We start from the raw sequence: 55,961 nt of genomic DNA, 5'->3' as shown, positions 1-55,961 counted from the left end.
GGATGAAGATATCCTTGTTGACGTGGAGGAAACGCCCCAGCTCGCTGCGCGTGAGTATCGCCGCCAACCCGTAGGGGTGCAGCCGTGTTTTGTATCGCAGCAGAAATGCCGCGGCCAGCAGCAGCCCGACGTACTGGGCGATGAGCGTGCCGTATGCCGCCCCCTCGATTCCCCAGCCCAGCTCCATGACGAAGTAGTAGCTCAGCACGATATTGACGAGGTTGATACAGAGGGTGACCGCAAGCGGGATCACGGCGTTTTGCATCCCGAAGTACCACCCCGTCAGTGCATAGAGCATCAGCACCGCCGGCGCCGTCCAGATACGCAGATCGAAGTAGCGCCGCGCCTCCTCGCTGTAGCCCGCGCCGACATTCATCAGCTCAAATGCGCTCACGGCCAGCGGTCCCCGGAAAAACAGCAGCAGTCCCGCGAAAAGCAGCGTCACAAGCAGCGCCCGATAAAGCGTCAGGGAAATGGCCCGCGCGTCATGCCCCCCGAAGGCCTGTGCGGTCATCCCCGTCGTTCCCATGCGCAGGAAGTTGAGCGACCCGTAGAGGAAAACGAAAATCATGCTTACCAGCCCCAGCGCCGCGAGCTCGGCACTCCCCTGGTGCCCCATCAGCATGGTATCGACCGCCGAGACCAGCGGCACGGAGATATTACTGATGATGTTCGGAATCGCGAGGGCGAGGATCTTTCGGTTCATTGCGGCGCATTATAGTGTAAATGGCGCCGTTTGGGTAAGCGGTGCCTCCCGGGGTCAATCGTCCGCCTTCTGCAACTGCAGCGGCAGCAGCGCGTTCCCCGTGTTCATCCCTTCCGCTTTTATCTTCTGTTTCATCGCGGCGATGCGGACATCAAAATCGGGATGTGAAGCGAAAAAACCCTGCCACTGCGATGTCGTGGCCATCCGCTCGAAGAAAGCGGTGGCATCCCTGACGCCCCCGTAGGCGCACTGCAGTGCCTCCAGGCCGAAAAGATCGCCCTCCTCCTCCGCCGAGCGGGAGTAAGAGGCGTTCCCCAGATCCAGCGCCACATTGAACCCCGCCGTCGAATCGCCGCCGACCATGACGGCGACCAGGGCGAGCACCAGGCCGTAGCCGAATTTACGGAGGTGGTCTTTATGTTTGAAATGGCCCAGTTCGTGGCCGAGGACGAAGGCCAGCTCATTCTCGCTTCTGACCTCCTCGATCAATCCCGTCGAGACATAGATCACGCCGCCCGGCAGCGCGAAGGCATTCGGCGTCTCCTCCTCGATCAGATAACTTTTCACCCGGTAGGGCAGCGACACGCATGACGCCAGTTTGCCCGTCACCGTATCCAGGTTCGTGTCCGTGCGCGCCGACAGGTTCATCTCGTCGCTGATCGTCTGCATCAGCACCCGTTCCTGTTCCGGGGTGATAAATGCCACGGCGGCGTTTACGGCCAGCGCCAGCAGCCCGGCAGCGGCAGCGGCGATCAGCGCCAGCGCGACGCTGAGCTTGAAGGCCTGTTTGAGAGGATGTTCCCGCGGAAGATTGATATGTTCGTCGGGAAGCCCCGGGCTGTAGGTCATCGGTAGATCGCCGTCCCGTAGGCCAGGACCTCTACCGCGCCGATACTGTTTTGGGTATTTTTGGAAATCGAGCTTGTCTCGATACGGATGTTGATGATCTCGCTCGCGTCGCCGGCATCCGCCTTCATCCGCAGGATCGCCTCACGGCGCGCGCGGTCGACCAGGGTCTCGTAGGCCGTCACGTTGCCGCCGAAAAGGTTGACGAGCCCCGCGACAAACTTCTTGAAAAAATCGATGGAGATGACCACACTGCCGTTGACGAGCTTCGTCTTGGTAATCCCATCGGGCTGCAGCGGCTTTTTGAGCATGATCGTCGGCAGTGTCACGAATGCCGCCTCGCGCTTGCGCAGGGAGGCGTAGTGGCGTTTCTCAATGATCGTCCCGGTCGTGAACCCCAGGAGCAGCAACACCAGAAATACGATCAGATCCGCCATCAGACGATCCTGACCGCCGTACCGTAGACATAGAGCTCTGCCGCCCCGGCGGCAACCGACGAGGTGGAAAAACGGACATTGAGGATCGCATTGGCCCCCAGCGAGTGCGCCTGCGCTTTCATCCGTGTGATCGCCTCTTCCCTGGATTCGCCCAGCAGCTCAGTATACCCCGTCAGCTCGCCGCCGAACACGTTTTTAAGGCCCGCCATAATGTCACGCCCGACATGTTTTGCCCGGACGGTTGAACCCGAAACGACTCCGAAATGTTCGACAATTTCCCGGTTCGGTATATACTCAAGATTCGTTACTTCCACGGATCACACTCCCAATAAAGATGATCCATTCTATCGGTAAAAATCTTAAATAACGTAAATGATCAATTTTTATTTTTTATGCCGGTGCCGGTATTTGCGCAGGAGGGTATAGCGCCGGTAGAAGAACCAGGTAGCGCGCAGCGGCCCGTAGAGGATATAGATCGTAAAGAGCAGAGCGACCCCTTCAATGGGGTAGAGGAAGATCAGCGAAGCCGCCACCAGCAGTCCCACCAGGACCCGCTTGACGTGCATCGCATGCATATCGATCTTTTTGAAACTGGGGTAACGGATGTTGCTGACCATCAGCAGCGCCGTGACCAGTGCACCGGCAAGAATGATCCAGCCGTAGGTGGCATGCCCGCCGTATTTGGTGAACAGCAGCACCAGCACGGCGGCGAAGGTGGCCGCGGTCGGAATCGGCACCCCGATGAAAACCGAGGGTTCCGACTGGGCGGTCATCACGTTGAAACGGGCAAGGCGGATCGCTCCGAAGATGACGAAGAGCGCACTCACCAGCACCCCGAAGCGTCCGTACTCATGCCCGGCGTACAGGTAGATAAGCATCGCCGGTGCGGCACCGAAGGCGATGATATCGGCCAGGGAATCGAACTCGACGCCGAAACGGCTGCAGGTGTTGGTCAGGCGGGCAACACGGCCGTCAAGCCCGTCAAAGATCAGGGAAAGCAGGATCATCCACGCAGCAAAGCCGAAACGCCCCTGTGTGGCCGCGATCATACTGTAGACGCCGGCGAAGATGCTCGCGGCGGTAAAGAGGTTCGGAAGAAGAAAAGCAAGCGAGCGCGTCGGGACGGCCATGGGTTACCTCATATACCCCAGCAGGGTCCGGGTCGCATAGACCCTGTCCCCCGGGTTGACGGCAACCCGCGTCGACGCCGGCAGTTGCAGCCGGGTCACCCCATGGGTCAGCACCCCGTAGCGTTCCCCGCGCAGCCGGCGCTTCCCGGGGACGTAGGCATCGATCAGCAGCGGTGCGGGGGTCTGTGCAAGGCGGTGCGTCAGGCGGATACTCCGCCCCTCTTCATCTTCAAAGAGGATCGACCCCCGTTCGTTCAGCATCCCGGCAAGGGGGCTGCGGCTTCCCAACCGCGCCCCGCGTGTCACCGTCTCCCCTGATGGCACGCCTTCGACAAAAGGTGCGGTGAGCAGTGTGGCGTCGAACCACCCCGTCTCGATCTCGACGGATACACTGCCGTCGGGCAGCGTGTCGATCGCCGTCACTCTGCCGTCGCAGGGGGCGGTCACGCTCCCCTTTTCAAAATAGGTCGCCGTCCGGGCGGGTTTGCGGTATTTCCACAGCAGATAGCCCGCCGCGGCGATGAAGAGCCATGCCATGAGATCACAATCGAACAGGGCAAAAAACAGGGCCGCAGCCGCGGCGATGCCTACTGACCGCCACCCCTCTTTGACGATGAGATCTCGCAGGCCGTTCATGACCGCTCCGTACCGTCCTCCGGCATCGCAGAGGCCTGCGACATATCTTCGGAGACTTCGCGGTCGGCTTTGGCCGCCGCCGTTTCATCCAACAGCGTTTCCATACCGTTGGCCGTTTCAAATGCCTGGATAATTCCACGGACCTCGCCCCCGGTGATATTCTCCCGCTCGTACAGCAGGGAAACCATATCCTCGATCGCACCGCGGTAGGTCTCCAGGCGCCCTTTGACACCGGCATAATGCTCCGCGAGCGTCTGCTTGATAAAAGTGTCCATATCCTGGGCCATTTTCTCGCTGTATTCACGGCCCTGGGTCATCCCGCCCCCGAGGAAGGAGCTGCGCTGGCGCTCAAGCACCATCAGGCCGGCAACGTCGCTCATCCCGTACATCTGCACCATCGCTTTGATGATGTCGGTCGCACGCTCCAGGTCGTTGCTGGCACCCGTCGAGATCTCACCGATAAAGACCTCTTCGGCCGCGCGGCCGCCCAGCAGGACGTCGACTTCGGCCAGCAGTTCATGTTTTTGCGCCAGATACTTGTTCTCTTCAGGCGTGTTGAGCGTATAGCCCAGCGCCGCAAGACCGCGCGGAACGATGGAGACCTTGGAGACCTTCTTCGCCCCCTTCGTCGTCTCCGCCAGCAGAGCGTGGCCGCTCTCGTGGTAGGCGACAATCCGCTTCTCTTTTTCATCGATGCGGCGGCTCTTTTTCGCCAGACCGGCGATGGCACGTTCGACCGATTCGCGGATATCGCGCTGGTGAACGCTTTTTTGGTTCTTGCGTCCCGCGAGCAGTGCCGCTTCATTGATGATATTCGCAAGGTCCGCCCCCGCCAGGCCTGCGGTCAGGCGCGCGATCTCTTCGAGGTCAACGTCCTCGTCGATCTTGATCCCTTTGACGTGGACCTTCAGGATCGCGATACGGCCTTCGTAATCGGGCTTGTCGACAAGCACCTGACGGTCGAAACGGCCCGGGCGCAGCAGCGCGGGGTCAAGGACCTCCGGGCGGTTCGTCGCGGCGAGAATGATAATCGGCGTGTCCGTGCTGAAACCGTCCATCTCCGCCAACAGCTGGTTAAGCGTCTGCTCGCGCTCGTCGTTGCCGCCCATCATGCCGCCGGCGGCACGGCTCTTACCGATGGCGTCGATCTCGTCGATGAAGATGATGGAAGGCGCGTCTTTCTTCGCCTGTTCAAAGAGGTCACGGACCCGTGCGGCCCCGACCCCGACAAACATCTCGATAAAGCTCGAACCCGAAACGGAGAAGAACGGGACGTCCGCTTCACCCGCGACGGCCTTGGCCAGAAGGGTCTTACCCGTACCGGGGCTTCCGACCAGCAGGACCCCCTTCGGGATCTTGGCCCCCAGCTCGACGTAACGCTCCGGGTAGCGGAGGAAGTCGACGATCTCGTGGACCTCCTCTTTGGCCTCTTCCGCGCCGGCGACGTCTTCGAACTTCGTCTTCGGTTTTTCGGAGTTGACAAGCTTTTTGGCGTTCCCCATACCGAGGATGCCGCCGCCCATGTTTTTTTGCATGCGGCCCGCCATGAACATCCAGATGGCGATGATGATCAGGAACGGCAGCAGCCATCCGAACATCTCCGTGAACCAGTTGGACTCGGAGAAGCCGCTGTAGTCGATCTTCTCCTCGTCCAGCAGCGGGACGAGGGTGTCATCGTTGGCGACTTTGCGCGCCGTGTAGGTGATCTTCTGTCCGTTCTGCTCGCCCAGGGCACGGATGTAGGACTGGCCGATGGCCACTTTGGAGATGCTGTGGCTCTTGATGAGATCCTTGAGTTCGGAGTAGCTGACCTCCTGGGTCTTGCTCACACTCTGCCCCATCACGCCGTTACCGCCCTGCTCCCCGATCAGGGCCTTAAAGATCAGGATGACCACGACCGAGAAGATCGCGAAGGTGATCAGGGGATTCTGGTTAAAAAAGTTCTTGTTATTGTTGTCTTGATTGTTATCTTGTTGCGCCATAAAGTGATTATCCTTTTGGTGTCACGACCAGGGTGACCCATTCCTCTTTTGCGATTCGCTCCGCGACATCCATATCCGCGTAAGCCTCCACAATTTTAGCTTCATATTTATCCAATATGCCTGAAAGAATCAGCCTGCCGCCCGGCCGCAACAGCTTTTTCAGCTCATCGGCGATAAAGACCAGGACGTCCGCGACGATATTGGCGATGACGACGTCATACGTCGCCGTCGCCTGGGCGGCCGAGCCTTCCCAGATGTGCCGGAGGTCCACGTCGTTGAGTTCGCAGTTCTCCAGGGTGTTGCCGACCGAGACCGGGTCCGTATCGCAGGCGTCGACATTCGCGCCGAGCTTGCAGGCGGCGATGGAGAGGATGCCGCTGCCGCAGCCGACATCGATGACGTCGTCTCCGGGTTCGACGAAGCGTCCGACCGCTTCGAGGCATGATGCCGTCGTGGGGTGGTGCCCCGTCCCGAAGGCCAGTGCCGGGTCGAGAACAATGTTGACCCGCTCGGGATGCGGATCGCTCCAGGTCGGGTGGACGTAAAACGGTGCCACCTCGACCGGGGTGACGCTCTCCTGGTAGGCGCGCACCCAGTCCTCGGTCCGTTTCTTCTCCAGGGTCATCTCGACATCGACACTGCTCCCCAGTGCCTTCTGCAGCGCTTCGGCAAACTGTTCCAGCCCCCACTGCAGGGTGGAGAGGTCATCTTCGCTCCGGACGATAAATCCCGCTTCGGTCTCTTCGAAGCCGACCGGGAGGGTGTCCGCCAGGAAATCGGCGAAGAGGTCGCGGTGCGACGAAGGGTTGACGCTCAGTTCATAGTAGACCTCATCCATTCCCGTACACCTTCAGCACCTCTTCGAGGTCGATCGTCCCTTCGTAGAAGGCCTTGCCGATGATGACGCCGGCAACCTCGTCCGTCACCGCCAGCGCCGCGAGGTCGCTGTCGTCACGGACCCCGCCGCTGGCGATCGTCGGGATACCCGATGCGCGGGCGATATCGAGGGTAAACTCGACATTGACGCCGCTGAGCGTCCCGTCGCGGCCGACGTCGGTGCAGATGATCGCCTCGACGCCCGCATCGGCGAAGGCCTTGGCCAGGTCCGTTGCTTTCATCTCGCTCACTTCGCCCCACCCTTCGACGGCCACGTAGCCGTCAATGGCGTCGATCCCGACGACAACGGGGTACTTGGCCGCCATCGCCTTGACGAATTCCGGGTCCTTGACGGCGATGGAACCGAGGATGACCCGGTCGATGCCCAGGTCGAGGTAGCGTTTGATCGTCGCCTCGTCGCGGATGCCGCCGCCCAGTTCCAGCTTGACGCTGCAGTTCCGGCGGATCTTCTCGATCTGTTCAAGGTTCTTCGGTTCCCCGGCGAAGGCGCCGTTGAGGTCAACGAGGTGGACCCATTCGGCCCCCAGCTCCTCGAAACGCTTGACGAGTTCCCAGGGCTGGGAGGAGTACACCTTCGCACTCTCCATCAGCCCCTTGGTGAGGCGGACCGCCTCGCCGTCTTTCAGGTCAATTGCCGGTAATAACGTCATACTATGCTTCCTCACAGGTTGATAAAGTTTTTCAGGATCTGCAGCCCGTTCTTGTGGCTCTTCTCCGGGTGGGGCTGGATGCCCATCACGTTGTCATGGGCCACGGCGCTGGTGAAACGGTAGCCGTACTCCGTCTCCCCGATGATGTCCGCGTCCTCATCGGCCACCGCGTGGAAGGAGTGGACGAAGTAGAGGTAATGCGCCTCGTCAAGACCCGCGAAAAGGGGATGTTCACGGGTAAACATGCGGTTCCACCCCATGTGCGGCACCTTCAGCGGGTGGTCGAACTTTGTCGTATCGAATTCGACGACCTTCCCCTTGATCAGCCCCAGTCCAGGGTTCGGGCCGAACTCCTCGCTGCTCTCAAACAGCAGTTGCATGCCGAGGCAGATGCCGAGCATCGGCTTGCCGCTGCGCGCATAGGCTTTCAGCGCCTCGTCCATACCCCGTTCGCGCAGGTGCTCCATCGCGTCCCCGTAGGCCCCGACCCCGGGCAGGATCAGCCGATCGTACCCGGCAAGCTTCTCCGGGTCGCTTTCGACGGCAACGTCCTCACCCAGCAGCGCGAAAGCGTTTTTCACGCTCGCCAGGTTGCCCATGTTGTAGTCACAGATCCCAATCATTCTTCAACCGCTCTTTTCGTAAATTTGATATAGAGTGCCAAGGCCACCAGCAGCATCGAGACCCCGCCGATGATATAGATGGCGTTGACCAGCATGGCCGGCTCGGTCATCGCGAACTTGAAGACGAGCATCAGGGCCTCGATGGAGAGGGCGATGATGATGGACCCCAGGAAACGTACCATCGTTTTATGCGGGTCCGATGCCCCGCTGTCCTGCCTGTGGCGCCCCAGAACCTCCTCCTCGAAGAGGGTTTTGACGAGGTCGAAAATGGCCAGGGCCAGCGTCAGGAGAATCGTTGACTCGAAGACCTCCTTGATCTCGATCTTGCGCACGTCCAGTCCGAAGTGCAGGAAGGTCGTCACCCCCTTGATGAAGAGCAGCAGCGCCACCATGGCCAGCATAAAGGTAAAGGCCGCGTACCCGTAACGGAACAGGCGCCCGTAGAAGGAGTGCAGCGCCATCGGGTGTGCGATCTGTAGTACCGCATCCAGCGGCATATCGAGGCAGGCAACGTAGAGCAGCTCCCCAGTTTCGTCGAAGATCGGCTGCGACGCCGTAATGGTAAGGTCCTGGGTGATCAGCGAAGGGTACGGGTCGGTAATGGTGCAGCGCTTCTCCCGCGCCGCACGGTAGTAGTAGGCGCGGTCGGAGCGGATACGCCCGTGGTCCTCGTCCAGCTGCTTCCCTCCCGGCAGAAAAGTCGGGGTGACCTGCACCCCCTTCTGGTCCAGAAGGTAGATTCCCTCCGCATCCCGCAGATCGCCCATGATCTTCTGCATGCGCGCCATGATCGCTTCGGGGGTGATCGACGGCAGGCGGTTGGGCAGGTTCTTGGAGAAGAGGTAGCAAAAGTAGGCCCGCGCTTTCGTGCGGATCTCGGAAAAGTTCTGTATGTCGCGTGCGACCATGGCAGTCCCGTCCTCAATTTAGTAGTATGGGATTATACCTCACCCCCGATGGCAAAGCGCTAAAGCAGCCGCGACGCCTCAAGGGTTTGTCGCTATAATAGCGCCATGAATATAGCGCGTATCGCCATCGTCCGCCTCAGCGCCCTGGGCGACATCATCAACAGCGCCGTCGTCCTGCAGTTCGTCCGCCGGCACCACCCCGAGGCCCGTATCGACTGGATCACCGAGGCGCAGTTCGCCCCCATGCTGCAGGGGCATCCGGAGCTGGACAGAGTCCACGGCATCCCCCTCAAACAGCTCAAGCGCGAAAAGCGGTTCGGCCTGCTGCGCGACACGGTCCGCGATCTGCGCGCCCTGGGCCCCTACGACGCCATCATCGACATGCAGGGGCTGCTCAAATCAGCCCTCGTCGCCCGCCTGCTCGGCCCGAACGTCCACGGCTTCGATGCCGCTTCGGCCCGGGAGGGCGCCGCGGCGCTCTTCTACCGCACCAAAAGCCGCATCCCCTACGAGGCCAACATCATCCGCCGCAACTGCGACATCGTCGCGGAAGCCCTCGGTTTCACCGTCAGCGATGCGGAGCTGCTCGCCAAGGCCCCGGCGCTGCCGGTCGGCCCCCGACCGGGCTTCCTGGAAGACGCCCCCTACATCGCCGTGGTCGTCGGGGCGTCCTGGCCTTCGAAATGCTACCCGCCGGCGCAGCTGACCGCCGTCTGCGACGCCCTGCCCCTGCAATGCATCCTCGTCTGGGGTTCCGAAGGGGAGCGCACAGACGCCGAGGCGATCGCGGCCAAAACACCCAACGCCCGTGTGGCACCGAAAATCGACCTGCCCGCGCTGCGCGACCTCATCGGCCACTCGGCGCTGACCATCGGCGGGGACACGGGTCCGACCCACCTTGCCTGGGCGCTGAACCGCCCCTCCGTCGTCCTCTACGGCCCGACGACCCCACGGATGATGTTCGAGACCCCGCTGAACGTCGCGGTCGAATCGGACTCAGAGGTCGATATCCTCCGTATCGACAAAACCGACATGAGCATCGGGACGATTCCCCCCGCGTCGGTCATCCAGAAAGCGAAAGAGCTGCTATGATCCTCTACTATTTTTTCCGTGCCGTCGAGTTTTGCCTGATGCTCCTGCCCTACGCCGTGCGCAAAGCCTTCTTTACCGGCCTCGCCTCCCTCGCCTATCTGATCGACCGCCAGCACCGCGCCGTCATCCGCCGCAACCTCGAGATCGCCTTCGGACCGGACGTCGGGGAAGCCGAAGCGAAGACGATTGCACGCTACTGTTACCGAAATCTGCTGCTGAACTTCCTGCAGGTGCTCGAGAACCAGCGCATGACCCCGCAGCGGCAGGCGGAACTGGTCACCTTTGCCAACCGCGACATCGTCGACCGCGCCCGGGAAGCCGGCCGCCCCGTCATCTTTGTCTCCGGACACTTCGGCAACTGGGAGCTCGGGGCGACGGCCATCGCGTCGCAGATCATGCCCACCGTCAGCATCCACAAGCAGCTCAACAACCCCTACTTCGACCGCTACCTGCTCGCATCGCGTTCGCGCCTGCAGATGCACATGGCCGAAAAACACGGCGCCGTCAAGCACCTGACCCGGGCGCTGAAAAAAGGCGAAGCGGTCTCGCTGATGATCGACCAGAACATCCGGCCGCGGGAGAGCATCTTCGTCGACTTTTTCGGCACCCGGGTGACCCAGACCTCCGCCCCCGCCTTCCTGGCGCGCAAATACAACGCGGCGGTGATCCCCGTCTTTATCCATACCGAGGACGAGAAGCACTTTACGGTCCGTTTCGAAGAGGAGGTTCCCGTACCGCATACGGAGAACGCCGAAGAGGATATCCGCGTCGCGACGCAGCGCCAGTCCGATGTGATGGAACGGATTATCCGGGAGGAGCCGAAGTTCTGGTTCTGGTGCCACCGCCGCTGGAAAGGCGGGAGCAAAGGGATCTACGAGGCGTAGCCCCTAGCGGGCGCTCCGCTTTTTCCCGACAGTGTAGAAGAACGGCCAGAGCAGCACCGCCGCCGCCATCATCAGCGAACTCAGCAGCTGTCCCATCGTCATCCAGCCGCAGCAGATAAAGCCCAGCTGCGGGTCCGGCGCACGCCAGAACTCCGCCGTAAAACGCATCGCCCCATACGCAAACCCGTAGAGCAGGATCAGCTCCCCGCGGAAACGGCGGTGGTTTCGGTAGAGCCAGATAACGGCGAAAACGACGATCCCCTCCAGTACGGCCTCGTAGAGCTGCGACGGATGGCGCAGCACCCCGCCCACGTAGATACCCCAGGGCACTTCGGTCGCCCGACCGATAAGCTCCTGGTTGAGAAAGTTTCCGATCCGCCCGAAGACATAGCCGATGGGAACGGCCACCGCGACAATGTCCATCAGCTGACCGAAGTGGATATGGTGGCGCTTGCTGAAGAGGGCCGATGCGATAAAGAAGCCGATGACCGCCCCGTGGTAGCTCATCCCCCGGATGCCGACGAACTCGCCGTTTTTAAAGGGGTTGAAGATCTGCCACGGGTGCATCAGGTAATAAGACGTGTCGGGATCGTAGAAGAGAATATACCCCAGGCGCGCCCCGAGGATAACGCCGACCTCGACCCAGATAAAATAGTTGTCCAGCGTCAGCGTGTCGACGGGAACCCTGTCGCGGCGCACGTACCACTTCGCCCCGTAGAGGGCGGCGAGGAGTGCCAGAACATACATCATCCCGTACCAGTGTACCGGCAGACCGAATAGCGAAAAGGCAACGGGATTGAAATGTTCGTAGATGTGGTTCCAGTACTCCATGGCGGCTCTTTCAGTGAATTGGACGCAAGTATAGCCAACTATATTTACAGATAGTAACTCAGCGAGGTCTTCCCGAACTTCTTACGTTTTTGCAGGCTGTAGGGCCCGATCGCGTCGGGCAGCTCAAGCCCGCTCATATGTTCTATCGTAATGAGGCGGACCGCTTCGCGGGGCAGCTTCGCAATCAGAGCGAGCATGTTGTCATAGATATCCTCGTGCCCCTCACGGATGGAGAAGGGCGGATCGATGAAGAAGTAAGCGGGTTCACCGAGCTGCCTGAGGCGTGAGAGCGTCTGTGCGATCGTCTCGAAAGTGTCGCCGGCAATCACCTCGCAGGCTGCGGGATCGGTCTGGGCGATGTTGCCCCGCAGCACCTTCAGGGCGTCGCGGTCCCGCTCCATGAAAAGAATGCGTTTCGCCCCCCGGCTCAGCGCCTCGAGGCCGATGGAACCGCTGCCGGAAAAGAGCTCGACAAGAAGAGCATCCATGATCTCGAACTGCAGCGTATTGAAGTAAGACTCCAGCACGATCCCCTTGGAACTGCGTGTTGTCGTTTTGGAGGGCAGCTTCAACAGTTTCCCTTTGTATTTTCCTGCCACGATCTTCTTCGTCAGCGGTTTCATCCTCGCACCTCGTTCATGTAATATTCAATGCTGTAGCGCAGATCCTCGTCCAGGTCCGGGAGGCTGCGGAGCATCCACTCCAGGTAGCCCGGATCCCGGCGGGCGACATCTTCAATGAATTTGCCCCCGTACTTTCCGAAGGTGAGCTTGTGCACCAGCGCCTGCTCCGTCGTCAGCGTCATCAGCCGTTCGCTGTCGGCCATCTCTTCCAGGTAGCGGTGCAGCAGCATCGTATGCAGGGCGTCGCTGAGCGCATGGTGGGCGGAAAGGGGGATCCCCAGTTCATCGGCAAGGGCCTGTTCCTTACGGTAGAGCCGCAGCTCGTAGCGCAGGTACTGCAGGGAGAAGTGTTCGATCTCGCCGCCGAGCAGATGCTTGACACACTTGAGCGTATCGATCATTCCCCCCTGCCAGGTCACCCCCTCCCTTGAGAGCATCTCGAGGTCGAAGGAGAGGTTGTGGCCGACAAGGATCGTCTCGGGGGTGTTAAGGCTTTCCAGCCGTTTCGCCGCGCCGGTCGCGTCGAACTCCGGGGCATCGGCGAGCATCTCGTTGGTCAAATGATGGACCGCCATCGCCTCCGGCGGCACCCTTTTCGGGGGCCGGACCAGGTCATAAACCGTCTCGTACCTGCCCCCCTCATCGAGGATCATGCCCACCGAACAGATGCGGTCTTTTTTTTCGACACCGGTCGTCTCTACGTCAAGGTAACAGAGCATCAAAACCGTTGCAAAAGGGTGTGGTAGTGTTCAAGGGTCCGGAAACTCTTCTCAAAGCGCCAGCGCAGCACGAAGGCGACGACGGCGTCGCGCTGGGAGGGTTCGAGCTTTTCGGCGCGCCCGAAATAGGCCAGCGAACTGTTCTTGTTCCTGACTTTAGCCTCGCGGTCGTAGGTGATGGCGATGATCTGGACATACTTGCCTTCGTGCGGCGTACCCAGCGTATCGTCGGCGAGGGAGATTCCCGCCAGATTCATCGCCTTGAATGCAAAAAGATCCGCGAATTCGGGGACCTTTTCATCGACGCCGAGGGCGTGATAGAGGGATTCGAGCGCAGCCATATTCTCCTTGCGTGCGACTTCATAGCTTGAAATCTTTGCCGTAAGGTTTTTCAGACGATCCAGTGCCGTTGACACCTCTGCGCTCCTTTCCATATCATACGCTCCGGGAGCAAAAGCCCCCGTCTCTACGCTAACGCTTTGTTCTCCTCGGCGGAGTGCCCACGCACCGTCGGCGCTTTTAGAACGTCACCTTCGCAAGCGATTACATTAAGATGCTCAACCCACAAGCCATCTACTGCATTATCATAGCAGTTTAACCAACCGTGCTTTATAATCAGCAAAAACTTTGGCGCGTTGCGCCTGTGAGGTGATATGGATTATTTCAAGATCAACGGACCCAAATCCCTAAACGGCTGCGTCGCCGTCTCCGGCGCCAAGAACGCCGCCCTGCCGCTGATCGCGCTGACGATCCTTGCCAAGAACCCTGTCACGATCACGAACCTCCCCCATGTCGTCGACATCAAGACCCTGCTCAAACTGCTGACCAACCTCGGTGCGGCGTTTGAACTCGACGGCAACCGCGTCACCATCGACACCCGCCCCGTGAACCACACGATGGCTACCTACGACATTGTCAAGACCATGCGCGCCTCCATCCTTGTGCTGGGACCGCTGCTCGCGCGCTTCGGCCACTGCGAGGTCTCCCTTCCCGGGGGCTGCGCCATCGGGCAACGCCCCATCGACCTGCACCTCAAAGCGCTGGAGCACATGGGCGCGGAGATCACCATCCACGCCGGGTACGTCCGCGCCGAAGCCCCCGGCGGCCTCAAGGGTGCGCACATTCTGTTCGACAAGATCACCGTCACCGGTACGGCCAACGTCGTAATGGCTGCGGCGCTGGCCAAGGGAAAAACGACGATCACAAACGCCGCCCGCGAACCCGAAGTCGTCCAGCTCTGCGAACTCCTGCACGATGCGGGGGTCACGATCGAGGGGATCGGCAGCTCCGAACTGGTCATTGAAGGCACCGGGGGCGAACTCGTCGACATCGCCTCCTTCGCCGTCATCCCCGACCGCATCGAGGCGGGAACCTACCTCTGCGCCGCGGCCATTTCACGCTCGCCGCTGACCCTGACCCATGTCCGCCCCGATCACCTCGAAGCGGTCCTGGGCAAACTCGAAGAGATGGGCGTAGGCATCGAAACGACGGAGGACACGATCACCGTCCGCCCTGTCGAGACGCTCAAACCGGTTGACATTACGACCATGGAGTACCCCGCCTTCCCGACGGACATGCAGGCGCAGTTCCTCGCGCTCTGTACCCAGGCCGAAGGGACCTCCACCGTCGAGGAGCGCCTCTTTGAAAACCGCTTTATGCACGTCAGCGAGCTGCAGCGCCTCGGCGCCGACATCACTCTCAAAGGCAATACCGCGACGGTCAAAGGCCCCTCCCCCCTCTTCGGTGCGGACGTCATGGCCACGGACCTGCGTGCTTCAAGTGCGCTGGTGCTGGCGGCACTGGTCGCAGAGGGTGAGACGAACATCCACCGTATCTACCACCTCGACCGCGGCTACGAGGCGCTTGAAGAGAAGTTCGGTCAGATCGGCGCGGACATCGCCCGTCTGAAAGAGTAGCAGGGGAAAAAGAAGAGGGGGATCACTTCTCTTCGAAGATGATCATTTCGTAGATGCTTTTTTTCGTCACCAGCGCCTTCTCGGGCGGTACGCTGGTACTCTGCTTCGCCTGGGCCAGCTGATAACGCAGCTCGGCAATCTCCTGTTCCATCGTATCGATCTGCTCTTTGAGGCGCAGCGCCACGTCGACGCCGGCAAGGTTCACGCCCATTTCGCGGGTCAGACGGAGGATTAGCTTGATACGGTCGATATCGCGCTGGGAGTAGAGACGAATCCGGCCGTCCGAGCGTGAAGGGGTGATCAGGTTCTCACGCTCGTACTGGCGCAGGGTCTGCGGATGGATGTCGAGGATCTTCGACACGATACTGATCAGGTAGACCGGTTCGTCATACGTATGCATGGCTTACTCCTTTGGTAGTTGCGCTTTCATTGCCTCGGTCAGCTCCGGATCAAGGTCGTCCACGTTCGGCAGGATGATGTTCGCGACGAGGTAGAGGTCCCCGCGCACACTGCTTTTGCGGTTCATGACCCCCATCTCCTTCACACGGAAACGCTGGCCGTTCTTCGTGTTCTGCGGTACTTTGAGGGTGATCTCCTTCTCCAGTGTCTTCACGCTCACCTTATCACCGAAGAGTGCGGCATAGAGCGGCACGTCAAAGGTTTTGATCAGCGTATCGCCGTCGCGCTCGTACTCCGGGTTGGAGGCGATATTGATCTTGAGGTAGAGATCGCCGGTGCTGCCGCCCTGCTTGCGCCCTTTGCCGCGGACACGGAGCTTCTCGCCCGCCTTGATGCCCGCCGGGATTTTGATGTCAAAACTCTCCCCCTCGACGTTCACCTGGTGTTTCCCGCCGAGAATGGCCGTCTGGAAGGGCACCGTGATGGAGGTCTCAAGGTCAAGGTTCACCGGCTGCTGGTACCCGCCGCCCCCGAAACCGCCAAAGCCTCCGAAACCGCCGGCACCGCCGCTAAATCCTCCGGAGCCGCCGCCGAAACCGCCGAAGCCACCGCCGCCGCCGAACATCTGGCGGAGGATCTCATCGAGGTCGACGTTGCCGCCCTGCGAACGGGCGAAGTCCTGGAAGTTCTGGCCGCCGAACATCTGGTCGCCGAAACGGTCGTACTGCGCCTTCTTCTCTTTGTCGCTCAGTACTTCGTACGCCGCGTTGATCTCTTTGAACTTCTCCTCCGCTTCGGGGGACTTGTTCACATCGGGATGGTACTGGCGCGCCATCTTCCGGTAGGCTTTTTTGATTTCCGATTCGGTCGCGTTTTCATTGACGCCAAGGGTCTCGTACAGACTTTTACTCATTGACAGTTACCTAATTGTATATTTTCTTTTTAAGAGGGAGTATAGCACATAAGTTGAGTCCATGTCAATCAAGGTTTGAATTATGGCGCTTTAGGTAATTTTTAAGTTTACGGTAGTATAATTTCGGCCCTCGGGGTGTGGCGCAGACTGGTAGCGTGCTTCGTTCGGGACGAAGAGGCCGCAGGTTCGAATCCTGTCACCCCGACCACTCTTCTTACTTTTCTACACAATCTTTTACGTTTAAAATGTCAGTATCGGTTCCCATATCATGCTGCAGAACAACTGATTTTTAATCTTTACAAATTGATAGATATAGCGTTCAGACGTTTCCTTTGGCACTTATTCATATATCCATGATCGAGAAGTCATTATTGGCAAAATGATTGACATTATGCAGTATCAATGAGAAGTAAGCGCAGCGTTCACGGCCCTTATGGATCAGAGCCTTATGCAATCACAGACCGGGCTGGCGTCAATAAAGGTACGAAGAACAGCTTTCCATCACGACTTGCGTCCCCGCTACCGTGCCGTCGCTCTTCCAGAGGGCGAAGCCCTCTTCGCCCCATGCGTAGAAAAGCACCTTGCGGTTAAGCCCGCCGACGATGATTGGCTCTGAGCCGCCTACGCCAGGCCTAATGTCTTTCACCAATCCAGTGCCTGCTTCCGTACCGTCGCTCTTCCAGAGTTCTCTGCCGTAAAGGCCATCATAGTAATATGCAGTGAAATAGAGGGTGTTGCCGACTGCCGTCAGCTGCTCAATGTTACTGCTGTCACTGCCGGGGGCCAGGTCCTTCACCATCACGGTCCCTTCCACCGTGCCATCGCTCTTCCAAAGTTCGTAACCATGCGCTGCATCAAACGCTTTGAAATAGAGCGTACCGTTCACCGCTGTCAGATAATCCAAATACGAGCTGTCCGGGCCTTCACGAATATCTGCGACCATTACAGTTCCTGCCGCCGTGCCGTCGCTCTTCCAGAGCTCTTCGCCATGCACGAGGTCATCGGCGGTGAAATAGAGCGTGCCATTCACAGCTGTCAGCCGCTTCGGTGACCATCCAAAGACAGCTTTGACCATCACAGTCCCTTCCGCCGTACCGTCGCTCTTCCAAAGTGCTCTGCCATTTGTATCGTCATAGGCAGTGAAATATAGAGTACCGTTCACATTCGTCAGATAGCTCAGATAGGAGGAGTTAGGGCCTGTTTGGATGTCCTTCACCATCACAGTCCCCTCCGCCGTGCCGTCACTTTTCCAGAGCTCCAGGCCGTTCACCCCATCGTATGCGGTGAAATAGAGCGTGCCATTCACATTCGTCAGGTAATCCGGCCCTGAACTGTCAATGCCCTCGACAATATCCGCGACTATCACAGTCCCTGCCGCCGTGCCATCACTTTTCCAAAGCTCCCAGCCGTGAGCAGGTTCATTGACACTGAAGTAGAGGGTATTCCCGACCGCCTCAAAGTCGTAGAAACTAGGGCTATCTGGCCCTTCGACAATCTCTTTTACCATCACGGTGCCCGCCTCGGTACCATCGCTTTTCCAGAGCTCTTCACCGTGTAATCTGTCATCGGCAACGAAGTAATAGGTACCGCCGATCTGAACGAATGTTTTATGCTCTTCGTCAGTCTTCAACGAACTCCGGGTTGTCTCGTTGGTGCTTTTGACCATAGAAGTCCCCTCTGCCGTGCCGTCGCTCCGCCAGACCCCCCTGCCGTGCATAAAGTCTTCCGCGGCAAGGAAGAACGTGTCACCGACTGCAATCGCCGGAGCCGGATAGGAACTTGACACTCCTTCCATAATATCCTTGACCATCACGGTCCCAACCTCCGTACCGTCACTCTGCCAGAGTTCCTTGCCGTGATCAGCGTCGCTGGCACCGAAATAAAGGGTGTTCCCCACCGCCTTTAGCCTGTTAGGATACGATGAAGACGTACCGGCATAGATATCTTTTACAAGAACGGTCCCCTCCTCTGTACCGTCGCTCTTCCAGAGCTCCTGGCCATGGGTATCCTCGCTGGCACTGAAATAAAGCAGCCCTCCCATTTCTACCAGATTCTGCGGAGAGCCATAGCTGGGCCCCTCGGCGCTATCCTTCACGAGGACGGTCCCTGTTTCCGTACCGTCACTTTTCCAGATTGCCCTGCCGTTTGTAGGATCATAGGCTGTGAAATAGAGGGTCCCGTTGACATTCGTCATATCACCCGGAAATGAACTTCCAGTGGGATTGATGTCTTTTACCATCACGGTCCCGCCGGCCGTGCCGTCACTCTTCCAGAGCTCGACACCGTTCACGCCGTCGTTAGCGCTGAAATAGAGTATGCCGTTCACATTCGTCAGATGATTAGGTCCCGAGTTGTAAATGCCCTCGAAAATGTCCGCTACCATGACAGTCCCTTCCGCCGACCCGTCGCTCTTCCAGAGCTCCCAGCCGTGCACGGAGTCATTGGCACTGAAGTAGAGAGCTCCATTGACATTCGTCAGGTTTAAAGGGTATGCATCTCCCACCGGGTTTATTTCTTTGACCATGACGGTCCCCTCCGGTGTACCGTCGCTTTTCCACAGCTCCCTGCCCTCAACGCTGTCACCGGCGCTGAAATAGAGAAGGCCGCCCATTTCTATCAGATAAGCCGGTTCTCCGCTCGTTGCCCCCTCGACAGTGTCTTTCACCAATACCGTCCCCGCTTCCGTGCCGTCGCTCTTCCAAAGCTCATACCCGTGAAGCTCATCATAGGCTCGGAAATAGAGTGTCGTACCTACAACCGTCAGATAGACCGGGTCCTTTTCATAGGGCAACGATACACCACCCTGATAGTTCAGCTCCATTTCAAAGGGGAACGATACACCTTTGAACATCACGGTCCCCGCTTCCGTCCCGTCACTCTTCCAGAGCCGTCGGTTACCATATTCCAGACTGTCATCGGCAATAAAATAGATCGTCTCACCGATTTTGACGAACTCCTGCGGATTCGAAGCATTCTTATAAAGGTTGATGTCTTTGACCAACCGCGTCCCTGCGCGCGTGCCGTCGGTGATCCAGGGTTCGGTACCATGTTGCGCATCACACAGCGGCAGCATCGCCATCTCGCCCGAACTGCCGCCGCCACAGCCTACAGCGAGCAATACAATAACACTTGTAGAAAATGCAACTAATCCATAATAGGCAATTTTTTTCATGACTGTTCCAAATGATTTTATGTATTCAATACTATAGGACATTGACTTAAAAGAATGTATATAAATTTTTTATGTTATATAACGTTTCACAATCTCTATTGGTCGTCATATTGAATTCAAAGAAGCGGCAAGACACCCTCTGCACTTTGACATCTTCCGAGTCTCCATTCAGATGAATAATCAATGCAATTATTAAAGAATAAAAATGAAACAGTGAAAAGGATTGTAGAGGAGAAAGCTTCCGGAGGATTCCGGAAACGTTTAGTGGAGGAAGTGGCGAACGCCGGTGAAGTAGAGCGCCATGCCGTACTCGTCTGCCGCGGCGATGACCTCGTCGTCGCGGATGGAGCCGCCCGGTTCGATGACCGTTTTGACGCCCGCGGCCGCCGCCGCGTCGATGGAGTCGCGGAACGGGAAGAAAGCTTCGGATGCCAGGGCGGCACCGGTAACGTCCAGCCCCATCGCCTCGGCTTTTTTGAGCGCGCACTGCGACGCGTCGACCCGCGAGGTCATCCCCATACCGACCGCGACCATCGCCGCGTCCTTGACGTAGACGACGCAGTTCGACTTTGTCAGTGACGCGACTTTCCACGCGATCTCCGCATCTTTCATCGCCGCGTCGTCCGCGCTCAGCTTGCTTTTGCGCTCGGCATTCTTGATCTCGTCCTCGGCCACCTTGTCGGCATCCTGGAAGACGAACCCGCCGTCAATGTGTTTGAAGTCGCTCGCGTCATTGGCGAGAACGATCTTGTCGCTGCCGTATTCGAAGAGCTTGATGCGCTTCTTCGCTTCGAACACCGCCTGGGCTTCCGGCGTGATACGGCCGGCGATGATCACTTCGAGGAAGATCTCGTTCATCTTCTCCGCCAGCGCCTTGTCGACGACTCCGTTGACGGCGACGACGCCGCCGAAAGCGGAAACCGGGTCGCATTTGAGCGCTTCGGTGTAGGCGTCAAGCAGGCTGTCGCGGATGGCAAAGCCGCAGGGGTTGCCGTGCTTGACGATACAGACGGCATTTTCGTCGCCGAAGGCCGCCGCGATCTTGACCGCGCCGCTGATGTCTGTCAGGTTGTTGAAGCTCGCCTCGCCTTTGAGGGTCGTGAAGTTCTTGCTGAAGTGGTCTTCGAACTCGTACAGTGCCCCCTTCTGGTGCGGGTTCTCGCCGTAGCGCGTATTCATCACTTTCTGTCCGACGACAAACTGCTTCGCCCCCATACCGTCGTTGAAACGCTTGTTCATATAGTTGGCGATCATGCTGTCGTAGGCCGCCGTGTGCTCGTAGGCTTTGATCATCAGGCTGCGGCGGAACTCGACGCTGTTCTCGTCGTTCTCGATGGCACCCAGGACCAGTGAGTAGTCCGAGGGATCGGTGACGATCATGACGCTGTCGAAGTTTTTCGCGGCGGAGCGGACCATCGCCGGCCCCCCGATATCGATGTTCTCGATGATCGCTTCGAAATCGTCCGTACGCTCGATGGTCGCCTTGAAGGGGTAGAGGTTGACGCAGACGAGGTCAATAGGCTCAACGCCCAGCTCAGCGGCCTGGTCCAGGTGCGACTGCTTGTCGCGTCGGTGCAGGATACCGCCGTGGATATAGGGGTTGAGGGTCTTGACGCGCCCCTCGAAACACTCCGGGAACTTGGTGATCTCATCGATCTCTATTGCCGCGATACCGGCCTCTTTCAGCATCTTGAACGTCCCGCCCGTCGAGATGATCTCATAGCCGTTTTTGGCCAGGGACGCCGCGAATTCGACGATATTGCTCTTGTCGCTCACGCTCAGCAGTGCTCTTTTCATTCCGTTTCGCCTTTTTTCGGGCTTGCAGCCCGGGTTTTTCTATTGACGGAATTTTAACAGAGGAGCGGTTAGGATTGGATCAAATTCTGATCATGCTGCGTGTTTTTGGCGTATTTCCAGGAACTGCCACAGGTTGTCGACGAAGAGCTCTACCAGGGTCGGATCAAAATGTTTTCCGCTCTCCTCCGTCAGGTAGGCGAGCGCCTTGTTGACCTGCCACTCCTCTTTGTAGCTGCGTTTGCTCACCAGGACGTCAAACACGTCTGCCAACGCGACAATACGCCCGTAGAGGTGGATCTCTTCCCCCTTAAGCCCTTTCGGATAGCCGCCCCCGTCGAACCGTTCGTGGTGCTGGGCGGCGATGATCGCTGCGGCGCGCAGTATGGGCCGGTCTGCACGGCTGAGGATATGCGCACCCCACTGGGTATGGTGCTGTACCGCCTGGCGCTCTTTCGTATCCAGCGGAAACGGCTTGTTGAGGATCCGCTCGGGCACGACCACGTTGCCGATATCGTGCATCGCCGAGGCCATCTTCAGCATCGCTACCGCATCCGGGGCAAGCCCGCAGAGCTCGCCGAGCAGCGCGCTGTACTCCGAGACCCGCTTGAGGTGCGCCTTGTCTTTCGAACGGAGTTCCCCCACATACGCCAGTGTATAGACCAGATCCTCCTGCGTCTCTTCCACCATGCGCTCACGGTGTTTTTTCAACTCCAGATGGGTCCGTACCCGCGCGTACAGCTCCTCGCGGTTGAACGGTTTGACAATGCAATCCGCGCCGCCGACGTCGAAACTGCGCTTGATCTCCTGCGCCCCCGGAATGGTCCCGGTAAAAATAACGGGGATCCCCTCAGTTTTCGCCTCGGACTTAAGCCGCCTACAGATCCCGAAGCCGTCCATGCTCTTCGCTGTCGCATCAAGCAGGATCAGATCGATCTTCAACGCACCCGCGATCGCCAGCGCGGCGGCTTCGTTCTCGGCACCCAACACGCTGCACCCCTCTTTTTCGAACAGCTCCCTGACGGTGACAACATGATTCGGTGTCTCGTCCACCACCATGATTTTGGCCGGAAAAATTTTCATATTTACTCTTTTTTAAACAATAATCAATATCGTAGCACTAAAGTGTTAATTTTTTATAAATGATATTGTTAGTATTCATTCCTATCACATTTAATCTTCCCGGGAGAAGCTGCCCGGTGCGCTATAATTCCGCATGCGAACCAGACGCCTGCTGCTCTTACTGCTGTTCCTCGTCGCCCTCAGCGGCGAAGCGCTGCACACCATCAGTGCGCACCATGACGGGAGCCACTGTCCCGTCTGTACCGTCACCGCCCACGCGGCAGCACCCGATATCGTCACACCGTTCGAACCGTTTATCCTTCTTCATGAAACGGCAGAGCCCGCGCTTTCCGACGAAGATCACGGCAGTTTTGCCGTCCGTTTTGTCCCGGCCCGTGCCCCTCCCCGCTTCGTTTAATCCCTGAAAAACAACCCATACCATCTTTGCACCCACTCCAAATCCAACCCGGGTGCCCTGATTATACGGAGCCGATTTAATGAAAAAAACCCTTATTGCCATTCCACTGCTTTGCACGCTGCTCTTCGCGGATGCCGCCACGATCCTTCCGGTCGAAAAACGCACCTTCGAACAGTCCAAGTTTATCCCGGACATCTCCCTGATCCTCGATGCATCCTACGTCACCCGTAACAAGAAAGATGACGAGATCGCCCACTACGAGATCCCCGGCATCGCCCACGGCATTATGGGGGCGCACGCCCACGGCGAGCACTCCCATGCCACCTACAACGCCTACAACGGCTTTAACCTCAACTACGGCGAACTGGTACTCTCCAGCTCGGTCGACCCCTACTTCACCCTTGACGGCACCTTCCACTTCAGCGAAAACGGCGTCGAGATCGAAGAGGCCTACTTCACCTCGACCTCCCTCCCCTACGGCTTCCGGTTCCGCGGCGGGAAACTGCTTTCGAACTTCGGCCGCATCAACTCCCAGCACCACCACTACTGGGACTTCGGGGATATGCCGCTCATCTACCAGGCCTTCCTCGGCGATCACGGTATCAATGAGAAAGGGATCCAGCTGCAGTGGGTCGCCCCGACGGAGACCTACCTGATGTTCGGGGGCGAAGTGCTCCAGGGCGAGAACGAGATGATGTTCGGCACCGCCGGCATCGCCGACCCGACCGCGACCGACCCCGACGCCGCCCCTCTGGCCGAATCGGCCGACGCACCCGCCCTCTTTGTCGCCTATGCGAAAACCGCCGTTGATATCGGGGAGACGACCGTCATGCCCGGCATCTCCTACGCACGCGGCACCGCGCGGCTTAACCACTTCGAAGATGAAGATCCCCACGCCTTTTCGGGTATGAGTTCGCTCTACGGTGCCGACCTGACCGTCAAGCACTACTTCGACTCCTACAGCTTCCTGACATGGCAGAGCGAATGGATGATGCGCGACATGAAAGGCACCCAGTATGCGCAGCCCGACGCCAATACGACGACGTCCGTCTCCCTGCGCAAGGAGCAGGCCGGTTACTACACCCAGCTCGTCTACGCCTACAACATGAACTGGCGCGCCGGCGTCCGCTATGACAGTATCTATCAAAACGACGTCACGAAAAACGGCACCGCCCAGGATATGGAAGACGGGTTTGACCGTATCAGCGCCATGGTGGAGTACCACCCCAGCGAGTTCAGCCGCTTCCGTCTTCAGTATAATCACAATACGGCCCTCTACAACGAGGATGGTGAACGCCAGAGCGTCGATACGATCATGCTGCAGGCCAACATTGCCATCGGGGCACACGCAGCCCACGACTTTTAGGCCATCTATGTGTACGCGGCGGGGACAGCGTCCCGCCGCCGTATCGACAATGGGTCTTCCCTGTAGGAAAGCCCCTGACACGCCCTTGGCGATGCGTATGGGGCGACATCCAATCACTAAGGTTTGACATGCAAAAACTGCTTTTTATCCTTCTGCTGCCCGCCGCGCTCCTTGCCCATCTCAATATCGCCGTCAGCTACCCCTACATCGGGGCACTGACGCGGGCGGTCGGCGGTGACCACGTCACGACCGTCGTACTGGCCAAGGGCAACTGGGATCCCCACTTCGTCGTCCCCCGCCCTTCACTCATCGCCAAGATGCGCCGGGCCGATGCCCTGATCATGAACGGCGGCCAGCTGGAGATCGGCTGGCTCCCCCCGTTGATCCGCCGCGGCAACAACCCCCGGGTCAATCCGGGTGCAGCGACCTTTTTGAACCTGGCACAGGGCATCGCGCTGATCAACAAACCGAGCGAGGTCGACCGGGCAAACGGGGACATCCACCCCGCCGGCAATCCCCATTTCCACCTTGATCCGCACAACATCCCGCTGTTGGCACAGCGGATCGCGGATTTCCTGGCGTCGATCGACGCGGAGCATAAAAGTATCTATGAAAAGAACCTGGAAAGTTTCAAGGTGCAGTGGGGAAAAAACCTCGCGCGCTGGGCGCAGGTCATGGCCCCGAAAAAGGGGATGAAAGTCGTGCAGTTCCACGACAACCTCGCCTACTTCAACAAGGCCTACGGTCTTGAAAACATCGCCACGATCGAGCCGCTGCCGGGGATCCCGCCCTCCCCGCGCCATACCCTCGACGTTATCGGGCAGATCCGCGCCGAGCACCCCTGCTGCATCCTGCACGACGTCTACCACTCCACCAAAACCGCGGAGTACATCCGGGACAAGACCGGGATCAAGGTCATCCTGATGCCCCATGACATCGGAGCCCTGGAGTCCGTCGACTCCCTCACCGCCCTCTTTGACTACCTGACAAAGGCCCTCACCGATGATTGATATTTTCCTGCCCCCGCTGCTGCTCGTCTTCGTGCTCGTCATGATCCACGCCTGGTTCGGCAAAGGGGTGCTTGAACGGGGGATCATCTTCACCGACCTCGCCATCGCCCAGTTCGCGGCACTGGGAAGCGCCGTCAGCCTGGGCTATTTCCACGGCGACTATCTCTATCTTCTTACCCTCGGCAGCGCCCTTTTCAGTGCCGTGCTCATCGCGTTTGCTTCGCATCGGAACCTCCACCTGGAGGCCTTTATCGGTATCCTTTACGTGCTGGGGGCCAGCGGCGTGATGATGGTCCTGGCCAACTCCGCCGAGGGGATAGAGCACTTCAAGGCGCTGCTGGCCACCGACATCCTCTTCACCCCGCTTGAGCACGTGCTCTACAGCAGCGGTGTTTATGCCCTCCTGGGGCTTCTGATCTGGCAGCTCTATCCGCGCCTAAGCGGCTTCATGCAGGAGCTGCTCTTCTTTGTCATGCTTGCCGTCACCGTCACCTCATCGGTGCAGCTCGCCGGCGTGCTCGTCGTCTTTACCCTGCTGATCGCCCCGGTCTTCATGGCCTCCATGCAGCAGCGTTTCCCGCCGCTGCGGTTCGCCTTCGTCTTCGGCTGGGCCTTCAGCGCCGCGGCGATCGCCGCCTCCTACCTGTTCGACCTGCCGACGGGATACACCATCGTCTTTCTCGGCGCCCTCAGTGTCCTGCTCGGCACCCTGATGCTCAGCCGCACGAAAACCTGAACTACTCGTCGAGGTTCTTTTCATCCCAGCAGGCATCGACCTGGCGGTCGATAGCGAGATCGGCACTGGTCTGCTCGTTGACGTCGCCGACGATATCCCACGTACTGATCGCCATAAAGGCGAATGCCGCAACCAGGGCCGCCGTGACGAAATAGATGTTCATGTACTCTTTGTTGAAAAGTTTCACAGGACTCCTTTCCACTCCAATTGCCTCCATTGTATAGCATAAGGGTTAATAATATGAAAAGCCGTGACGGAAGGCCTCTTCTTTTAGCCTTATCTAAGGCAGGTATAATGTCGCCATCAAATGCAAAGGATAGTTTATGGAGCTCAAAGATCAGATCAGAAACGATATTAAAGAGGCGATGAAAGCCAAAGAGGTCCAGCGCCGCGATGCGCTCAGACTGCTCAACAGTGCCATGAAACAGATCGAGGTGGACGAACGCAAAGAGCTCAGCGACGACGATGTCATCGCCATCATTCAAAAGCAGATCAAGCAGCGCAACGACGCGGCGGCCCAGTACAAGGAAGCCGGACGCGACGAACTCTACGACAAAGAGATGGCCGAGATCGCCGTATTCGAAACCTACCTGCCGGCGCAGCTTGACGATGCCGAGCTGGAGAGCGCCGTCAAGGCGATCATCGAAAAGACCGGTGCAAGCACGATGAAAGATATGGGCAAGGTCATGGGCATGGCCGGCAAAGAGCTCGCGGGCCAGGCCGACGGCAAACGCATCAGCGGCTGCGTAAAACAACTCCTTTCATAAATTTTTCCATTCCGTCACTTCCGGGACGGAGTACCCCCTGTCCTCTCTTCACGACACCCTTTTGCCGTCCAGAGTTCTGAGCACTGTCCGACAGTATGTTCACAAAGGAAACGTCATGACAACGAAAATCACAAAAGAGCTGAAACGCTACGTGCAGATCCTCATCGGCGGCATGGTACTGGCGGCGGGAGTCACCCTCTTCCTGGTCCCCAACCATATCACCTCCGGGGGCACCCCGGGGATGGCCATTCTGGTCAACTTTTTCACCGGGATCTCCATCGGAACGATCATGCTCTCGATCAACATCCCGATGGTGCTGATGAGCATGAAATTCATCGGACGGGGCTATGCGTTCCGGACCGTCTTCGCCATCGTCGTCATCGCCATGTCCGCAGATATGTTTCTGGAGGTCCTGAAGCTCCCCGCGCTGACGCAGGAACCGCTGCTGGGCGCCGTCTTCGGCGGGATGCTGATCGGCCTGGGCGTAGGGCTGATCGTCAAAGCCAGCGCCTCGCCCGGCGGTCCCTCCATCATCGCCGGCATGATCGCCCACAGGACGCACTGGAAAGAGGGAGATCTCATCATCGCACTCGATGCCCTGATCGTCTTCTCCGCCGGATTCGTCTTCCCTCAGCTCGACAGCATGCTCTGGAGCCTGGTCGGCGTCTACATCAGTGCCCGGGGCATCAACCTGATCCTCTCCGGCCACCCCTCCAAAAAAGTGCTGCACATCTCTTCGGAGAATGCCGATACCCTCAAAGCCCATCTGTTGCATAAACTGGGGCACGAAGGGGGTGTCATCCTCGAAGGGACGACCCTGCATACGGGGGACGAAAGGCGGCTGCTGATGCTGATCGTCGATAACAATAAGGTCCAGAGCGTCCGGCAGATCGTCCTGGCGTACGATCCTTCGGGAGTCGTGGTGGTGATGGAAGCATCGGAGTTAATGGGCGGGGGGCATTGACGACGACCATGCCCCTCAGACGGCATGGCGCATGTTGACGAGGCAGGACTGTTTATCTCCGGCTCTCACCGGCATAAGAGGGATTAGTTCGGGCAGCCCTCACCCGTTTTCAGGCAGCGCAGAGCACTTTCGACATCATCCTGGCGCATCAGGGACTCTCCGACGAGGAAGGCGTCGACACCCGCCTTGCTGAGGTCTTCCAACTGGCCGTGTTCGTAGATGCCGCTCTCGGCGACAATGATCTTGTTGTTCGGGATGAGCGGGATCAGCTTGTAGCTCAGCTCCATATCCATCTCGAAGGTCTCGAGGTTGCGGTGGTTGATGCCGATGATGTCGGCGCCGGCGAAGATCGCCTTGGTCAGGTCCGCCTTGTCGTGGATCTCGACCAGAGCCTCCATCCCCAGGTGGCGGGTGTAGTCGAGCAGCTCTTTGAGCTCTTTGCGTGAGAGCGCCTTGGCGATCAGCAGGACGAAATCCGCCCCGTAGACGAGGGCTTCGACCAGCTGGTACTTGCTGACGATGAAATCCTTGCGCAGGAGCGGGATGCTCGCGTACCGGCGGATCTCCGCAAGATAGTCCAGGCTCCCCTGGAAGTAGTGCGGTTCGGTCAGTACGGAGATGGCATTGGCACCCCCGCGCTCATAAGCCTGCGCAATGGCCACCGGGTCGAAATCTTCGCGGATCACCCCCTTGGAGGGGCTCGCTTTTTTCACTTCGGAGATGATGCGGTAGGGCTCCGCCTCCGTCGCCTGAAGATGCGGGATGACCGGCCGAGGCGCACGGGCGTTGAAAGCGAGGGAGCGTCCCAGCCAATCCATGCTGTACTCCTTCTCGCGGCGGGCGAGGTCCTCTTTGGTCTTCTCGATAATCTCATCCAGAATCATTGCTTTCCTTGTGTTGTTTTGCGTTGGCGTTTCAGACACTCTTCAATGGCTTTGACGTGTTTGTCCAGCTCGGGGTCACGCTCGCCCCCCATCGCCTTGAGGGCCTTTTGCATCGTGGCATCGGCCTTGCGGCACTGGCCGAGCTTATAGTAGCCCCAGGCGAGTGAATCGAGGTAAAAAGGCGAGTCCGGCTCTTCCCGCAGGGCCTCCTCCACATAGCGGATCCCCTCCGCAGGATCGACGTCATTGTCGATCAGCAGGTAGCCGAGGTAGTTGAGCATCAGGCCGTCTTTTTCGCTCTTGACCGCCGTCTTCAGTTTGGCGACGATCTCCGCGACCAGCTTCGGGTCCATTTTATCTTCGGCCGCCTCAAAGGCGAAAATGGCGCTCTGTCCCAGGTAGGTCGCATCGCCGCTCTGATCGTAAAGCTTCTGGGCCAGTTCGGAGGCAGCGGCGTACTCCTTGGCGTTGATATAGAGTTTGAGCAGCATGGCATCGTCTGTATGGTACTGCTCCAGGAACTGTTTGAGATGCACCATGTCGTTTTGATAGCTGTAGATACGGGCAATCGCATCGGCCACGTCCTGGGAGGGGTAGTTACTGTAGATCCGCAGGTAGGTCCTCAGCATTCCCTCGACGTTGTTCTGCTCGCTGTAGAGCCCGGCCAGGCGCTTGCAGATACGCTGCGAGCAGCCGTGGAGGCGGATATGCGTCTCGAGCTGGGCGATAGCGTCCTTCTGGCGGTCGAGGTTGACGTAGAGGATCACCGCCATCCGGTCCAGGACCATCTCGTCGTAATCGAGGTCGTAGGCGCTCTCCAGGTAACGCAGTGCCGTGTTGTACTGCTTCTGGCGCGCGTAGATCTCCGACACCCCGATGTAGTCCTGCTTCGCCTTCGTCTTCTCCAGCAGCGCGAGTGCGGCCTGTTCCGCCTTTTGGAGTTCCCCCTTGCCCAGCAGCGCCCGGACGCGGTAGCGCTCCACCTGGGGATCGAACCCTTCGAGGGCCTGGAACGACTGCACGTTCTCCAGCACGTCGTCATACTGTTTCGCCTGCAGGAGGTTTTCAAAGAAGTGGTCGCGGTACGGCAGGCGCGGCGCCTTCTCGTAAAGCACCGCGTAAAGCTGCGCCGCCGTCGCGTACTGCCCGTGCGCCTCCGCATCAAGGGCGAACAGGGCGTAGGCATCCTCTTCGTCAAACGCCTTTGTCTGCGGCGAGAGCGTCGGTTCTTTCAGGCTGCAGCCCGTCAGGACCAGCAGCAGGATTCCGCTCAGCAGGGCCGCTTTAAACATCGACGATCCCCGGGCATTCGCGTTTGAGCTCGTCGACGCGGGTTTTGTAATACTCCCAGAAGGGGAAGGTGCGGCACTGGAGGGGACGGGCCGTGTAGACGCCGCAGCCGTTCGTCTCGCGGTCGAAAAAGATGCAGTCGTGCGAGAGGCCGACGATCTTCTCTTTGAGCGAGAACTTGTAGCCGCGTTTTTCGAGGTAGGTACGGCGGAAGTCCGCCTCCTCCATCTCCAGCGCACCCGCCAGGGCCCGGATCTCGTCGGGGGAGACGAAAATATTGCCGCTCTCACCGGTGCAGCAGCGTCCGCCGCACCCGGCGCAGGCGGAGGGGTCGAACGCGTAGGGGTAGCCGTCTTCTCTTATCATAGGGTGCATTTTATACTGTGCGTCCTTGCATCGCGGTAGACCTGCAGGCTCTTGGCGGAGAACTCATCTTCGTCAAAGGCGAAAATCGGCGGCCGGACGCGCATGAGCGAACGGGAGTTTTTCCGGGCGTGCAGCATCACCAGGGTCGCGTTGCGATCCGGTTTCGAATGAACGAATTGTACATCAACCACTCTTAATTTGGCGCGTTCGCAGGCGGCGCAGAGATGGGCGAACTGCTGGGGGTCGTAGCAGAGGATCAAGTGCCCCTGGGGCCGCAGGAGCTTCGCGGCATGGGAGATGAATGCATCGATGGGCAGGTGCAGGTTGTAGCGCGCCGTGTGCACCATTTCGTTCTCCGAGCGCGAGGCCCCCTCGTGGTAGAAGGGGGGATTGGAGACGATGTACTCAAACCCCTCCGGGTCGTTGAAGGCGAGAAAATCCGTATGGTGGACGCGGTAGTCGATCCCGTTAACCTCCGCATTTTTCGAGGCGTACTGCACGAAAGTGTCCTGCTTCTCCACCGCCTCGAGCCGCACTTTCGGGTTGTCGCGGGCCACCAGAAGCCCGACGACGCCGCAGCCGGCCCCCACGTCGAGTATACGGCCCCGCGGCGCGAAAGAGGAGATGAAGTCGTACAGGAAGATCGAGTCACTGTTGTAGCAGTACCCCTCCTGCGGCTGGTAAAGCAGCATCGAACGCCTTTTGATTTATAATTCCGTCATTATACAGTGCCGCGGCGTTCTCGCCCAAAAGAAAGGATTCGCATGATCATCATCCCCGCCCGTCTGGCTTCGACCCGCTTCCCGCAAAAAGTCCTGGCCGATATCGGCGGCCTGCCGATGGTTGTGCGCACGGCGCGGCAGGTTGCCCACCTCGACGACGTCGTCGTCGCTGCCGATGACGAGAGCATCATCGAGGTCTGCAAGGCCCACGGTGTCAAAGCGATGCTCACCTCGACGACGCACAAAAGCGGCACCGACCGCATCAACGAGTGCGCGCAGATCCTCGATATCCCCGACGACGAACTCGTCATCAATATCCAGGCCGATGAACCCTTTATCGAACCGGAGGTCCTGACCCTGCTGATCAACCGTCTGGGTACCCTCAAGGCGGAGGGGCGCGCTTTTGTCATGGGCAGCTGCTACAACGCCGTCAACGCGGAAGCCGCCGACGATCCCAACCTGGTCAAGGTCGTCGTGAACGCGAAGCATGACGCCATCTACTTCTCCCGCTCCAAGATCCCCTACAACCGCGGCGGCGGGGCCACCTACTTCGGCCATATCGGCATCTACGGCTTCACCAAGAAGAGCCTGCACGACTTCTGCGCCCTCGACGATGCCCCCGTCGAGGACATCGAAAAACTCGAACAGCTCCGCGCCGTGCACCACGGGCTGCCCATCAGCATGGTCAAGGTCGCCAGCACCGGCTTCGGCATCGATACGCCGGAGGACCTGGAACGGGCCAAAGAGATCTTCGGGGTCAATTAGGAGTATAAACGATAGCTTCGAGGTAACGGAAATGAGTTTTGAGGGAGAAAAGAGCGCAAGGTGCGAGGGCCCGCCGCCGAGGCGAACCCAGTGTTAACGCAGCCCAAGGGACTTTGTTCCTTGGGCGTATTGTCGGGTGTGTTAGATGTTGTCGCGGATACCGAGATCGGCAACAAGCTTGTCGTACGCTGCGCGGTTTGTGCGTTTGAAATAACGCATCAGACGGCGGCGCTGACCGACGAGTTTAAGCAGACCGAGGCGTGAAGCGTGGTCTTTCTTGAAAGTTTTGAGGTGTTCAGTCAGTTCAGCGATACGTGTGCTGAGCAGTGCAATCTGCACTTCTGAAGAACCGGTGTCGTTTTCGTTACGTCCGAATTTTTTAACAATCTCTTGTTTTTTCGCCGCATCCAAAGCCATAATAGCCTCCTGAGGGTATAATAAAATTTCGTTCACAGATTGAACAAGGGCGCAATTATAGCGAAACTTTCCTGTTTTGGCAATCCGTACCGGGGCGCAACGGGCCTCTTTGCTAAACCCATCCTCTATAGTCGATTTTTTTGAGCTACGCTTTAGAGTAATCGGATATAATTACTCTTAATTAAACCAGATCTCCTGCACCAAGGGATCGGAAAGTGATGCCATGCTCATTACCCGTGCCAGCGAATATGCCCTGCTCTCGCTCATCGTCCTGGCCAAGGCCGAGAAGCCGCTCGATGCCGATACCCTCTCCAAGGAACTCGACATCTCCAAGAGCTTTCTCGCGAAGATCCTGCAGTCGATGGCGCGCAACGGTATCCTCAACTCCTTCAAAGGCGCCAACGGCGGATTCGCCCTGGCCAAGGATATGCGTGCCATCACCGTCAGGGACATCACCTGCGCCGCCGAGGGGAAAAACCCCTCCGTTTTCGACTGCTCCAAGTCCCAGAAAGACTGCCCCTCCGACAAGGCGACCACCTGCCAGATCTGGCCCGTCGTCAACCGGCTCCAGGACAAGATCGATACTTTCCTCGAGAAACTCACCCTCGCCGACCTGATCGAACAGTAACCCAAGAAAGGCCATTGTGACCATTTACCATCTCTCCCATATCGACCTCGACGGCTACAGCTGCCAGCTTGTCATGCAGCACACGCCCCATACCATGCACTTTTACAACGCCAACTACGGCGAAGAGGTCCCCGAACGCCTGCGCCAGATCGTCGAGGCGATCACACACGAATCCGAAGCGATGATCCTCGTCACCGACCTGAATCTGACCCCCGACGAGTCCCGCTGGCTCGACGGCGAAGTCAAGCGCTTCAACGAATCGGGCAAAAAGATCACCCTGCAGCTGCTCGACCACCACGGCAGCGGCAAAGAGAGCGCGGCCCGCTACGGCTGGTACCTGCTCGATACCGACCGCAGCGCAACAAAGATCACCTACGAATTCGCCAAGGAACAGGGGTGGCTGCAGGAGGAGCCTGTGTGGATGGAAGCCTATGTCGCCGTCGTCAACGCCGTCGACCTCTGGCTGCAGCATGAAACGGAGAATTTCGAATACGGCAAGGTGCTCATGCGCCTTGTCAGCGAGACCCGCGAACTGGGACGCACCCTCTTCGCGGAGCAAGACCGCGCCTACAAACTGAGCCTGCTGACCGAAGCCGCGGCGATGATCGCGCTGCCCGACGCCCCGATCGTGCTGGACGAGAAGATCCATCTGATGAAAAAAGGGTTTTTCCGCGAAGAGGAGAACAACACCCTCGACAACCTGGTGACGAAGTACATCGTCTCCCTGATGGGGGCGAAGCGCAAGGAGATGACAATCTATTACAAAGGGTACCGCGGCTTTCTGAGCTATGCCGTCGGCAACACCTCCATCATCGGCAACGGCTTCCTCGTCGCCTACCCGGAGTATGACTTCATTGTCGACATCAGCCCCCGCGGTACGATGAGCCTGCGCGCCAACAACCAGGTCGACGTTTCCCTCATCGCCAAGGAGTGGGCAGGCGGCGGCGGCCACCCCAACGCTTCGGGCGGCCGGATCCAGGGCTTCAAAGAGCAGTTCCGCTACGACAAGGTCAAAGCACAGATCGAATCGCTGATCGCCAAACGCGAATCCGTCTCCGGAAAACTGCCGCAAAAGAGCGAATAGCCCTCAACGGTTCTTCGCGAAATAACGTTCCACACCCTCCGCCAGGCCCCTGGCGAAATAATCCTGATACGTATTGCTGTGAATCCGAACCGCCTCTTTGGGATGGGTGATAAAGCCGATCTCGACGAGGACCGCCGGCATCTGCGCCCCGACCAGGACCCAGAACGGCCCCTCCCGCACACCGGCGTCTTTCACCTCTTTGTAGCGGGCCCGCAGCGACGAGAGGACGCTCGACTGCAGGTCGATTGCCAGTTTGTGCGACGCAACAATCTTCTCGGAATTGAGCACGTTCAAGAAGGTGCTCTTCCCGTAAAAATCCATATCCTCGACTTCCGTCTTGTTCTCCAGCGCCGCGGCGTTCGTCGCCCGCTTGGAACGCGACGGGGAGAGGAAGTAAGTCTCGATCCCATACGCTTTGCGCGCTTTGCTTTTGGGCACGGCATTGGCGTGCAGGGAGATGAAGAGATCCGCACGTTTCTTGTTAGCATACCGGGTACGGTTGCGCAGCTTGATGAACTTGTCCTTGCTACGGGTCATATAGACGGTGTAGCCCCGTTCACGCAGCCGTAAGGCGGTCTTGGTGGCCAGGGAGAGGACGATCTCCTTTTCCTTGTAGCGGTTGTGCCCGACGGCCCCGCCGTCTTTGCCGCCGTGCCCCGGGTCGATCACGATCACCCGCTCTTTGTTACGGGCCCGGGAGGGGCTCAGCGCCGGTACGCGTTTGGGCGACGTCACCCCGGAGAGCCCGGCGCGCACCGTCAGGGTGTTCTTCACCTTGGCGAAACGGACCGGCAGCGCCTTGGAACTTTCGAGCACAAGGCGGATGGTCTGCGGTTTATACTGGGTCAGGCTGATGCGTTTGAGATCACGGTGGGTCAGTGTGTGGGACTTGTCCAGTACCGCATGAATGTCAAAGACGTAGCGGTAACCGTGCTTGCCGCTTCGTTTCAGTTTGAAGAAGTTAACGTCCCTGTTCGAGAGCGATTTCTCAAACCGGAACACGAGGTTGCCGTGATCCCACTCCACCCCGTCAAGACGGTTCTGCCCCTTGATGCTCGGCGCTTTCGGTTTGCCTTTCGATACCGCTTTAGGCTTGGCGACCGGTGCGGGCTTCGCAGCCGAAGTCGGTGTAACCTCCGGTGCCGCAGCCGGCAGCGTTCTGAGCTTGTTGCGGTAGTCACTGACGTCGATATGCAGTTTGCTTCCGCTGGCAACGATCCCCTCGAGCGCACGCCGCTTCTTGGCAATGTCACCTGCGACCGTGGCGTCCATATAGGCGGACTTGAAGGTATCGTATGCCTGGAAGATTTCGGATTGTTTATTGGAGTGGAGCGCCTGCTCCGCCTGGGAGAGGTTCATCCCGCTGAGCGTCGTTGCCGTCAGCAACAGAGCCGTGACGATTGCGCGGAGCCGCTTCAGCGTCATTGCGACCTATTCGCCTTCGGTGAGCTTCTTCATCAGGTCGGCGACACTGATGAGTTCGTTGATCCGGTAGCCGTTCGTACCGGAGAAGAAGAGGCCCAGTTCCATGTTCCCTTCATAGGCATCGCTGAGACGGTCGGCGATACAGAAACCGACCGCTTTCGCCTCGACCCCGCGTTCGCAGGGGGCGACGCAGTTGGAGATACACTTGATCGCCGGCCCTGTGCGTGTTTCGATCAGGCTGCTCAGGTTCGTGCGTACGCCTCTGGCCGGGTAGCCGACCGGGGACTTCATGAGGTGGATATCCTCCTCTTTGGATTCAAGCAGGACCTTCTTGAAATTCGGGTGGGCGTCACACTCATAGGTTCCGATAAAGCGGGTCCCCATCTGCACGCCTTTGGCCCCGAGCGCCATCATCTCTTCGATGTCCTTCTTGTCCCAGATCCCGCCGGCAGCGATCACGGGGATATCGCCCCAGCTTGCCGCCTCTTCGACGACCGGAGCGACCAGGTTCTCGAGCTGGTGCTCTTCCATGAAACACTGCTCGTAGGTAAAGCCCTGGTGGCCGCCGCTTTTGGGGCCTTCGAGGATCACCGCGTCGGGGAGGCGGTTGTAGCGTTTCTCCCAGCGCTTGCAGATGATCTTGAGCGCCTTGGGCGAGGAGACGATCGGGACGAGGGCGACGTCGGGGTACCCTTCGGTGAATTCGGGCATGTTCGTCGGCAGGCCCGCCCCGGTGATAATGATGTCGATTCCCGCTTCGCAGGCGTCGCGGACAACACGGCCGTAGTCGTTGATGGCATAGAGAATGTTCGCCGCCAGCGGCGCGTCGCCGCAGATCTTGCGCGCATTGTCGACAATCGCGGTCAACCCCTCTTTGGAGTAGAAGTTCTCCACGTCCAGCGGGCGGCCGGAGACCAGTTTGTGCGCATGCTCTTTTTGCTCATAGTACCCGGTACCGACGGCACTGATGACGCCGAGGCCGCCCTCTTTGGAGACAGTGCCGGCCAGACGGTCCCAGCTGATACCAACGCCCATACCGCCCTGAACGATCGGTTTTTCAAGCGTATATTTACCGATTTTCAGCGGTTCGAAACTCATCTATTTCACCTTTACGCGGGCAAACTTGCGTTTGCCCACCTGCAGGATGTACTCCCCCGCTTCGAGCTGAAGCTGTTCGTCATCCACTTTTTGTTGATCCATTTTAACGGCTCCTTGCTTAAGGTCGCGCCGGGCCTGCGAGGTAGATGCTTCAAGGCCGCAATCCTGCAAGGCTTTGGCGATCCAGACCGGGCCGTCGAGCGTGAATTCGGGCATGTCGCTCGGCAGTTCGCTTTTGGCGTGCACCCGGTCAAACTCCGCCTTCGCCGCTTCGGCATCGGCAGCGCTGTGGAAGCGTTCGACTATTTCCATCGCCAGTGCCTCTTTGACCTTTTTCGGGTGGGCCGCGCCGCGCTCGACATCGGCTTTGAGCTGGGCGATCTCCGCAAGGCTCCTGTGGCTGAGCAGCTCGTAGTAGCGCCACATCAGGTCATCAGAGATGCTGAGCACCTTCCCGAACATCTCGCCCGGCGCTTCCGCGACACCGATGTAGTTGTTGAGACTCTTGCTCATCTTCTGGACGCCGTCGAGGCCCTCGAGAATCGGCATCATCAGAACCGCCTGCTCTTTGCCCTTCTCGTAGGCGCGCTGCAGATGGCGCCCCATCAGGAGGTTGAACTTCTGGTCTGTACCGCCGATCTCGATATCGCTGTCGAGATGAACGCTGTCGAAGCCCTGGAGCAGCGGATAGATGAATTCGCTGATGGAGATCGGCGTGCCGCTTTTGTAGCGCTTTTCAAAGTCATCGCGCTCGAGCATCCGTGCGACGTTCATCAGGGTGGTGAGTTCCAGCATCCCCGCCGCGCCGATGGGGTTGATCCAGTCGGCGTTGAAGAGGACCTCCGTCTTTTCGGGGTCGAGGATCTTGAAGACCTGCTCTTTATAGCTCTTGGCATTTTCGGCGATCTGTTCGGGGAGCAGCTTTTTGCGCGTCTCGCTCTTGCCGGTCGGGTCCCCGATCTGTGCGGTGAAGTCACCGATGATAAACTGGACGCGTCCGCCGATACGCTGGAAAGCGGCCAGCTTGTTGAGCAGGACCGTATGGCCCAGGTGCAGGTCCGGCGCCGTCGGGTCGAATCCCGCCTTGACGCTGAAGGTTTTCCCCTCGTCCAGGGCCGCTTTTACCAGCGTTTCGATACGCTCCTCGTCGATAATCTCCGCCGTACCGCGGCGGATTTCGGCCAATGCTTCTGTCACTGTCATTCTTTCCCTTCACCTCTTACACGGAGCGATATGCGTCGTCCGTTCGAATAAACTGTATGATATGAATTTTTTGTTCAATTTTAGCGCGGAGGCGGTTAATATCCGCTTCCGAACTCTGGAACTCCAGCTCGCACAGCTGCTGATGTTCCTGGCGCTCCTTGCCCAGTTCGATGCTGACGATTTCCGCCCCCAGCTTCGCCAGGAAGGTGAGGAAATCCGCCAGCGCCCCCTTGGCGTTCTGCATGCTGACGATCATATGGTAGTGGAAGATGTTCTCCTGCTTCCAGCGCACGAAGAGCATCGGCTCCTCATCCTCGATCAGCGTCGCGGCGTGCTGGCACATTTTGTGGTGGATGTGCGCTTTGCCGTTGCTGAGGAAACCGACGATCTCGTCCCCGGCCTTGGGGTGGCAGCAGAAATCGAAGACGACGTCCGAGATGGTGTGGTTCGAAAAGAGCTCGATCGAACCGAAACGGTAGAGTTTGAGCTTGAAACGGTGCGTCGCCAGGAAGGCACGGAACTTCTTATGCGAACGCAGCGCCTTGAGGTAGTGGTGCAGCACCTCCCGCAGGTAGTCGACGTCCCGGGCGATCATCCAGGCGTTCTGCAGGCGGTTGTGCTCGCGCATCCACTCCCGGATGCGGGTGACGTTGAGCTGCATCACCCCGCGCATGATCAGCAGGCCGCTGCGACTGTCGATGTCGCGGATGCGGTGGCGGCAGTTGATGCGGATGTGCTGTTTGGCACGGGAGGTCTTGACCGCGTCCATCCAGCTGCAGCGCAATTGCTTCTCCTCGGCGGTCATGATCCGGACGATATCGCCGTTGTGCAGCTCCGCCAGCAGGCTCTTGCTCTCCTTGTTCACCAGGCACGACTCCGCCCGGTCGCCGATCTCGGTGTGGACGGCATAGGCAAAGTCCAGCGCCGTCGCGCCGCGCGGGAGGGTGTAGGGTTTGCCCTTGGGGGAGAAGACACTGATATCCTCGCTGTAGAGGTCGGTCTTTGCCAGCTCGTAAAAGTCCTCGATTGACTCCTCCTGGTACTGCAGGTTCTGCAGCCAGTCGAGGTTGATGGTGTTGCCCCCGCTCTTGTATTTCCAGTGGGCCGCGACCCCCAGCTCCGCCGTCTTGTGCATCTCGAAAGTACGGATCTGCACTTCGATGATGGAGGTGTCGTCAAACACCGTCGTGTGCAGGGTCTGGTAACCGTTCTCCTTCGGGATCGCGATGTAATCCTTGAAACGCGAGGTGAGCGGCTGAAAATGCAGGTGCACGAGCCCGAGTACGCTGTAGCACTGGGTCGGGTCGTTCACAAGTACCCTGATGGCCAGCAGGTCCAGTACCTCGTCGATACTGATCCCCTTGCGCTGCATTTTGAGGTAGATGGAGTAGTCGTGCTTGATCCGGCTGAGGATCTCGTAGCTGCCCGGGATGATACCATGCCGCTCCATCAGTTTCGCGATCTTCTGGCGGAAGCCGTTGAGGCGCAGCTCGATGTCGTGGTAGTTCGCCTTCAGGTAGTCGTCTATGCGCTTTTTCTCTTCCGTGAACACATAGGAGAAGCTCAGGTCCTCAAGGAAGTTCTTGATATAGGAGATACCGAGGCGGTGGGCGATCGGGGCGTAGACGACCAGGGTCTCCTCGGCGATGCGGCGCTGTTTGGCCGGCGGCAGCGAATCGAGGGTCAGCATGTTGTGGAGCCGGTCGCAGAGCTTGACGACCAGGACACGGATATCCTTGATGGAGGCGAGCAGCATCTTTCGAAACGTCAGCGCAGAGACAACGAGCTTTTCGTCCGAGTGCGACGGGATGAGCTCTTTGTCACGGATCAGGTCGATCTTGGTGAGGCCGTGCACCAGGTGGGCGACGTCGGAGCCGTAGCGCATCTCCACCGCCTCGATGGTGTTGGGCGTATCCTCGACGACATCATGCAGCAGGGCCGCAATGACCATGGCCCGGTCGCCGGTGATGGAGGCCACCAGCCCGGCGACGAGGATCGGGTGGACGACATAGGGTTCGCCGCTTTTGCGCGTCTGGTGCGCGTGGGCGTCTTTGGAGAAGAGCAGCGCATCTTCGATCTGTTCATCAAAGGCGATGTTTTCGTGCAGCAGCGCCGTCGCACTTTCAATATCCCGGATGGATCGGATCTGGTTGATATCAAAATTATTTGCCATGGCTGCTCTTTGCGGTCAGATGTGGGAGCGCCCCAGGGACGCAGGGGGAGGGGTCAGGCTTTGGACTTGAAGCCCTTGATAAGGACGAGGCCTTCCGCGATCTCCATCAGGGCGAGATCAGTCGACTTGGTGGTCTTCAGGTCAAGGTTGAGCTTGCTCTGGGCACCGTTTTCGAGCTCTTTCGCGCGCTGTGCCACGGCAATGGCAAGCTGGTAGCGGTCGATGCCGGCAGTGTTGAGGGCCTTGGCAGTGATCTCTTCAAGACGAAGGTTTGTCATGGTGTTTTCCTTTGGGTAGTTTCTTACTGCTGCACGATGGAGCAGTTGGTGTAATCGCCGCCGATGATCTCAAGCAGGTTCCCCTGTTTGAACATGTCGCAGACGATAATCGGCAGTTTGTTGTCTTTGGCCAGCGCGATGGACGTGTCGTCCATGACCTTGATGTGGTCGTGCAGCGCCTGGTCGTACGAAAGGACGTCCAGTTTGACGGCGTCGGCGAATTTGTTCGGGTCGCGGTCGTAAACGCCGTCGACCTTCGTCGCCTTGATGATGACGTCGGCCCCGATCTCGACCGCCCGCAGCGTCGCGGCGGTGTCGGTCGTAAAGAAGGGGTTCCCCGTGCCCGCCGCGAAGATCACGACGCGTCCCTTTTCCAGGTGACGGACGGCCCGGCGCTGGATGTAGGGCTCGGCGATCTGTTCCATTTTGATCGCCGTCTGCACCCGTACTTTCAATCCGGCGTGTTCGCACGCCTCCTGCATCGCCACGGCGTTGATCACCGTCGCGAGCATGCCCATGTAGTCCCCGGCGGTACGGCGGATGATGCCGTCCTGTGCCGCCGTGACGCCGCGGATGATATTGCCGCCGCCGATGACGAGACCGACCTGGATCCCCGCGTCGACGAGGCTCTTGATCTCCTGGGAGATGTAGTTGAGGATCTGGGTGTCGATCCCGTGACCGGCTTCACCGGCCAGTGCTTCACCTGAAAACTTAACCAACACCCGTTTTTGACCCATCAAACACGCTCCTCTCTCACACCAGCGGCGCCTGTTACGCGCAAAAAGTGTCTTTATAAAATCCCGCAATTATATTTTACAGTCGCTTTAAAGGAGCTTTAAGAAAAGCAAACCCCCGCCGGACGGGGGGATAAAAGTTTCATTAGGAAGCAGCGTTTGCGCCGCTAAAACCAGAGGTCATCGCCGTGGCGCAGCAGATCGACGTAATTGGCCCGCTCCAGGGCCGAAGGGTTGGGGGCTTTGGCATAGCTGATGGCGCCGCGCATCTGGTCAAACGATTCGTATTCGTGTTCCGTCATCCAGCGTTCGGCGGCCTCGAGCATGACCGCGGCATGGGCTTCGCCCCGTTCATGAAAGACCGTCGCGGCCGCGACGGTGCTCGCCCCGGCCATGACGGCCTTGACGATATCGCTTCCCTCGCTCACCCCGCCCCCGGCGCAGAACTGCAGGCCGCTCTGGCCGTAACAGACGGCGACGGCACGCAGGGCCGCGGCGAAATCGGCCGGAGAGCTTCTGGAGAGCTTGCGGGTCCACTCCAGTGCCTCCAGGTCAATGTCGCTGTGGTAGAAGCGGTTGAAGAGCACGGCGGCCGTCGCCCCGGCCTCCTCCGCCGCCTTGAGGAAATGCGGCAGGGCCGTGAAGGTGGGGGCCAGCTTGACGGCAAAGGGCAGGGTCGTCTCCCGCCGGACGGAAGCGATCGCCTCAAGGTAGTGCGCTTCGACCTGCTCCGCGGAGGTCCAGGCCCGGTTCGCCGGGTAGTAGAGGTTCAGCTCCAGCGCGTCCGCGCCGGCGTCTTCAAGCATCTTCGCATAGGTCGTCCAACCGCCGGTACTGACCCCGTTCAGGCTGGCGATGACGGGGATCTCCAGGGTCGTTTTCAGTGCCCGGAGCCGCCCCATATAGTTTTCCGTCTCATAGTTCTCGAATGCCCCCTCCGGGAAGAAGCTCAGCGCTTCGGAGAAGGCATCCTTGCCGTGAAAGAGCATATGGTCGACCTCATGCAGCTCCGCGTTGATCTGCTCTTCGAAAAGCGAATGCATCACAATGGCCGACGCGCCGTGGTCTTCCAGGGCGCGGCAGCGGTCGGTATGCTGGCTCATCGGCGACGCCGAAACGATCAGGGGGTTCTTCAGTGTCAGTCCGAGGTATTCGATACTCATTTGCATACGTTCTCCTTGCTAAAGGTCAGGTTCCCGCTTTCGGCGAGGTCACGGTAACGGATCCAGTCGCGCTGCGCCTTCTGCGCCGCCGCATCCAGGAAAGCATCGGCGCGTTCCGCATTCATCTTGAGGACCATTTTGAAGCGGGCCTCGTTGTACATGTACGCCTTGACCGGCTGTTTGGGCTCTTTGTAATCGAGGGAGAAGGGGTTCTCCTCAGTGCCGATCTTCTCGGGGTTGTAGCGCATCATCGGCCACAGCCCGCTCTCCACGGCCAGCTTCTGCTGCTGCATACCGTAGCGCAGGTCATACCCGTGGGCGATACAGTGGCTGTAGGCGATGATGATGGAGACCCCCTCGTAGGCTTCGGCCTCGACAAAGGCCTTGAGCGTCTGCGTGTCGTTGGCGCCCATCGCCACCCGGGCGACGTAGACGTTGCCGTAACTGAGCGCGTGCATGGCGAGGTCCTTCGCCTCGGAAGGCTTCCCGCCCGCGGAGAACTTCGCTACGGCGCCGACCGGGGTCGCCTTGGAGGTCTGCCCGCCGGTATTGGAGTAGACCTGGGTATCCATAACGAGGATGTTGATGTTGCGTCCCGACGCCAGCACGTGGTCCAGACCGCCGTACCCGATATCATAAGCCCAGCCGTCGCCCCCCATCGCCCAGACGGATTTGCGGATCAGGTAGGAGCTCACCCCCTCCAGCAGCCGTGCTTCCTCCCGGTCGATGCCGGGCAGTTTCGCCTCAAGGGTTTTCACGTCCGCACGCTGGCGGGCGATCTCCGCTTCCGTTTTCTGCGCATTGGCCGCGAGTGAATCGGCGAGTTCAGCTCCGACCTCATCGCGCAGGGCTTCGAGCAGCTCCCGGGCGAAAAGGGACTGCTTGTCGATGCTCGCGCGCATCCCGAGCCCGAACTCCGCATTGTCCTCGAAGAGGGAGTTGGACCAGGCCGTCCCCTGCCCTTCGGCGTTTTTCGCCCACGGCGTCGTCGGCAGGTTCCCGCCGTAGATGGAGGAGCAGCCCGTCGCGTTGGCGATGATCATCCGGTCGCCGAAGAGCTGGGAAGCGAGTTTGACATAAGGCGTCTCCCCGCAGCCCGGGCACGCACCCGAGAACTCGAAGAGCGGCTGCAGTAGCTGCGCCTCTTTGACCTTGGTGCGGTCCAGGCGGCTGCGGTCGACCTCGGGCAGGGAGAGGAAATAGTCCCACTCCGCCACCGCCTGGTCGTGGATCGGCTCGATCGGCGCCATGTTGATCGCTTTTTTGGAGAGATCGGACTTGTTCTTGGCCGGGCACATCTCGACACAGAGCGAGCACCCCGTACAATCCTCCACGGAGACCTTGATCGTAAAGCGTTCGTTCGCGTCGAAAGTCTTCGACTTCACGTTCACGGCGCTGAACCCTTCGGGGGCGTCGGAGAGCAGCGCCTCGTCAAAGACCTTGGCGCGGATGACGGCGTGCGGGCACACCTCCATACATTTGCCGCACTGGATACAGACATCCGGGTCCCAGACCGGGGCGTCCAGGGCGATCTCGCGCTTCTCGTACCTGGTCGTTCCCAGCGGCCAGGTGCCGTCATCCGGGATGGCGCTGACCGGGACGCTGTCGCCTTCGAAGGCCTCCAGCTTCGCCGTGACGTTCTCCAAGAACGGGTCGGCGACATCGAGCTTGTACACCGGCAGCAGGTCCGCCCCGGAGCCGACCGCGTCCGGCACGGCGATCTCATGCAGGTTCTCGATCGCCTTGTCGACCCCGCAGAAGTTCATCCGCACGATCATCTCGCCCTTTTTGCCGTAGGTCTTCTCGATGCTCTCTTTGATCTTCGCGATCGCCTCTTCCGGCGGGATGACCCCGGCGATGTGGAAGAAACAGGTCTGCATGATCGTATTGATCCGCCGTCCCAGGCCGCACCCCTTGGCGACCTCGTAGGCGTTGACGGTGTAGAGCTTCAGCCCCTTCTCGATAATCCGCTCCTGGGCGATCCGCGGCAGGCGCGTCCACACTTCGTCGGCATCGTAGGGCGCATTGATGAGCACTTTCGCGCCCGGCTTCGCCTGCTTGAGGATATCGTACTTGAGGATGAAGACGAACTGGTGCACCCCGACGAAATCCGCCGTGTCAATCAGGTAGGTTGACTCAATCGGATCCGGGGAGAAGCGCAGGTGCGAGGTCGTCATGGAGCCGGATTTCTTCGAATCGTAGACGAAGTAGCCCTGCACATGCCGCCCCTCCTCGCCGATGATCTTGATGGAGTTCTTGTTGGCGCCGACGGTCCCGTCGCTGCCCAGGCCGTAGAAGAGCGCCTGCGTCACCCCCTCGCCCGGTGTCTCGAAGGGGGCGACCTCGAGGGAGAGGTGCGTCACGTCGTCGGTGATACCGACGGTAAAGCGCGGTTTCGGCTCCGCTTTTTTCAGTTCGTCGAAGACTGCTTTGACCATGGCGGGCGTGAACTCCTTGGAGGAGAGCCCGTAGCGCCCGCCGATCATGCGGGGCATCGACTTGCAGCGCCCCTGGGCGAACGCTTCGGCGTAGACATGCATCACGTCCGAGAAGAGCGGCTCCGCGTAGGCGCCCGGCTCTTTCGTACGGTCAAGGACGGCGATCGCCTCGACACTCTTGGGGATCGCATCGAGGAACCGCTCTGCATCGAAGGGCCGGTAGAGCCGGACGATCAGCACCCCCGTTTCATACCCCAGCGTATTGAGCGCGTCCACCGTCTCGCGCACCGTCTTGGCCCCCGATGCCATCAGCACGATCAGTTTTTTCGGGTTGGGGCAGCCGTGGTATTCGTACAGACGGTACTGCCTGCCTGTCAATGCCGCGAAACGGTCCATCTGCTCCTGGACGATGGCGGGGAAGGCATTGTAGTAGCGGTTGACGCTCTCGCGCCCCTGGAAGTAAACGTCGGGGTTCTGGCTCGTCCCCCGCAGGACCGGGGATTCGGGGTCCAGAGCCCGGGCCTTGTGGGCATTGACCAGCGCCGTCGGGATCATCGCTTTGAGCACCGCATCGTCGAGGGTCTCGACGTTCATCAGCTCGTGCGACGTCCTGAAGCCGTCAAAGAAGTGCAGCACGGGCAGCCGCCCCTCCAGGGAAGCCGCCTGGGCGATCAGGGCGAAATCCTGCGCCTCCTGGGCATCGCAGGAGGCGAGCATCGTGAAGCCCGTCGGCCGGCACTGCATGACATCGCTGTGGTCCCCGAAAATGGAGAGCGCCTGCGCGGCCAGGGAACGGGCGGCGACGTGAAAGACGGTCGGGGTCAGCTCCCCGGCGATCTTGTGCATGTTCGGGATCATCAGCAGCAGCCCCTGCGACGCCGTGAAGGTCGTCGTCAGCGCCCCCGCCTGCAGCGCGCCGTGGACCGCGCCGCTGGCACCCCCCTCGCTCTGCATCTCCATGACGTCCGGCACGGTGCCGAAGATGTTCTTCTCCCCGTTCTCGGCATACTCGTCGGAGTGTTCCCCCATGGGGGATGAGGGGGTGATCGGGTAGATGGCGATCACCTCGTTGGTTTTGAATGCGACACGCGCGACCGCTTCATTGGCGTCCATAACAATCCGTGACATAGCGGGCTCCTTATCATAATTTATTGACTCGTTTGGGCCCATTGTACTCCGATGAAAGAAAAAGGCAAATTAAATAAAACGGTATGCAACCAAAGGGAGATAATCGGGGCAAAAACCCCGGAAAAAGGCGCCGCTGCGCTCAGTCGATCAGGTTGATGGTCGAGAGCAGTTCGCTGTCGATCGTGTAGGAGTGGGAGACGACGTCGTCGATCTCCATGAGGCCGTAAACCCCGTCGCGGTAGTAGACGACCTTGTTGGCGTCCCGGGAGTGCAGCAGGTGGTCGATGGCATGGATGACGAACTCAAAGGCCATCAGCCTGTCGGTCACCGTCGGGTTCCCCCCGCGCTGGATATGCCCCAGGATACTCACCCTGGTCTCCAGGCCGATGGCCGACTCCAGCCACTCCGCGATCTCGGCGGTTTTCCCCGTCCCTTCGGCGACCACCGCCAGAATGTAGCCGCGCCCCCCGGCCACCTCTTCGAGCAGCTTCTGCTCCGCGACTTTGATATTGAAATCGGCTTCGGGGATGATACAGATCTCCGCCCCGCTGGAGATGGCGGAAACGACGGCAAGGTAGCCGCACTCCCGGCCCATCACCTCGACGACGAAGGCGCGGTTAAAGGTCGAGGCCGTATCGCGGATCTTGTCCAGGGCATCGCGGATGACGTTGAGCGCCGTATCGACGCCGAGGCAGTAGTCCGTGCCGTAGATATCGTTGTCGATCGTCGTCGGAATCCCGACGAAATTCAGCGGGAACTCCTCGCTGAAACGCTGCATCGCGCGGAAAGAGCCGTCCCCACCGAGCACGACGAGCCCGGTAATGTCATACTTTTTGAGGTTCTCGTACGCCTGTTTGCGGTAGTCGTATTCAAAAAAACGCTTGGAACGCGAAGAGCGGATAATGGAGCCGCCACGGTGCAGGATGCCGGCGACGTCGCTGTGGGAGGCCTCGGTGATCTCACCGTCGATCATCCCCTCCAGGCCGTGGTGAATGAAGTAGTGTTTCTGCCCCCGCTTGAAAGCGTAATCGACAAACTTCTTGATCGCAGGGTTCATACCGGGCGCATCACCGCCCGAACACATGATGGCCAGTGCCATGTGCGCTCCTTTTTATTCGTCGATGGTGACGACGTCGCTCCGGATGTCATTGAAGAGCAGGGTCTTGTGGTTCATACGGCGCTGGTAGAAAAACTGGTTCCGCTTCATGTTTTTGAGCTCGGAGGTGTTGTAGTAGTTCGCGTTGGAACAGCGACCGAGGAAGAGGAAGGAGAAGAGCAGCTTGAGCTGGGCGTTCTCGAAGATCTCATGGGGCTGCGTCAGGAACGTCAGCCCGTACTTTTTCATGTTGATCATGTTGAAGATGTACATGAGGAAGTCTTCGAACTTCGTATAGAAGCCGCCGAGCTGGGCGATCTCATGGAAAAAGTAGTAGTAATTCTCCAGCAGTTCCTGCTTGGAGATCGTCTGGGAGAGGCGGCTTTTGACATCGCGCTTGTTGGCGAAATATTTCGGGTTCACCGCCAGGTAGATATGCTTACCCTCTTTGACCGCTTCGTCGAAGGCCGCGTCAAAGGCATCGCTCTCTTCGAACTGCATATAGAAGAAGTATTCATCTTTGTAGCGCGCCTCGACTTCATCGATGGTGGGGTCCGAAAAGTCCATATAGAACGTCGGAATACCGCTGGCAATGACAAACTCGCGGATCTTCGAAGCAAGGTTCGTTTTTCCCGCCCCCTCTTCCGCGAGGATGAGCGTATTCCTATCGAGGATCTCGTCAGAGAGTTTCAGCGCGGCAATGCTGCTGTTGCAGTGACCGATAATGCTTTTCATCCGCGCTCCTCAGTGCTCACCGACAAACATTGCCATGTCCATCAGGCGCTCGGTGTAACCCCACTCGTTGTCGTACCAGGCCAGGACCTTGACGACGGTACCGTCGATGACGCTCAGCATATCCGGCACGAATGTACAGCTGTAGGAGGAACCGACGAAGTCACTGGAGACGCGTTTGTCGTGGTCGATCTCGACACGGCCTGCGTATTCGCCCGCCGCGGCGGCTTCGAAGGCGGCAATGACCTCCTCTTTGGTCGTCGCTTTTTTCAGGTTGACCGTCAGGTCGACGACGGAGACGTCCGTCGTCGGGACACGCATCGCGTACCCGTTGAGCTTGCCCTGCAGGTGCGGCATGACCAGGCCGATCGCCTTGGCGGCACCGGTGGTCGTCGGGATCATGTTGACCGCCGCTGCGCGGGCACGGCGCATATCTTTACTGTGCTTGACGTCGAGCAGGTTCTGGTCGTTTGTATAGGAGTGGATCGTCGTCATCAGACCGTTCTCGATCCCGAAAGTGTCATCAAGGATCTTCGTCACCGGTGCCAGGGCATTGGTCGTACAGCTGGCGTTGGAGATGACCGCTTCGCCCTGATAGCTGTCGGTATTGATCCCGATAACGTACGTCGGCGTATCGTCCTTGGCCGGTGCGGACATGACGACCTTTTTGACGCTGCCTTTGAGGTGTTTGGACGCCGTCTCCGTGGTCAGGAAAACGCCGGTACACTCGACGACGACTTCCGCGCCCGCTTTGCTGAAGTCGAGGGACTCCGGGTCACGTTCGCTCAGCATCATGACCGGCTTACCGCCGACCTCGATGGTGTTCTCATCGATCACTTTCGTCTCGATCCCCGCGTGAACGGAGTCGTACTTCAGCAGGTACTCCAGCATATCCGGTTTGGCCGTCGTATTGATTGCCACCAGCTCCATATCGTCGCGCTGCGCCGCGATCTTGATCGCGATCAGACCGATCCGTCCCGTTCCGTTTACCGCTACTTTGATTGCCATTTTTATTTCCTCGCAGGATGATTTATTCGCCATTATAGTAGAAATGGTGTATAGAAAAGATTACGTCTTTGTATAAATAGTGCCCACAGCCCCGTCGCGCCCGGGGGAGAAGAAAACCTCCGGCGACGCGGCATCGGGATTTGCCATAGTAGCCCGGTACGGTTACTGTCCTATTACGCACCGGCCTCACCCGTTCCGGTACCCATCCCGCGTAGGCCATTCTTCTGGTACAATGGGTGCTTATCGATCGCTGCGCCGGCGTTTTCCATCCGACGCAACGATGCACGCAAAGGGGGAAACATGAACCTTTTCGAGTCCCTTCACGCGCAGCCCTGCAGTATTGAAGGGCTGCGTGAAAGCCTTCGGCAGCGCCACATCCAGACCCATGAGCACTGCGAGCGTGTCGTCCTGCTCGCCGACGCCTTCGGCCGTGCCTGCGCCCTCTCCCCCGACGAGCAGATCCAGCTGCTCTACAGTGCCATGTTCCACGACATCGGTAAGATCGGTGTTCCCGACAGCATCCTTCTGCACCCGGACGTCCTTGCCCCCGAGCAGCGCGACACGATGCAGCTGCACTCCACCATGGGTGAATCCATCGTCAGATTGATGCAGCTGCCCCAGGGCGACAAAATCGCCACCTATGTCCGGCACCATCACGAGCACTACGACGGCAGCGGCTACCCAGACGGGCTCGGCGGCGAGACGATCCCCCGTATCGCCCGGATGCTCTCCATCCTCGACAGCTACGACGCCCTGCGTGAAACGCGTCCCTACCGCGCAGCCCTGGAGCATGACAAAGCCATTAGCATCATGCAAAGCGAAAGCGGCACCAAGCATGACCCCGAACTGCTGACTGTATTTTTACAGCTGGATGCAATGGATATTTTTGATAAACAGTATAGTGAGAGATAGTGTTGTATGAAAGAAATTGGTGGAGCTGTGGAGAATCGAACTCCAGTCCGAAAACAAGCTACCTGCGGCGTCTACATGCTTAGAGAGGTTGTTTGATTTAACCGGGCTTCACACAACCTGCAAAGCTAGACCGGGCGAGTCTCGAAGTTCTTCTGCAGATGAGACGCTCTGCAGATATATCTGGAGAAGGGTGATACTTCAAAATCCTTCCTATCCAGAGTCGGAAGGCGAAGCAGTCCTAAAGGTTAGTTAAAACTTACGCTACAGCGTAAGCAGGACGATAATTTGTGTTGTTTGCAGTTATGCAATCTGAGCCGTATAACGGGATGCTCAGCCCGGCATGCAACCGTAGGCGACCTGCTCCCGTCGAAACCAGGTCAGCCCCGTGTTTAAGTAAACATTCAATTATACCATAATTCCGGAGACGCCGGAGAAAACGGCGCGCCGGCCGCTGGGAAGCGGTGGCTTATTTCAGCAGCCAGACTTCGATGCGGCGGTTGGCCGCACGGCCCTCTTTGGTACCGTTATCGGCGACCGGCTGGGACTCGCCCTTGCCTTCGGCGATGATGCGGTCTTCAGCAATACCGTTGGCAATCAGGAGGGTTCTGACGCTGTTTGCACGCGCTTCAGAGAGCCCCTGGTTGTATTTGTCGGAGCCGCGGCTGTCCGTATGGCCGAGGATCTTCACGTTGTATGCCGGGCTCTCTTTGAGGAAGTCGGCGAACTCAACGACTTTGCTTTCAGACTCTTTGGCGATGACCGCAGAAGCAGTCTCATAACGGATCTTCAGGGTCTTGACAACCGGGCAGCCGACCATATCGACTTTGAACCCTTCAGGCGTGTTCGGGCAGTTGTCTTTCAGGTCGCTGACGCCGTCACCGTCGCTGTCGACCGCACATCCCAGTTCATCAACCACGGCACCCTCCGGCGTATTCGGACACTTGTCGGAAGCGTCGACCACACCGTCGTTATCGCCGTCAAGCTGGCACCCTTCCGCGTTGACCGTTGCACCGGCAGGGGTATCCGGGCATTTGTCCGCCGCATCGGCCACACCGTCCTTGTCACTGTCAAGCGGGCATCCCTTCGCATCGACGGTAACGCCGGCTGCCGTATCGGGGCACTTGTCCGCATCATCTGCAACGCCGTCATTGTCGCTGTCCGCCGGCGCTGCGGCTACCGGTGCCGGTTCCGGCTCAGGTGCAGGCTCTGCCGCAGCCTCGGAACCGCCGAAACTGACGGTGAACCCGACCAGCGCCGCCAGATTGTTGTCCCAACGGTCGTCGTTGTATTTGAGCATATAAAGCGCTTCGGCTTTAAGGGCCAGCATCTCGGTGAGCGGGAATTTGAAGCCCAGGCCGGCATCGGCCATCACGCTGTCTTTGTTGTCGTACATGTCCTCGGTCATATTCTCATATCCGAGACCGGCTTTCATAAACGGGATCGCCGAACCCAGCGGCGCGTATTCATGCACGGCGTTGAGCATAACACGGGTAATCGTCGTTTCATCCGGTCCCGGCTTGTAGTCCGCATCCGGCGAATAGAGCACCGCCAGTTCCGGTTTGATGCTCTCAAAGATCCCGTTGAACTGGAATTCGGCACCCACGGTACCTTCTTGTTTCAGGTTGAGGTTGCCCTCCGGCCAGACCACACCGAAGAGCGGTGTGACTTCATAATCCGCCGCAGCAGCGGACGTTGCAAGCACTGCTGCGGTAACAGCAGAGGTGATCAATCCTAATTTGCGCATATTTTCTCCTTTGTTTATAACGGAATTTCCCCTCGGTTCATGGAAAACTCGTCATCTTGGCTGCATTATAGCACGACAAATTCTCATCATTAATGAGGAAAACACAAAATTTGATAGATTTTTGATACAAAGCGGAAACAAAAGGGAAAAAAGGAAGAAAAGAAGGGTTACTGATGCGGAAGGCCCGGCCTATCGGCCGTGCTTCCTATTCCCACTCGATCGTTGCGGGCGGCTTGGAGCTGATGTCGTAGACGACGCGGTTGATCCCGTCGACTTCGTTGATGATGCGGCGGCTGATGCGCTCGAGCAGTTCGTGCGGCAGGTGTGCGAAAGTCGCCGTCATCCCGTCGACCGCCTCGACGACGCGGACACAGACCGTGTTGTCGTAGGTACGGTTATCGCCCATGACACCGACGCTCTTGACGTTGAGCAGGACGGCAAAAGCCTGCCATGTACGGGTGTAGTACCCGCTCGCCTTGAGCTCATCGAGCAGAATGACATCCGCTTCGCGCAGGAGATCAAGGTCGGGCTTGTTGACGTCGCCCATGATACGGATCGCCAGGCCCGGTCCCGGGAACGGGTGGCGGTTGATCATGGATTCCGGAAGTCCCAGTTCGCGGCCGAGCTTGCGGACCTCATCCTTGAAGAGTTCACGCAGCGGTTCGATCAGTTCGAAATCCATCCAGTCCGGCAGGCCGCCGACGTTGTGGTGGGACTTGATCGTCTCGGAAGGCCCTTTGACAGAGACCGACTCGATGACGTCGGGGTAGAGTGTCCCCTGGGCCAGGAACTTGATGCCGGAGTGCTTTTTCGCCTCGGCTTCGAAAACCTCGATAAAGGTGTGGCCGATCGTTTTACGCTTCGTCTCCGGGTCGGTGACGTTTGCCAGGCGCTCCAGGAAAAGCTCGGAGGCATCGGCAACAACGAGGGGGACTTTCAAGTTGACCTTGAAGACCTCCTCGACCTGTTCACGCTCGCCCTTGCGCAGCAGTCCGTTATCGACAAAGACGGGAACCAGCTGGTCGCCGATCGCCTCGTACAGCAGTGCCGCGACAACGGAAGAGTCGACGCCGCCGGAGAGCCCGCAGAGCACCTTGCCGTCACCGACCTGCTCTTTGATCTTCGCGATCTGTTCTTTGAGGAAGTGGCCCATATCCCACTTCTCCGTTACGCCGCAGATCTTCCGGGCGAAGTTGCGCAGCATGAGATACCCCTCTTCGCTGTGCTGAACTTCGGGGTGGTACTGCATGGCGTAGACGCGCTTCTCCTCGTTCGCGATCGCTGCGAAGGGGGAGTTGTCGGAGTGGGCGATCGGTGCGAATCCCTCGGGAAGTTCGTCAACGCGGTCGCTGTGGCTCATCCAGACGATGCGGCCGTTCTCGCACGATTCAAACAGCGGGGAGACGTTGCCGTGCTCCTCGTTGATATAGAGCTCCGCCTTGCCGTACTCGTGGTGATCGGAACGGATGACTGAACCGCCGAAATCGACGGCGATCCGCTGCATGCCGTAACAGATCCCCATGACGGGAAGGCCGAGGTCGTAAATCGCCTTGTCCACTTCGTAGGCGTCTTCGTCATACACTGAGGCCGGGCCGCCGCTGAGGATAATCCCTTTGGGGTTTTTCGCGGTGATCTCTTCGACCTTGGTGAAGTAGGGAACGATTTCACAGTAGATACGTTCCTCGCGCAGGCGGCGTGCAATAAGCTGCGTATACTGCGATCCGAAATCCAGTACGATAATGCTGACGTCTTTCACGGTAGGACCTTTATGAATGGTTGATTGATAATGGAAGGATAGCTTAAAAGGGGTTAGATTTGGGTTAGTGTCGGGCAGTACGCCGGAGGGGTGTTGCGCCCCGGCGGGCAACGCCGAAAGGCGGGCCTAGTAGAGCCCGAGAATCTCGAACTGAATGTACCAGAGCACCAGTGAGAGGATATACCCCGCCAGGATCGTCCAGGAGTATTTCATATGCGCACCGAAGGTATAAATCCCGCGCAGACGCCCCATAACGCCGACACCTGCGGCGGAACCGAAACTGATCAAACTCCCGCCGATTCCCGCCGTCATCGTCACGAGCATCCACTGGTCCAGCCCCATCTCCGGGCTTGCCTTGAGGATCGCACTCATAACCGGGACGTTGTCGACGATCGCCGAGAGGAACCCGACGCCGATGTTTGACGCCGTCGCACCGATCACGCCGTAGAGGTCGTGGATGTAGTTGAGGAAGCCGACATAATGCAGCGCGCCGACGGCGGAGAGGATCCCGAAGAAGAAGAGCAGCGTATCATTCTCGATCTTCTGCATATTGACGAAAATGTCGAATGAGTCGCGCTTCTGCTTGGTGAGGCGGAAAGAGTAGAGCTTGAGCAGCGCCAGGCCAAAGACCATGCCCCACATCGCCGGGAAGTGGAAGAACTGGTGCCCCATGACGGCTGTAAAGATCGTGAAGGCCCCCAGCCAGACGACGGCCATCCCGCCGTCGCGCATCTGCGGTGCCGTTTCAGTACTGGCATCAAATGCCGGCGCTCCTGCGGGAACGAAACGCGCCAGCAGCCATGCCGTCAGGACCCAGCCGCCGATGGAGGGGACGAAGAGGAAGAGGAAGTCAACGAACTCGCCCTTCTGCGCCGTCCACGCCATCAGGGTCGTAATGTCACCGAAGGGGCTCCAAGCACCGCCCGCATTGGCTGCGACGACGATATTGATGGCGCCCGGGACCAGGAACTTGTGGTTGTCGCGGTCGATCGTAAAGAGGACCGTCGAGAGGATCAGCGCCGTGGTGAGGTTGTCGGCCACGGGGGAGATGAAGAACGCCAACAGCCCCGTCAGCCAGAAGAGTTTCTTGTAGCTGTATCCCTTGGAGACGAGCTTGTACTTGAGCACGTCAAAGACACCCCGCTCGATCAGGGTCTCGATAAAGGTCATCGCCACGAACAGGAAGAAGAAGATCTCCGCGATCTCCTCGATCAGCGTGCGCATCTCCTCGTGCAGCGGGTCCGGGGAGAGCCCGTTAAGCGCATAGTAGATCCCGATCAGCATAAACGAGAACGTCCCGATGAACAGCGCCGGCTTGGCCTTGTTCAACTCATATTTTTCTTCTGTTGCAATAAAATAATAGCCGACGGCAAAGACGGCAAGAACGGCGATCCCGACCCACGTCGAGGTCAGATCAAGCATGGTATCATGCATATAAAACTCCCAATTGAAATAGATTTCACACCTCCGAAGGTGTCATTAACTCAGTGTTCGCGGTAATGGACACCGACCGATTCATCCCTGGCCAGGGCGGCACGGACGATTTCGTGCGCCGTCAGCAGACGCAGTCTCAGCATCCGGCCGATCGGGGAAGCGAGCATCGTGTCAATGGTGGCCAATGCCTCCTGAAGCCCCTCAGTCGTCCGGACAATGGAAACGAATTTCCACATTATACGGCGCAGCTGCTCCTTTTTCTCTTTGTCTCCCTCGACAAACAGGGGGTCGTCTCCGGGGGCAAAATGCGCGGTGCAACGGGTTCCCGGTTCGGCCAGCAGTGCCGCGGTCGCCCGTTTGGCGAAGACCAGCCCCTCCAGCAGCGAGTTGCTGGCCAGCCGGTTGGCACCGTGTACCCCCGTCGACGCGGCTTCGCCGATGGCATAGAGTCCTCTGATGCCGGCCACGTTACCGTTCAGGTCCGTTTTGATCCCGCCGATAGCGTAGTGGAACGCCGGGGAGACCGGCACCCGGTCCTTGGGGACATCAAAGCCCATATCCTGCAGGTTCGCGCTGATATTGGGAAAACGCTTGTGGAAATAGGCCGGATCAAACTCCCGGAACGAGAGGTAGATCTGCTTTTTCGTTTTGCGGCGGTAGTCGAAAAGCGCCCGGCTGACGATATCGCGGGGGGCGAGCTCGCCCCGGGGGTCGTAATCGAAGAGGAACCGGTAGCCGTCCTCGTCTTCGACCTGCGCCCCCTCGCCCCGCAGCGCTTCACTGAGCAACTGCTTCTGTACCGACTGGTTGCCGAGGTAGACGGTCGGGTGGAACTGCATCATCTCCATCTGTTCCAGGGCAATCCCCTTCTCGACGCAGATCCCCTGGATGTCACCGCTGATGCTGTAGGCGTTCGTGTGAAAGCGGTAGAGCGAGCCCACACCGCCGCTGGCGAGGATCACCTGGTGCGCCAGGATTACCTTGCGCTCACCCTTGTAGACGACTTCCACCCCGCAGATCTGCCCCTCCTCGATCAGGAAATCGATGACGGTGGCGTTGGCCAGCATGGGGTGGGGGTTGTTCAGCAGCAGGAAGTGGTGGAGGTGCCGTCCCGTCGCATCGCCGCCCGCGTGCAGGATCCGGTCGGCGGAGTGTGCCGCCTCCTTGGTATAGAGCAGGCGCCCGTCCTCGGCGGTGTCAAACTTGAACCCGCGCCCCATCAGGTCCCGGACCACCTCCTGCGACGTTTCGCTCAGGACCCGGACCGCCTCCTCGTTGCACATGCCCGCACCCGCTTCGAGGGTGTCTTTGATGTGAATGGGGATATCGGCGTCGTTACGCGCCGTTGTCACGCCGCCCTGGGCGTAGTAGGTATTACACTCCCAGGGGCGGGTCTTGTTGATCAGGAGGACTTTTTTGTCGGTGGGAATGTTCAGTGCGGCGTAGAGTCCCGCGACCCCGGCACCGATGATGAGGATGTCATACTGCATCAGCGCACCTTTTGCGGGGCTTCATAGTAGGGGTCGCCCTTGTAGCCGCATCCAGTAAGGCTTAACAGGCAAACCGCTATAATCATCATATGAAAAATGCTTCGCATATTCTCGCTTCACTGCGGCAAAAGCCGTCGTTTTCAAAATTGGCGCACTTCGAGTGCATCCGCCGCATCCAGGGGCTTTTTCCCCCGCACCTGCAGCGGCTCGTACGGTACGGCTATTTTCACAACAAAATACTCTATTTTGTCCTCAGCCATCCGGGCGCCAAACAGGAGTTCGATAATATCATTGCGTCGATTAAAGCCCCTTTAAAACGCTATACGCCGCCGGAGTGCCGGGAGCAGCTTCCCGAGGACATCCGCGCCTTCGTCACCCACCGCGCCCCGGCGGTGAACAGCAACGACCCGGGGATGGTACGCGATAGCGAAGCGCACTATATCGAACGCGCCGAAGGGGACTTCGGCAACGATACGCACCACCCCGAACTGCACCGCCTTATCGAACGGATC

At 58.9% G+C, this 55,961-nt stretch carries 56 protein-coding genes, 1 tRNA gene and 1 other RNA gene (2 of these 58 cut by a window edge); 15 read left to right on the top strand and 43 right to left on the bottom strand.

The features are described from left to right. From ACXWTF_RS10745 to ACXWTF_RS10695, 11 genes are all read right to left on the bottom strand, one after another. A protein-coding gene (locus tag ACXWTF_RS10745) for an MATE family efflux transporter (RefSeq protein ID WP_461714989.1) crosses the window boundary here: on the bottom strand, positions 1-706 show its 5' portion. It extends 584 nt beyond the left edge of the window; only the first 706 of its 1,290 coding nucleotides appear in the window; it begins with the start codon at positions 704-706; its stop codon lies beyond the left edge, outside the window. Between the two features lie 54 nt (positions 707-760). After that, positions 761-1,555, bottom strand: coding sequence for a M48 family metallopeptidase (locus ACXWTF_RS10740; protein ID WP_461714988.1), 795 nt, complete (start codon positions 1,553-1,555; stop codon positions 761-763). Next, complete coding sequence (locus ACXWTF_RS10735; protein ID WP_461714987.1) at positions 1,552-1,989, bottom strand: YbjQ family protein; 438 nt, start codon at positions 1,987-1,989, stop codon at positions 1,552-1,554. Before ACXWTF_RS10735 ends, ACXWTF_RS10740 begins: the two co-directional genes overlap by 4 nt. Next, complete coding sequence (locus tag ACXWTF_RS10730) at positions 1,989-2,303, bottom strand: YbjQ family protein (RefSeq protein WP_461714986.1); 315 nt, start codon at positions 2,301-2,303, stop codon at positions 1,989-1,991. Before ACXWTF_RS10730 ends, ACXWTF_RS10735 begins: the two co-directional genes overlap by 1 nt. Positions 2,304-2,372: 69 nt before the next feature. Beyond that, on the bottom strand, positions 2,373-3,119 hold the full coding sequence (gene pssA, locus ACXWTF_RS10725; RefSeq protein ID WP_461714985.1) for a CDP-diacylglycerol--serine O-phosphatidyltransferase: 747 nt from the start codon (positions 3,117-3,119) through the stop codon (positions 2,373-2,375). A gap of 3 nt (positions 3,120-3,122) precedes the next feature. Continuing rightward, positions 3,123-3,755, bottom strand: coding sequence for a phosphatidylserine decarboxylase (locus ACXWTF_RS10720; RefSeq protein WP_461714984.1), 633 nt, complete (start codon positions 3,753-3,755; stop codon positions 3,123-3,125). After that, entirely contained in the window at positions 3,752-5,737 is a 1,986-nt protein-coding gene (gene ftsH / locus ACXWTF_RS10715) for an ATP-dependent zinc metalloprotease FtsH (RefSeq protein WP_461714983.1), read from the bottom strand. The genes ACXWTF_RS10720 and ftsH overlap by 4 nt, the downstream gene beginning before the upstream one ends. 7 nt (positions 5,738-5,744) lie before the next feature. Further along, positions 5,745-6,575 (bottom strand): 50S ribosomal protein L11 methyltransferase, encoded by an 831-nt coding sequence (locus ACXWTF_RS10710; RefSeq protein WP_461714982.1) that lies wholly within the window; start codon positions 6,573-6,575, stop codon positions 5,745-5,747. Next, on the bottom strand, positions 6,568-7,284 hold the full coding sequence (hisA, locus tag ACXWTF_RS10705) for a 1-(5-phosphoribosyl)-5-[(5-phosphoribosylamino)methylideneamino]imidazole-4-carboxamide isomerase (RefSeq protein WP_461714981.1): 717 nt from the start codon (positions 7,282-7,284) through the stop codon (positions 6,568-6,570). Before hisA ends, ACXWTF_RS10710 begins: the two co-directional genes overlap by 8 nt. 11 nt (positions 7,285-7,295) lie before the next feature. After that, on the bottom strand, positions 7,296-7,907 hold the full coding sequence (gene hisH, locus ACXWTF_RS10700) for an imidazole glycerol phosphate synthase subunit HisH (protein WP_461714980.1): 612 nt from the start codon (positions 7,905-7,907) through the stop codon (positions 7,296-7,298). Then, positions 7,904-8,815 carry a PDC sensor domain-containing protein gene (locus ACXWTF_RS10695; RefSeq protein ID WP_461714979.1) on the bottom strand — a complete coding sequence of 304 codons (912 nt, stop codon included), beginning with the start codon at positions 8,813-8,815 and terminating at the stop codon, positions 7,904-7,906. Before ACXWTF_RS10695 ends, hisH begins: the two co-directional genes overlap by 4 nt. Positions 8,816-8,920: 105 nt before the next feature. Between ACXWTF_RS10695 and waaC the strand changes: the two genes are divergently transcribed. After that, positions 8,921-9,907 carry a lipopolysaccharide heptosyltransferase I gene (gene waaC, locus ACXWTF_RS10690; RefSeq protein WP_461714978.1) on the top strand — a complete coding sequence of 329 codons (987 nt, stop codon included), beginning with the start codon at positions 8,921-8,923 and terminating at the stop codon, positions 9,905-9,907. Then, complete coding sequence (locus ACXWTF_RS10685; protein WP_461714977.1) at positions 9,904-10,791, top strand: lipid A biosynthesis lauroyl acyltransferase; 888 nt, start codon at positions 9,904-9,906, stop codon at positions 10,789-10,791. Before waaC ends, ACXWTF_RS10685 begins: the two co-directional genes overlap by 4 nt. A gap of 3 nt (positions 10,792-10,794) precedes the next feature. On the opposite strand, the gene lgt is transcribed toward ACXWTF_RS10685, so the two are convergent. From lgt to ACXWTF_RS10665, 4 genes are read right to left on the bottom strand one after another with little or no spacing between them, the layout of a single operon-like run. After that, positions 10,795-11,622, bottom strand: a complete 828-nt coding sequence (gene lgt, locus ACXWTF_RS10680; protein ID WP_461714976.1) for a prolipoprotein diacylglyceryl transferase — start codon at positions 11,620-11,622, stop codon at positions 10,795-10,797. 44 nt (positions 11,623-11,666) lie between these two features. Next, the gene (locus tag ACXWTF_RS10675) at positions 11,667-12,245 is read right to left on the bottom strand and encodes an RsmD family RNA methyltransferase (RefSeq protein WP_461714975.1); all 579 of its coding nucleotides are present in this window, start codon (positions 12,243-12,245) and stop codon (positions 11,667-11,669) included. Next, on the bottom strand, positions 12,242-12,964 hold the full coding sequence (locus tag ACXWTF_RS10670; protein ID WP_461714974.1) for an exonuclease domain-containing protein: 723 nt from the start codon (positions 12,962-12,964) through the stop codon (positions 12,242-12,244). The genes ACXWTF_RS10675 and ACXWTF_RS10670 overlap by 4 nt, the downstream gene beginning before the upstream one ends. After that, positions 12,964-13,380 (bottom strand): hypothetical protein, encoded by a 417-nt coding sequence (locus ACXWTF_RS10665; RefSeq protein WP_461714973.1) that lies wholly within the window; start codon positions 13,378-13,380, stop codon positions 12,964-12,966. The genes ACXWTF_RS10670 and ACXWTF_RS10665 overlap by 1 nt, the downstream gene beginning before the upstream one ends. A gap of 237 nt (positions 13,381-13,617) precedes the next feature. Between ACXWTF_RS10665 and murA the strand changes: the two genes are divergently transcribed. Next, positions 13,618-14,880, top strand: a complete 1,263-nt coding sequence (gene murA / locus ACXWTF_RS10660; protein ID WP_461714972.1) for a UDP-N-acetylglucosamine 1-carboxyvinyltransferase — start codon at positions 13,618-13,620, stop codon at positions 14,878-14,880. 22 nt (positions 14,881-14,902) lie between these two features. Here murA and ACXWTF_RS10655 read toward each other — a convergent pair whose 3' ends face one another. Next, positions 14,903-15,280 (bottom strand): heat shock protein transcriptional repressor HspR, encoded by a 378-nt coding sequence (locus ACXWTF_RS10655; RefSeq protein WP_231018977.1) that lies wholly within the window; start codon positions 15,278-15,280, stop codon positions 14,903-14,905. A 3-nt stretch (positions 15,281-15,283) separates the two neighbouring features. Beyond that, positions 15,284-16,192: a DnaJ C-terminal domain-containing protein gene (locus ACXWTF_RS10650; RefSeq protein WP_461714971.1), complete on the bottom strand. Its 909-nt coding sequence runs from the start codon at positions 16,190-16,192 to the stop codon at positions 15,284-15,286. A gap of 131 nt (positions 16,193-16,323) precedes the next feature. Here ACXWTF_RS10650 and ACXWTF_RS10645 point away from each other — a divergent pair. Continuing rightward, positions 16,324-16,400, top strand: a tRNA-Pro gene (locus ACXWTF_RS10645). 264 nt (positions 16,401-16,664) lie between these two features. Here the strand turns inward: ACXWTF_RS10645 and ACXWTF_RS10640 are convergent. From ACXWTF_RS10640 to ACXWTF_RS10630, 3 genes are all read right to left on the bottom strand, one after another. Continuing rightward, positions 16,665-19,364, bottom strand: coding sequence for an ELWxxDGT repeat protein (locus ACXWTF_RS10640; RefSeq protein WP_461714970.1), 2,700 nt, complete (start codon positions 19,362-19,364; stop codon positions 16,665-16,667). A gap of 261 nt (positions 19,365-19,625) precedes the next feature. Next, complete coding sequence (gene purH / locus ACXWTF_RS10635) at positions 19,626-21,161, bottom strand: bifunctional phosphoribosylaminoimidazolecarboxamide formyltransferase/IMP cyclohydrolase (RefSeq protein ID WP_461714969.1); 1,536 nt, start codon at positions 21,159-21,161, stop codon at positions 19,626-19,628. Positions 21,162-21,251: 90 nt separating this feature from the next. Next, positions 21,252-22,241 carry a response regulator gene (locus tag ACXWTF_RS10630; RefSeq protein ID WP_461714968.1) on the bottom strand — a complete coding sequence of 330 codons (990 nt, stop codon included), beginning with the start codon at positions 22,239-22,241 and terminating at the stop codon, positions 21,252-21,254. A gap of 133 nt (positions 22,242-22,374) precedes the next feature. Here ACXWTF_RS10630 and ACXWTF_RS10625 point away from each other — a divergent pair, with 133 nt between their 5' ends. The 4 genes from ACXWTF_RS10625 (at position 22,375) to ACXWTF_RS10610 (ending at position 25,750) form a co-directional block, all read left to right on the top strand. After that, a complete protein-coding gene (locus ACXWTF_RS10625; protein ID WP_461714967.1) occupies positions 22,375-22,638 on the top strand; it encodes a hypothetical protein in 264 nt (87 codons plus the stop codon). A gap of 79 nt (positions 22,639-22,717) precedes the next feature. Then, complete coding sequence (locus ACXWTF_RS10620) at positions 22,718-24,004, top strand: hypothetical protein (RefSeq protein ID WP_461714966.1); 1,287 nt, start codon at positions 22,718-22,720, stop codon at positions 24,002-24,004. 128 nt (positions 24,005-24,132) lie between these two features. After that, positions 24,133-25,014: a metal ABC transporter substrate-binding protein gene (locus ACXWTF_RS10615; RefSeq protein ID WP_461714965.1), complete on the top strand. Its 882-nt coding sequence runs from the start codon at positions 24,133-24,135 to the stop codon at positions 25,012-25,014. Then, positions 25,007-25,750, top strand: coding sequence for an ABC transporter permease family protein (locus ACXWTF_RS10610; protein ID WP_461714964.1), 744 nt, complete (start codon positions 25,007-25,009; stop codon positions 25,748-25,750). Before ACXWTF_RS10615 ends, ACXWTF_RS10610 begins: the two co-directional genes overlap by 8 nt. A gap of 1 nt (position 25,751) precedes the next feature. On the opposite strand, the gene ACXWTF_RS10605 is transcribed toward ACXWTF_RS10610, so the two are convergent. Further along, entirely contained in the window at positions 25,752-25,937 is a 186-nt protein-coding gene (locus ACXWTF_RS10605; RefSeq protein ID WP_461714963.1) for a hypothetical protein, read from the bottom strand. A 136-nt stretch (positions 25,938-26,073) separates the two neighbouring features. On the opposite strand from ACXWTF_RS10605, the gene ACXWTF_RS10600 reads away from it, so the two are divergent. Both ACXWTF_RS10600 and ACXWTF_RS10595 read left to right on the top strand, forming a co-directional pair. Continuing rightward, positions 26,074-26,517 carry a GatB/YqeY domain-containing protein gene (locus ACXWTF_RS10600; protein WP_461714962.1) on the top strand — a complete coding sequence of 148 codons (444 nt, stop codon included), beginning with the start codon at positions 26,074-26,076 and terminating at the stop codon, positions 26,515-26,517. Between the two features lie 115 nt (positions 26,518-26,632). After that, a complete protein-coding gene (locus ACXWTF_RS10595; protein ID WP_461714961.1) occupies positions 26,633-27,481 on the top strand; it encodes a YitT family protein in 849 nt (282 codons plus the stop codon). 83 nt (positions 27,482-27,564) lie between these two features. On the opposite strand, the gene trpC is transcribed toward ACXWTF_RS10595, so the two are convergent. From trpC to ACXWTF_RS10575, 4 genes are read right to left on the bottom strand one after another with little or no spacing between them, the layout of a single operon-like run. After that, the gene (gene trpC, locus ACXWTF_RS10590; protein WP_461714960.1) at positions 27,565-28,365 is read right to left on the bottom strand and encodes an indole-3-glycerol phosphate synthase TrpC; all 801 of its coding nucleotides are present in this window, start codon (positions 28,363-28,365) and stop codon (positions 27,565-27,567) included. Further along, positions 28,362-29,657 (bottom strand): hypothetical protein, encoded by a 1,296-nt coding sequence (locus ACXWTF_RS10585; RefSeq protein WP_461714959.1) that lies wholly within the window; start codon positions 29,655-29,657, stop codon positions 28,362-28,364. The genes trpC and ACXWTF_RS10585 overlap by 4 nt, the downstream gene beginning before the upstream one ends. After that, the gene (locus tag ACXWTF_RS10580; RefSeq protein ID WP_461714958.1) at positions 29,650-30,021 is read right to left on the bottom strand and encodes a YkgJ family cysteine cluster protein; all 372 of its coding nucleotides are present in this window, start codon (positions 30,019-30,021) and stop codon (positions 29,650-29,652) included. Before ACXWTF_RS10580 ends, ACXWTF_RS10585 begins: the two co-directional genes overlap by 8 nt. Then, a complete protein-coding gene (locus ACXWTF_RS10575) occupies positions 30,018-30,713 on the bottom strand; it encodes a tRNA1(Val) (adenine(37)-N6)-methyltransferase (protein WP_461714957.1) in 696 nt (231 codons plus the stop codon). Before ACXWTF_RS10575 ends, ACXWTF_RS10580 begins: the two co-directional genes overlap by 4 nt. A 72-nt stretch (positions 30,714-30,785) precedes the next feature. On the opposite strand from ACXWTF_RS10575, the gene kdsB reads away from it, so the two are divergent. Then, positions 30,786-31,508, top strand: coding sequence for a 3-deoxy-manno-octulosonate cytidylyltransferase (kdsB, locus tag ACXWTF_RS10570; RefSeq protein WP_461714956.1), 723 nt, complete (start codon positions 30,786-30,788; stop codon positions 31,506-31,508). A 141-nt stretch (positions 31,509-31,649) separates the two neighbouring features. On the opposite strand, the gene rpsO is transcribed toward kdsB, so the two are convergent. Then, complete coding sequence (gene rpsO, locus ACXWTF_RS10565) at positions 31,650-31,925, bottom strand: 30S ribosomal protein S15 (RefSeq protein ID WP_461714955.1); 276 nt, start codon at positions 31,923-31,925, stop codon at positions 31,650-31,652. 223 nt (positions 31,926-32,148) lie between these two features. Between rpsO and ACXWTF_RS10560 the strand changes: the two genes are divergently transcribed. Together ACXWTF_RS10560 and ACXWTF_RS10555 are read left to right on the top strand one after the other, a co-directional pair. Further along, entirely contained in the window at positions 32,149-32,553 is a 405-nt protein-coding gene (locus tag ACXWTF_RS10560; protein WP_461714954.1) for an RrF2 family transcriptional regulator, read from the top strand. Between the two features lie 16 nt (positions 32,554-32,569). After that, positions 32,570-33,637, top strand: a complete 1,068-nt coding sequence (locus ACXWTF_RS10555) for a DHH family phosphoesterase (protein WP_461714953.1) — start codon at positions 32,570-32,572, stop codon at positions 33,635-33,637. A 3-nt stretch (positions 33,638-33,640) separates the two neighbouring features. Here ACXWTF_RS10555 and ACXWTF_RS10550 read toward each other — a convergent pair whose 3' ends face one another. From ACXWTF_RS10550 to gap, 11 genes are all read right to left on the bottom strand, one after another. After that, entirely contained in the window at positions 33,641-35,062 is a 1,422-nt protein-coding gene (locus ACXWTF_RS10550) for an N-acetylmuramoyl-L-alanine amidase family protein (protein ID WP_461714952.1), read from the bottom strand. A gap of 6 nt (positions 35,063-35,068) precedes the next feature. Beyond that, entirely contained in the window at positions 35,069-36,160 is a 1,092-nt protein-coding gene (locus ACXWTF_RS10545; RefSeq protein ID WP_461714951.1) for a nitronate monooxygenase, read from the bottom strand. Beyond that, the gene (tyrS, locus tag ACXWTF_RS10540) at positions 36,161-37,363 is read right to left on the bottom strand and encodes a tyrosine--tRNA ligase (protein ID WP_461714950.1); all 1,203 of its coding nucleotides are present in this window, start codon (positions 37,361-37,363) and stop codon (positions 36,161-36,163) included. Positions 37,364-37,379: 16 nt separating this feature from the next. Beyond that, positions 37,380-39,536, bottom strand: a complete 2,157-nt coding sequence (locus ACXWTF_RS10535) for a RelA/SpoT family protein (protein WP_461714949.1) — start codon at positions 39,534-39,536, stop codon at positions 37,380-37,382. Between the two features lie 53 nt (positions 39,537-39,589). Next, positions 39,590-39,814: a DNA-directed RNA polymerase subunit omega gene (locus ACXWTF_RS10530; RefSeq protein ID WP_461714948.1), complete on the bottom strand. Its 225-nt coding sequence runs from the start codon at positions 39,812-39,814 to the stop codon at positions 39,590-39,592. A gap of 23 nt (positions 39,815-39,837) precedes the next feature. Further along, on the bottom strand, positions 39,838-40,551 hold the full coding sequence (gene pyrH, locus ACXWTF_RS10525) for a UMP kinase (protein ID WP_461714947.1): 714 nt from the start codon (positions 40,549-40,551) through the stop codon (positions 39,838-39,840). 164 nt (positions 40,552-40,715) lie between these two features. Further along, positions 40,716-41,717, bottom strand: coding sequence for a dihydroorotate dehydrogenase-like protein (locus ACXWTF_RS10520; RefSeq protein WP_461714946.1), 1,002 nt, complete (start codon positions 41,715-41,717; stop codon positions 40,716-40,718). Next, entirely contained in the window at positions 41,708-45,277 is a 3,570-nt protein-coding gene (gene nifJ / locus ACXWTF_RS10515; protein WP_461714945.1) for a pyruvate:ferredoxin (flavodoxin) oxidoreductase, read from the bottom strand. The genes ACXWTF_RS10520 and nifJ overlap by 10 nt, the downstream gene beginning before the upstream one ends. A gap of 139 nt (positions 45,278-45,416) precedes the next feature. Then, complete coding sequence (locus ACXWTF_RS10510) at positions 45,417-46,376, bottom strand: 6-phosphofructokinase (RefSeq protein ID WP_461714944.1); 960 nt, start codon at positions 46,374-46,376, stop codon at positions 45,417-45,419. 12 nt (positions 46,377-46,388) lie between these two features. Next, a complete protein-coding gene (locus ACXWTF_RS10505; protein ID WP_461714943.1) occupies positions 46,389-47,108 on the bottom strand; it encodes an ATP-binding protein in 720 nt (239 codons plus the stop codon). Between the two features lie 9 nt (positions 47,109-47,117). Beyond that, on the bottom strand, positions 47,118-48,113 hold the full coding sequence (gene gap / locus ACXWTF_RS10500; protein WP_461714942.1) for a type I glyceraldehyde-3-phosphate dehydrogenase: 996 nt from the start codon (positions 48,111-48,113) through the stop codon (positions 47,118-47,120). A gap of 300 nt (positions 48,114-48,413) precedes the next feature. Here gap and ACXWTF_RS10495 point away from each other — a divergent pair, with 300 nt between their 5' ends. After that, on the top strand, positions 48,414-49,025 hold the full coding sequence (locus ACXWTF_RS10495; RefSeq protein ID WP_461714941.1) for an HD-GYP domain-containing protein: 612 nt from the start codon (positions 48,414-48,416) through the stop codon (positions 49,023-49,025). Between the two features lie 17 nt (positions 49,026-49,042). Here the strand turns inward: ACXWTF_RS10495 and ssrA are convergent. The 6 genes from ssrA to lptM all read right to left on the bottom strand — a co-directional run bounded on the left by ssrA (position 49,043) and on the right by lptM (position 55,535). Next, positions 49,043-49,410, bottom strand: a transfer-messenger RNA (tmRNA) gene (ssrA, locus tag ACXWTF_RS10490). Between the two features lie 81 nt (positions 49,411-49,491). Then, a complete protein-coding gene (locus ACXWTF_RS10485) occupies positions 49,492-50,769 on the bottom strand; it encodes an OmpA family protein (RefSeq protein ID WP_461714940.1) in 1,278 nt (425 codons plus the stop codon). Between the two features lie 205 nt (positions 50,770-50,974). Then, a complete protein-coding gene (gene guaA, locus ACXWTF_RS10480; protein WP_461714939.1) occupies positions 50,975-52,525 on the bottom strand; it encodes a glutamine-hydrolyzing GMP synthase in 1,551 nt (516 codons plus the stop codon). Between the two features lie 126 nt (positions 52,526-52,651). Then, positions 52,652-53,959, bottom strand: a complete 1,308-nt coding sequence (nhaD, locus tag ACXWTF_RS10475) for a sodium:proton antiporter NhaD (RefSeq protein WP_461714938.1) — start codon at positions 53,957-53,959, stop codon at positions 52,652-52,654. A 50-nt stretch (positions 53,960-54,009) separates the two neighbouring features. Beyond that, on the bottom strand, positions 54,010-55,449 hold the full coding sequence (nadB, locus tag ACXWTF_RS10470) for an L-aspartate oxidase (protein WP_461714937.1): 1,440 nt from the start codon (positions 55,447-55,449) through the stop codon (positions 54,010-54,012). Then, positions 55,449-55,535 (bottom strand): LPS translocon maturation chaperone LptM, encoded by an 87-nt coding sequence (gene lptM, locus ACXWTF_RS10465; protein WP_461715091.1) that lies wholly within the window; start codon positions 55,533-55,535, stop codon positions 55,449-55,451. Before lptM ends, nadB begins: the two co-directional genes overlap by 1 nt. 3 nt (positions 55,536-55,538) lie before the next feature. Between lptM and ACXWTF_RS10460 the strand changes: the two genes are divergently transcribed. Further along, positions 55,539-55,961, top strand: partial view of a hypothetical protein gene (locus ACXWTF_RS10460; RefSeq protein WP_416768555.1) — the 5' portion only. It continues 42 nt past the right edge of the window; 423 of the gene's 465 nt are visible here — the first part of the coding sequence; it begins with the start codon at positions 55,539-55,541; its stop codon lies beyond the right edge, outside the window.

The organism is Thiomicrolovo sp. ZZH C-3 (genome assembly GCF_054862725.1).
The sequence above is the reverse complement of the archived record's forward strand: the minus strand, read 5'-3'. Positions and strand labels throughout refer to the sequence as shown.

Bases quoted from the DNA above. Each gene is read 5' to 3' on its own strand.
- kdsB (WP_461714956.1), top strand. From the start codon at position 30,786: ATGATCATCATCCCCGCCCGTCTGGCTTCGACCCGCTTCCCGCAAAAA.
- nadB (WP_461714937.1), bottom strand. From the start codon at position 55,449: ATGCAGTATGACATCCTCATCATCGGTGCCGGGGTCGCGGGACTCTAC.
- ACXWTF_RS10530 (WP_461714948.1), bottom strand. From the start codon at position 39,814: ATGACAAACCTTCGTCTTGAAGAGATCACTGCCAAGGCCCTCAACACT.
- ACXWTF_RS10620 (WP_461714966.1), top strand. From the start codon at position 22,718: ATGAAAAAAACCCTTATTGCCATTCCACTGCTTTGCACGCTGCTCTTC.
- ACXWTF_RS10545 (WP_461714951.1), bottom strand. From the start codon at position 36,160: ATGAGTTTCGAACCGCTGAAAATCGGTAAATATACGCTTGAAAAACCG.
- ACXWTF_RS10640 (WP_461714970.1), bottom strand. From the start codon at position 19,364: ATGAAAAAAATTGCCTATTATGGATTAGTTGCATTTTCTACAAGTGTT.
- ACXWTF_RS10560 (WP_461714954.1), top strand. From the start codon at position 32,149: ATGCTCATTACCCGTGCCAGCGAATATGCCCTGCTCTCGCTCATCGTC.
- hisH (WP_461714980.1), bottom strand. From the start codon at position 7,907: ATGATTGGGATCTGTGACTACAACATGGGCAACCTGGCGAGCGTGAAA.
- ACXWTF_RS10495 (WP_461714941.1), top strand. From the start codon at position 48,414: ATGAACCTTTTCGAGTCCCTTCACGCGCAGCCCTGCAGTATTGAAGGG.
- ACXWTF_RS10580 (WP_461714958.1), bottom strand. From the start codon at position 30,021: ATGATAAGAGAAGACGGCTACCCCTACGCGTTCGACCCCTCCGCCTGC.
- lgt (WP_461714976.1), bottom strand. From the start codon at position 11,622: ATGGAGTACTGGAACCACATCTACGAACATTTCAATCCCGTTGCCTTT.
- ACXWTF_RS10485 (WP_461714940.1), bottom strand. From the start codon at position 50,769: ATGCGCAAATTAGGATTGATCACCTCTGCTGTTACCGCAGCAGTGCTT.
- ACXWTF_RS10685 (WP_461714977.1), top strand. From the start codon at position 9,904: ATGATCCTCTACTATTTTTTCCGTGCCGTCGAGTTTTGCCTGATGCTC.
- rpsO (WP_461714955.1), bottom strand. From the start codon at position 31,925: ATGGCTTTGGATGCGGCGAAAAAACAAGAGATTGTTAAAAAATTCGGA.
- ACXWTF_RS10595 (WP_461714961.1), top strand. From the start codon at position 26,633: ATGACAACGAAAATCACAAAAGAGCTGAAACGCTACGTGCAGATCCTC.
- ACXWTF_RS10625 (WP_461714967.1), top strand. From the start codon at position 22,375: ATGCGAACCAGACGCCTGCTGCTCTTACTGCTGTTCCTCGTCGCCCTC.
- ACXWTF_RS10600 (WP_461714962.1), top strand. From the start codon at position 26,074: ATGGAGCTCAAAGATCAGATCAGAAACGATATTAAAGAGGCGATGAAA.
- trpC (WP_461714960.1), bottom strand. From the start codon at position 28,365: ATGATTCTGGATGAGATTATCGAGAAGACCAAAGAGGACCTCGCCCGC.
- ACXWTF_RS10610 (WP_461714964.1), top strand. From the start codon at position 25,007: ATGATTGATATTTTCCTGCCCCCGCTGCTGCTCGTCTTCGTGCTCGTC.
- ACXWTF_RS10585 (WP_461714959.1), bottom strand. From the start codon at position 29,657: ATGTTTAAAGCGGCCCTGCTGAGCGGAATCCTGCTGCTGGTCCTGACG.
- pyrH (WP_461714947.1), bottom strand. From the start codon at position 40,551: ATGGGTCAAAAACGGGTGTTGGTTAAGTTTTCAGGTGAAGCACTGGCC.
- nifJ (WP_461714945.1), bottom strand. From the start codon at position 45,277: ATGTCACGGATTGTTATGGACGCCAATGAAGCGGTCGCGCGTGTCGCA.
- ACXWTF_RS10675 (WP_461714975.1), bottom strand. From the start codon at position 12,245: ATGAAACCGCTGACGAAGAAGATCGTGGCAGGAAAATACAAAGGGAAA.
- pssA (WP_461714985.1), bottom strand. From the start codon at position 3,119: ATGGCCGTCCCGACGCGCTCGCTTGCTTTTCTTCTTCCGAACCTCTTT.
- ACXWTF_RS10655 (WP_231018977.1), bottom strand. From the start codon at position 15,280: ATGCATACGTATGACGAACCGGTCTACCTGATCAGTATCGTGTCGAAG.
- ACXWTF_RS10740 (WP_461714988.1), bottom strand. From the start codon at position 1,555: ATGACCTACAGCCCGGGGCTTCCCGACGAACATATCAATCTTCCGCGG.
- nhaD (WP_461714938.1), bottom strand. From the start codon at position 53,959: ATGCATGATACCATGCTTGATCTGACCTCGACGTGGGTCGGGATCGCC.
- ACXWTF_RS10670 (WP_461714974.1), bottom strand. From the start codon at position 12,964: ATGCTCTGTTACCTTGACGTAGAGACGACCGGTGTCGAAAAAAAAGAC.
- ACXWTF_RS10735 (WP_461714987.1), bottom strand. From the start codon at position 1,989: ATGGCGGATCTGATCGTATTTCTGGTGTTGCTGCTCCTGGGGTTCACG.
- ACXWTF_RS10650 (WP_461714971.1), bottom strand. From the start codon at position 16,192: ATGAGTAAAAGTCTGTACGAGACCCTTGGCGTCAATGAAAACGCGACC.
- ACXWTF_RS10510 (WP_461714944.1), bottom strand. From the start codon at position 46,376: ATGGCACTGGCCATCATGTGTTCGGGCGGTGATGCGCCCGGTATGAAC.
- hisA (WP_461714981.1), bottom strand. From the start codon at position 7,284: ATGACGTTATTACCGGCAATTGACCTGAAAGACGGCGAGGCGGTCCGC.
- ACXWTF_RS10695 (WP_461714979.1), bottom strand. From the start codon at position 8,815: ATGGTCGCACGCGACATACAGAACTTTTCCGAGATCCGCACGAAAGCG.
- ACXWTF_RS10550 (WP_461714952.1), bottom strand. From the start codon at position 35,062: ATGACGCTGAAGCGGCTCCGCGCAATCGTCACGGCTCTGTTGCTGACG.
- lptM (WP_461715091.1), bottom strand. From the start codon at position 55,535: ATGATTATAGCGGTTTGCCTGTTAAGCCTTACTGGATGCGGCTACAAG.
- ACXWTF_RS10575 (WP_461714957.1), bottom strand. From the start codon at position 30,713: ATGCTGCTTTACCAGCCGCAGGAGGGGTACTGCTACAACAGTGACTCG.
- ACXWTF_RS10535 (WP_461714949.1), bottom strand. From the start codon at position 39,536: ATGGCAAATAATTTTGATATCAACCAGATCCGATCCATCCGGGATATT.
- gap (WP_461714942.1), bottom strand. From the start codon at position 48,113: ATGGCAATCAAAGTAGCGGTAAACGGAACGGGACGGATCGGTCTGATC.
- ACXWTF_RS10720 (WP_461714984.1), bottom strand. From the start codon at position 3,755: ATGAACGGCCTGCGAGATCTCATCGTCAAAGAGGGGTGGCGGTCAGTA.
- murA (WP_461714972.1), top strand. From the start codon at position 13,618: ATGGATTATTTCAAGATCAACGGACCCAAATCCCTAAACGGCTGCGTC.
- waaC (WP_461714978.1), top strand. From the start codon at position 8,921: ATGAATATAGCGCGTATCGCCATCGTCCGCCTCAGCGCCCTGGGCGAC.
- ACXWTF_RS10505 (WP_461714943.1), bottom strand. From the start codon at position 47,108: ATGAAAAGCATTATCGGTCACTGCAACAGCAGCATTGCCGCGCTGAAA.
- ftsH (WP_461714983.1), bottom strand. From the start codon at position 5,737: ATGGCGCAACAAGATAACAATCAAGACAACAATAACAAGAACTTTTTT.
- ACXWTF_RS10615 (WP_461714965.1), top strand. From the start codon at position 24,133: ATGCAAAAACTGCTTTTTATCCTTCTGCTGCCCGCCGCGCTCCTTGCC.
- tyrS (WP_461714950.1), bottom strand. From the start codon at position 37,363: ATGACAGTGACAGAAGCATTGGCCGAAATCCGCCGCGGTACGGCGGAG.
- ACXWTF_RS10520 (WP_461714946.1), bottom strand. From the start codon at position 41,717: ATGCAAATGAGTATCGAATACCTCGGACTGACACTGAAGAACCCCCTG.
- purH (WP_461714969.1), bottom strand. From the start codon at position 21,161: ATGAAAAGAGCACTGCTGAGCGTGAGCGACAAGAGCAATATCGTCGAA.
- ACXWTF_RS10630 (WP_461714968.1), bottom strand. From the start codon at position 22,241: ATGAAAATTTTTCCGGCCAAAATCATGGTGGTGGACGAGACACCGAAT.
- ACXWTF_RS10710 (WP_461714982.1), bottom strand. From the start codon at position 6,575: ATGGATGAGGTCTACTATGAACTGAGCGTCAACCCTTCGTCGCACCGC.